At 67.5% G+C, this 54,192-nt stretch carries 60 protein-coding genes, 4 tRNA genes, 1 other RNA gene and 1 pseudogene (2 of these 66 running past the window's edge); 39 read left to right on the top strand and 27 right to left on the bottom strand.

The features are described from left to right. On the bottom strand, window positions 1-46 hold the beginning of the coding sequence (locus AU072_RS24130; RefSeq protein ID WP_064416072.1) for a hypothetical protein. The gene continues 392 nt to the left of window position 1, outside the view; the window shows 46 of its 438 coding nt (coding positions 1-46); it begins with the start codon at window positions 44-46; its stop codon lies off the left edge, out of view. Window positions 47-87: 41 nt separating this feature from the next. Between AU072_RS24130 and AU072_RS24125 the strand changes: the two genes are divergently transcribed. Further along, entirely contained in the window at window positions 88-666 is a 579-nt protein-coding gene (locus tag AU072_RS24125; RefSeq protein ID WP_064416071.1) for a TIGR03086 family metal-binding protein, read from the top strand. A gap of 142 nt (window positions 667-808) precedes the next feature. Here the strand turns inward: AU072_RS24125 and AU072_RS24120 are convergent, their stop codons facing one another. Then, a complete protein-coding gene (locus AU072_RS24120) occupies window positions 809-1,270 on the bottom strand; it encodes a DUF4334 domain-containing protein (RefSeq protein WP_064416070.1) in 462 nt (153 codons plus the stop codon). Then, complete coding sequence (gene hisC / locus AU072_RS24115; RefSeq protein ID WP_064416069.1) at window positions 1,267-2,322, bottom strand: histidinol-phosphate transaminase; 1,056 nt, start codon at window positions 2,320-2,322, stop codon at window positions 1,267-1,269. The genes AU072_RS24120 and hisC overlap by 4 nt, the downstream gene beginning before the upstream one ends. 83 nt (window positions 2,323-2,405) lie before the next feature. Here hisC and AU072_RS24110 point away from each other — a divergent pair. The 5 genes from AU072_RS24110 to AU072_RS24090 all read left to right on the top strand — a co-directional run bounded on the left by AU072_RS24110 (window position 2,406) and on the right by AU072_RS24090 (window position 3,886). Further along, a tRNA-Ser gene (locus AU072_RS24110) sits at window positions 2,406-2,497 on the top strand. A 38-nt stretch (window positions 2,498-2,535) separates the two neighbouring features. Further along, window positions 2,536-2,608: transfer RNA gene (locus tag AU072_RS24105), tRNA-Arg, on the top strand. Between the two features lie 44 nt (window positions 2,609-2,652). After that, window positions 2,653-2,940 carry a hypothetical protein gene (locus tag AU072_RS24100; protein ID WP_120271009.1) on the top strand — a complete coding sequence of 96 codons (288 nt, stop codon included), beginning with the start codon at window positions 2,653-2,655 and terminating at the stop codon, window positions 2,938-2,940. 36 nt (window positions 2,941-2,976) lie between these two features. Continuing rightward, window positions 2,977-3,480, top strand: a complete 504-nt coding sequence (locus AU072_RS24095) for a metallophosphoesterase family protein (RefSeq protein WP_064416067.1) — start codon at window positions 2,977-2,979, stop codon at window positions 3,478-3,480. Then, the gene (locus AU072_RS24090) at window positions 3,473-3,886 is read left to right on the top strand and encodes an MmcQ/YjbR family DNA-binding protein (RefSeq protein WP_064416066.1); all 414 of its coding nucleotides are present in this window, start codon (window positions 3,473-3,475) and stop codon (window positions 3,884-3,886) included. Before AU072_RS24095 ends, AU072_RS24090 begins: the two co-directional genes overlap by 8 nt. Before the next feature lie 12 nt (window positions 3,887-3,898). Here the strand turns inward: AU072_RS24090 and AU072_RS24085 are convergent, their stop codons facing one another. After that, on the bottom strand, window positions 3,899-4,447 hold the full coding sequence (locus tag AU072_RS24085) for a cupin domain-containing protein (protein ID WP_064416148.1): 549 nt from the start codon (window positions 4,445-4,447) through the stop codon (window positions 3,899-3,901). A 51-nt stretch (window positions 4,448-4,498) separates the two neighbouring features. Here AU072_RS24085 and AU072_RS24080 point away from each other — a divergent pair, with 51 nt between their 5' ends. Next, complete coding sequence (locus tag AU072_RS24080; protein WP_064416065.1) at window positions 4,499-6,376, top strand: alkyl/aryl-sulfatase; 1,878 nt, start codon at window positions 4,499-4,501, stop codon at window positions 6,374-6,376. Window positions 6,377-6,436: 60 nt separating this feature from the next. Here the strand turns inward: AU072_RS24080 and AU072_RS24075 are convergent, their stop codons facing one another. After that, window positions 6,437-7,210, bottom strand: coding sequence for an SDR family NAD(P)-dependent oxidoreductase (locus tag AU072_RS24075; RefSeq protein WP_064416147.1), 774 nt, complete (start codon window positions 7,208-7,210; stop codon window positions 6,437-6,439). Between the two features lie 17 nt (window positions 7,211-7,227). On the opposite strand from AU072_RS24075, the gene AU072_RS24070 reads away from it, so the two are divergent. Together AU072_RS24070 and AU072_RS24065 are read left to right on the top strand one after the other, a co-directional pair. Beyond that, complete coding sequence (locus AU072_RS24070) at window positions 7,228-7,830, top strand: histidine phosphatase family protein (protein WP_064403502.1); 603 nt, start codon at window positions 7,228-7,230, stop codon at window positions 7,828-7,830. Window positions 7,831-7,840: 10 nt separating this feature from the next. Then, window positions 7,841-8,879: pseudogene (locus AU072_RS24065) on the top strand (phosphotransferase family protein). A gap of 4 nt (window positions 8,880-8,883) precedes the next feature. Here AU072_RS24065 and AU072_RS24060 read toward each other — a convergent pair. Then, the gene (locus tag AU072_RS24060; RefSeq protein WP_064416064.1) at window positions 8,884-9,273 is read right to left on the bottom strand and encodes a LapA family protein; all 390 of its coding nucleotides are present in this window, start codon (window positions 9,271-9,273) and stop codon (window positions 8,884-8,886) included. A gap of 112 nt (window positions 9,274-9,385) precedes the next feature. Between AU072_RS24060 and AU072_RS24055 the strand changes: the two genes are divergently transcribed. Genes AU072_RS24055 through AU072_RS24035 form a run of 5 tightly spaced genes read left to right on the top strand, consistent with a single transcriptional unit; the run spans window position 9,386 to window position 13,589 of the window. Beyond that, a complete protein-coding gene (locus AU072_RS24055; protein WP_064416063.1) occupies window positions 9,386-10,342 on the top strand; it encodes an ABC transporter substrate-binding protein in 957 nt (318 codons plus the stop codon). Between the two features lie 57 nt (window positions 10,343-10,399). Continuing rightward, entirely contained in the window at window positions 10,400-11,509 is a 1,110-nt protein-coding gene (locus AU072_RS24050; RefSeq protein ID WP_064416062.1) for an ABC transporter ATP-binding protein, read from the top strand. Window positions 11,510-11,512: 3 nt separating this feature from the next. Further along, a complete protein-coding gene (locus tag AU072_RS24045) occupies window positions 11,513-12,187 on the top strand; it encodes an ABC transporter permease (RefSeq protein WP_064416061.1) in 675 nt (224 codons plus the stop codon). Between the two features lie 8 nt (window positions 12,188-12,195). After that, on the top strand, window positions 12,196-12,996 hold the full coding sequence (locus AU072_RS24040; protein WP_064416146.1) for an ABC transporter permease: 801 nt from the start codon (window positions 12,196-12,198) through the stop codon (window positions 12,994-12,996). Between the two features lie 2 nt (window positions 12,997-12,998). Then, window positions 12,999-13,589, top strand: coding sequence for a putative glycolipid-binding domain-containing protein (locus AU072_RS24035; RefSeq protein ID WP_064416060.1), 591 nt, complete (start codon window positions 12,999-13,001; stop codon window positions 13,587-13,589). On the opposite strand, the gene AU072_RS24030 is transcribed toward AU072_RS24035, so the two are convergent. After that, on the bottom strand, window positions 13,552-14,511 hold the full coding sequence (locus AU072_RS24030; RefSeq protein ID WP_268874535.1) for a prephenate dehydrogenase: 960 nt from the start codon (window positions 14,509-14,511) through the stop codon (window positions 13,552-13,554). The two genes, AU072_RS24035 and AU072_RS24030, sit on opposite strands and share 38 nt — an antisense overlap. A gap of 114 nt (window positions 14,512-14,625) precedes the next feature. Here AU072_RS24030 and AU072_RS24025 point away from each other — a divergent pair, with 114 nt between their 5' ends. From AU072_RS24025 to AU072_RS24000, 6 genes are all read left to right on the top strand, one after another. Beyond that, window positions 14,626-15,147, top strand: coding sequence for a tRNA adenosine deaminase-associated protein (locus AU072_RS24025; protein WP_064416059.1), 522 nt, complete (start codon window positions 14,626-14,628; stop codon window positions 15,145-15,147). Window positions 15,148-15,163: 16 nt separating this feature from the next. After that, window positions 15,164-15,619 (top strand): nucleoside deaminase, encoded by a 456-nt coding sequence (locus tag AU072_RS24020; protein ID WP_064416058.1) that lies wholly within the window; start codon window positions 15,164-15,166, stop codon window positions 15,617-15,619. Window positions 15,620-15,756: 137 nt separating this feature from the next. Beyond that, window positions 15,757-15,847 (top strand) — tRNA-Ser (locus AU072_RS24015). An 84-nt stretch (window positions 15,848-15,931) separates the two neighbouring features. Beyond that, window positions 15,932-17,143 carry a PP2C family protein-serine/threonine phosphatase gene (locus tag AU072_RS24010; RefSeq protein WP_120271010.1) on the top strand — a complete coding sequence of 404 codons (1,212 nt, stop codon included), beginning with the start codon at window positions 15,932-15,934 and terminating at the stop codon, window positions 17,141-17,143. After that, a complete protein-coding gene (locus AU072_RS24005) occupies window positions 17,140-18,711 on the top strand; it encodes a sensor histidine kinase (RefSeq protein WP_064416057.1) in 1,572 nt (523 codons plus the stop codon). Before AU072_RS24010 ends, AU072_RS24005 begins: the two co-directional genes overlap by 4 nt. Beyond that, complete coding sequence (locus AU072_RS24000) at window positions 18,708-19,148, top strand: response regulator (RefSeq protein WP_064394836.1); 441 nt, start codon at window positions 18,708-18,710, stop codon at window positions 19,146-19,148. The genes AU072_RS24005 and AU072_RS24000 overlap by 4 nt, the downstream gene beginning before the upstream one ends. Here AU072_RS24000 and AU072_RS23995 read toward each other — a convergent pair. Together AU072_RS23995 and AU072_RS23990 are read right to left on the bottom strand one after the other, a co-directional pair. Further along, window positions 19,121-19,555 (bottom strand): ATP-binding protein, encoded by a 435-nt coding sequence (locus AU072_RS23995; RefSeq protein ID WP_263987699.1) that lies wholly within the window; start codon window positions 19,553-19,555, stop codon window positions 19,121-19,123. The genes AU072_RS24000 and AU072_RS23995 overlap by 28 nt on opposite strands. 170 nt (window positions 19,556-19,725) lie before the next feature. Further along, window positions 19,726-20,097, bottom strand: a complete 372-nt coding sequence (locus AU072_RS23990; protein ID WP_064416055.1) for a hypothetical protein — start codon at window positions 20,095-20,097, stop codon at window positions 19,726-19,728. 57 nt (window positions 20,098-20,154) lie between these two features. Here AU072_RS23990 and AU072_RS23985 point away from each other — a divergent pair, with 57 nt between their 5' ends. Next, complete coding sequence (locus tag AU072_RS23985) at window positions 20,155-20,493, top strand: DUF732 domain-containing protein (protein ID WP_064416054.1); 339 nt, start codon at window positions 20,155-20,157, stop codon at window positions 20,491-20,493. A 54-nt stretch (window positions 20,494-20,547) separates the two neighbouring features. Here the strand turns inward: AU072_RS23985 and AU072_RS23980 are convergent, their stop codons facing one another. Next, a complete protein-coding gene (locus AU072_RS23980; protein ID WP_064416053.1) occupies window positions 20,548-21,012 on the bottom strand; it encodes a lipoprotein LpqH in 465 nt (154 codons plus the stop codon). Window positions 21,013-21,130: 118 nt separating this feature from the next. Next, window positions 21,131-21,580, bottom strand: coding sequence for a lipoprotein LpqH (locus AU072_RS23975; protein ID WP_064416052.1), 450 nt, complete (start codon window positions 21,578-21,580; stop codon window positions 21,131-21,133). Between the two features lie 17 nt (window positions 21,581-21,597). Between AU072_RS23975 and tgt the strand changes: the two genes are divergently transcribed. From tgt to AU072_RS23960, 3 genes are all read left to right on the top strand, one after another. Next, a complete protein-coding gene (gene tgt, locus AU072_RS23970; RefSeq protein WP_235629950.1) occupies window positions 21,598-22,875 on the top strand; it encodes a tRNA guanosine(34) transglycosylase Tgt in 1,278 nt (425 codons plus the stop codon). Window positions 22,876-22,963: 88 nt separating this feature from the next. Next, window positions 22,964-24,169: a saccharopine dehydrogenase family protein gene (locus tag AU072_RS23965; protein ID WP_064416051.1), complete on the top strand. Its 1,206-nt coding sequence runs from the start codon at window positions 22,964-22,966 to the stop codon at window positions 24,167-24,169. 78 nt (window positions 24,170-24,247) lie between these two features. After that, the gene (locus tag AU072_RS23960; protein ID WP_064416050.1) at window positions 24,248-25,564 is read left to right on the top strand and encodes an acetyl-CoA hydrolase/transferase family protein; all 1,317 of its coding nucleotides are present in this window, start codon (window positions 24,248-24,250) and stop codon (window positions 25,562-25,564) included. An 82-nt stretch (window positions 25,565-25,646) separates the two neighbouring features. Here the strand turns inward: AU072_RS23960 and gluQRS are convergent, their stop codons facing one another. Together gluQRS and AU072_RS23950 are read right to left on the bottom strand one after the other, a co-directional pair. Continuing rightward, window positions 25,647-26,516, bottom strand: a complete 870-nt coding sequence (gene gluQRS, locus AU072_RS23955; RefSeq protein ID WP_082680995.1) for a tRNA glutamyl-Q(34) synthetase GluQRS — start codon at window positions 26,514-26,516, stop codon at window positions 25,647-25,649. A gap of 24 nt (window positions 26,517-26,540) precedes the next feature. Further along, complete coding sequence (locus AU072_RS23950; protein WP_064416048.1) at window positions 26,541-26,909, bottom strand: hypothetical protein; 369 nt, start codon at window positions 26,907-26,909, stop codon at window positions 26,541-26,543. A 222-nt stretch (window positions 26,910-27,131) separates the two neighbouring features. Between AU072_RS23950 and AU072_RS23945 the strand changes: the two genes are divergently transcribed. Continuing rightward, window positions 27,132-28,529: an MFS transporter gene (locus AU072_RS23945; RefSeq protein WP_064416047.1), complete on the top strand. Its 1,398-nt coding sequence runs from the start codon at window positions 27,132-27,134 to the stop codon at window positions 28,527-28,529. Window position 28,530: 1 nt separating this feature from the next. Here AU072_RS23945 and AU072_RS23940 read toward each other — a convergent pair whose 3' ends face one another. Continuing rightward, window positions 28,531-29,811 (bottom strand): aspartate aminotransferase family protein, encoded by a 1,281-nt coding sequence (locus AU072_RS23940; RefSeq protein ID WP_064416046.1) that lies wholly within the window; start codon window positions 29,809-29,811, stop codon window positions 28,531-28,533. A 58-nt stretch (window positions 29,812-29,869) separates the two neighbouring features. Here AU072_RS23940 and AU072_RS23935 point away from each other — a divergent pair, with 58 nt between their 5' ends. Next, complete coding sequence (locus AU072_RS23935) at window positions 29,870-31,330, top strand: NAD-dependent succinate-semialdehyde dehydrogenase (RefSeq protein WP_064416045.1); 1,461 nt, start codon at window positions 29,870-29,872, stop codon at window positions 31,328-31,330. A 3-nt stretch (window positions 31,331-31,333) separates the two neighbouring features. Here the strand turns inward: AU072_RS23935 and AU072_RS23930 are convergent, their stop codons facing one another. Genes AU072_RS23930 through AU072_RS23920 form a run of 3 tightly spaced genes read right to left on the bottom strand, consistent with a single transcriptional unit; the run spans window position 31,334 to window position 33,501 of the window. After that, window positions 31,334-31,993 carry a GntR family transcriptional regulator gene (locus AU072_RS23930; protein WP_064416142.1) on the bottom strand — a complete coding sequence of 220 codons (660 nt, stop codon included), beginning with the start codon at window positions 31,991-31,993 and terminating at the stop codon, window positions 31,334-31,336. After that, entirely contained in the window at window positions 31,990-32,709 is a 720-nt protein-coding gene (locus tag AU072_RS23925) for a maleate cis-trans isomerase family protein (protein WP_174523803.1), read from the bottom strand. Before AU072_RS23925 ends, AU072_RS23930 begins: the two co-directional genes overlap by 4 nt. 54 nt (window positions 32,710-32,763) lie before the next feature. Next, window positions 32,764-33,501, bottom strand: a complete 738-nt coding sequence (locus AU072_RS23920) for a maleate cis-trans isomerase family protein (protein WP_064416044.1) — start codon at window positions 33,499-33,501, stop codon at window positions 32,764-32,766. A 98-nt stretch (window positions 33,502-33,599) separates the two neighbouring features. Here AU072_RS23920 and AU072_RS23915 point away from each other — a divergent pair, with 98 nt between their 5' ends. Genes AU072_RS23915 through AU072_RS23905 form a run of 3 tightly spaced genes read left to right on the top strand, consistent with a single transcriptional unit; the run spans window position 33,600 to window position 36,510 of the window. Further along, window positions 33,600-34,607, top strand: a complete 1,008-nt coding sequence (locus AU072_RS23915) for a D-2-hydroxyacid dehydrogenase (protein WP_064416140.1) — start codon at window positions 33,600-33,602, stop codon at window positions 34,605-34,607. Beyond that, a complete protein-coding gene (locus AU072_RS23910; RefSeq protein ID WP_064416043.1) occupies window positions 34,604-36,007 on the top strand; it encodes an amidase in 1,404 nt (467 codons plus the stop codon). The genes AU072_RS23915 and AU072_RS23910 overlap by 4 nt, the downstream gene beginning before the upstream one ends. Further along, the gene (locus AU072_RS23905; protein WP_064416042.1) at window positions 36,004-36,510 is read left to right on the top strand and encodes a DUF3830 family protein; all 507 of its coding nucleotides are present in this window, start codon (window positions 36,004-36,006) and stop codon (window positions 36,508-36,510) included. The genes AU072_RS23910 and AU072_RS23905 overlap by 4 nt, the downstream gene beginning before the upstream one ends. Window positions 36,511-36,521: 11 nt before the next feature. On the opposite strand, the gene AU072_RS23900 is transcribed toward AU072_RS23905, so the two are convergent. Then, window positions 36,522-36,947: a hypothetical protein gene (locus AU072_RS23900; RefSeq protein WP_064416041.1), complete on the bottom strand. Its 426-nt coding sequence runs from the start codon at window positions 36,945-36,947 to the stop codon at window positions 36,522-36,524. Between the two features lie 58 nt (window positions 36,948-37,005). Next, window positions 37,006-38,070, bottom strand: a complete 1,065-nt coding sequence (locus AU072_RS23895; RefSeq protein ID WP_064416040.1) for an ATP-dependent DNA ligase — start codon at window positions 38,068-38,070, stop codon at window positions 37,006-37,008. A gap of 105 nt (window positions 38,071-38,175) precedes the next feature. On the opposite strand from AU072_RS23895, the gene AU072_RS23890 reads away from it, so the two are divergent. The 4 genes from AU072_RS23890 to AU072_RS23875 all read left to right on the top strand — a co-directional run bounded on the left by AU072_RS23890 (window position 38,176) and on the right by AU072_RS23875 (window position 41,598). Next, window positions 38,176-39,228 (top strand): ATP-dependent DNA ligase, encoded by a 1,053-nt coding sequence (locus AU072_RS23890; RefSeq protein WP_064416039.1) that lies wholly within the window; start codon window positions 38,176-38,178, stop codon window positions 39,226-39,228. 1 nt (window position 39,229) lies between these two features. Beyond that, complete coding sequence (ligD, locus tag AU072_RS23885; protein WP_064416038.1) at window positions 39,230-40,279, top strand: non-homologous end-joining DNA ligase; 1,050 nt, start codon at window positions 39,230-39,232, stop codon at window positions 40,277-40,279. A 42-nt stretch (window positions 40,280-40,321) separates the two neighbouring features. Next, window positions 40,322-41,080 carry a superoxide dismutase family protein gene (locus tag AU072_RS23880; protein ID WP_067388704.1) on the top strand — a complete coding sequence of 253 codons (759 nt, stop codon included), beginning with the start codon at window positions 40,322-40,324 and terminating at the stop codon, window positions 41,078-41,080. A 62-nt stretch (window positions 41,081-41,142) separates the two neighbouring features. After that, window positions 41,143-41,598, top strand: a complete 456-nt coding sequence (locus AU072_RS23875; protein ID WP_064416037.1) for a hypothetical protein — start codon at window positions 41,143-41,145, stop codon at window positions 41,596-41,598. A gap of 4 nt (window positions 41,599-41,602) precedes the next feature. Here AU072_RS23875 and AU072_RS23870 read toward each other — a convergent pair whose 3' ends face one another. Further along, entirely contained in the window at window positions 41,603-42,670 is a 1,068-nt protein-coding gene (locus AU072_RS23870) for an NAD(P)H-dependent amine dehydrogenase family protein (protein WP_064416138.1), read from the bottom strand. Between the two features lie 88 nt (window positions 42,671-42,758). Between AU072_RS23870 and AU072_RS23865 the strand changes: the two genes are divergently transcribed. Next, window positions 42,759-43,415, top strand: coding sequence for a TetR/AcrR family transcriptional regulator C-terminal domain-containing protein (locus AU072_RS23865; RefSeq protein ID WP_064416036.1), 657 nt, complete (start codon window positions 42,759-42,761; stop codon window positions 43,413-43,415). Here the strand turns inward: AU072_RS23865 and AU072_RS23860 are convergent. The 3 genes from AU072_RS23860 to AU072_RS23850 all read right to left on the bottom strand — a co-directional run bounded on the left by AU072_RS23860 (window position 43,412) and on the right by AU072_RS23850 (window position 45,463). Next, window positions 43,412-44,428: a S1C family serine protease gene (locus AU072_RS23860; protein ID WP_064416035.1), complete on the bottom strand. Its 1,017-nt coding sequence runs from the start codon at window positions 44,426-44,428 to the stop codon at window positions 43,412-43,414. The two genes, AU072_RS23865 and AU072_RS23860, sit on opposite strands and share 4 nt — an antisense overlap. A gap of 29 nt (window positions 44,429-44,457) precedes the next feature. Beyond that, window positions 44,458-45,291 carry a lipid uptake coordinator LucA gene (locus tag AU072_RS23855; protein ID WP_064416034.1) on the bottom strand — a complete coding sequence of 278 codons (834 nt, stop codon included), beginning with the start codon at window positions 45,289-45,291 and terminating at the stop codon, window positions 44,458-44,460. Between the two features lie 86 nt (window positions 45,292-45,377). Next, window positions 45,378-45,463, bottom strand: a tRNA-Ser gene (locus tag AU072_RS23850). A 68-nt stretch (window positions 45,464-45,531) separates the two neighbouring features. Between AU072_RS23850 and ffs the strand changes: the two genes are divergently transcribed. Together ffs and AU072_RS23845 are read left to right on the top strand one after the other, a co-directional pair. Beyond that, an RNA gene (gene ffs, locus AU072_RS27795) (signal recognition particle sRNA small type) lies at window positions 45,532-45,626 on the top strand. A 30-nt stretch (window positions 45,627-45,656) separates the two neighbouring features. Then, window positions 45,657-46,937, top strand: a complete 1,281-nt coding sequence (locus tag AU072_RS23845; RefSeq protein WP_064416033.1) for an aspartate aminotransferase type Ic — start codon at window positions 45,657-45,659, stop codon at window positions 46,935-46,937. 61 nt (window positions 46,938-46,998) lie between these two features. Here AU072_RS23845 and AU072_RS23840 read toward each other — a convergent pair whose 3' ends face one another. Next, on the bottom strand, window positions 46,999-47,868 hold the full coding sequence (locus AU072_RS23840) for a type IV toxin-antitoxin system AbiEi family antitoxin (protein WP_064416032.1): 870 nt from the start codon (window positions 47,866-47,868) through the stop codon (window positions 46,999-47,001). 179 nt (window positions 47,869-48,047) lie between these two features. Here AU072_RS23840 and AU072_RS23835 point away from each other — a divergent pair, with 179 nt between their 5' ends. Continuing rightward, on the top strand, window positions 48,048-49,931 hold the full coding sequence (locus AU072_RS23835; protein WP_064416137.1) for a DNA polymerase III subunits gamma/tau: 1,884 nt from the start codon (window positions 48,048-48,050) through the stop codon (window positions 49,929-49,931). A gap of 14 nt (window positions 49,932-49,945) precedes the next feature. Here the strand turns inward: AU072_RS23835 and AU072_RS23830 are convergent, their stop codons facing one another. Beyond that, on the bottom strand, window positions 49,946-51,259 hold the full coding sequence (locus AU072_RS23830; RefSeq protein ID WP_064416031.1) for a class I SAM-dependent methyltransferase: 1,314 nt from the start codon (window positions 51,257-51,259) through the stop codon (window positions 49,946-49,948). Continuing rightward, window positions 51,256-52,656 (bottom strand): FAD-binding oxidoreductase, encoded by a 1,401-nt coding sequence (locus AU072_RS23825; RefSeq protein WP_064416030.1) that lies wholly within the window; start codon window positions 52,654-52,656, stop codon window positions 51,256-51,258. Before AU072_RS23825 ends, AU072_RS23830 begins: the two co-directional genes overlap by 4 nt. Window positions 52,657-52,724: 68 nt before the next feature. Here AU072_RS23825 and AU072_RS23820 point away from each other — a divergent pair, with 68 nt between their 5' ends. Continuing rightward, window positions 52,725-53,162 (top strand): SRPBCC family protein, encoded by a 438-nt coding sequence (locus AU072_RS23820; RefSeq protein ID WP_064416029.1) that lies wholly within the window; start codon window positions 52,725-52,727, stop codon window positions 53,160-53,162. Between the two features lie 65 nt (window positions 53,163-53,227). On the opposite strand, the gene AU072_RS23815 is transcribed toward AU072_RS23820, so the two are convergent. Then, the gene (locus AU072_RS23815; protein WP_064416136.1) at window positions 53,228-54,001 is read right to left on the bottom strand and encodes an Rv3717 family N-acetylmuramoyl-L-alanine amidase; all 774 of its coding nucleotides are present in this window, start codon (window positions 53,999-54,001) and stop codon (window positions 53,228-53,230) included. Window positions 54,002-54,112: 111 nt separating this feature from the next. On the opposite strand from AU072_RS23815, the gene AU072_RS23810 reads away from it, so the two are divergent. Beyond that, window positions 54,113-54,192: the beginning of a YbaB/EbfC family nucleoid-associated protein gene (locus AU072_RS23810; protein WP_064347748.1), read on the top strand. Its footprint extends 253 nt past the window's final position; the window shows 80 of its 333 coding nt (coding positions 1-80); it begins with the start codon at window positions 54,113-54,115; its stop codon lies beyond the right edge, outside the window.

The following is a 54,192-nucleotide window of genomic DNA, read 5'->3' as shown; positions in this document are numbered from 1 at the left end:
CGGCGAAGACCAGTACCGCCGCCGCCACTCGCACGTGCGTCCTCATCTCGGCAACGATAACGCCCGTCGGCGACGTAGCGTGGCGTCATGCCCGACGACTTGCGCGCAGGACCCGATTCACCGCCGACCGACGAACTGCGAAGTGCGGAGAAATCCTTCGCTGTCCTGCAGCATGTGCTGCACGGCATCGCGGCCGACGATCTGCACAAGCAGACACCGTGTCGGGAGTTCGACGTGGCGGGGCTGACTGACCACCTGCTCCACTCGATCACGACGCTCGGTGCGATGGCGGGTGCGCAGTTCGGGGAGCGCGACCAGGATGCGCCGATCGAGCAGCAGGTGGTGTTCGCGGCGCGGGCAGCGCTGGACGCCTGGCGGCGCCGCGGGTTGGACGGCACCGTGGAGTTCGGTGGGAACGAGGTGCCTGCCCGGGTGATGGTCGGCATCCTGTCGCTCGAGTTCCTGGTGCACGCGTGGGACTACGCCGCCGCTGTCGGCCGCGAGGTCAACGCTCCCGAATCGCTGTCCGACTACGTGCTGGGACTGGCCCGCAAGATCATCACGCCGGACGGCCGGGTGAACGCCGGCTTCGATGACGCGATCGACGTCGCCGACGACGCGGATGCGCTGACGCGGTTGCTCGCCTACACCGGTCGGCGGGCCTAGGACTTCGCGAGGCTTAGCCACTTCGCGAGGCGTAGCCACTTCGCGAGGCGTAGCCACTTCGCGAGGCGTAGCCACTTCGCGAGGCGTACACCAGGGTCGTGGATCGCCCATCCTGGCGACCCTGGTGTTGATCTCGCGAGCGCTACAGCCGTTCGAGGTAGAAGTAGAGGTGACGGGTGCCGTCCAGCGCGCCCTTGCCGTTCATGATGCCGACGACGGCGTTCTCGTCGACGACCTTGAAGTGGTCGTGTACCGGCGCGCCGTCGTAGACCATCGACGCCGTCACCTCGCCGCGGAACTCCTCCATCCAGAGGCTGGCCTCACCCTTCATCGCCTCGGTGTTGGAGAACTTGTTGCCGTCGGCGTCCAGGCACACCAGGGGCTTCGCGTCGGTCGGCGATACGAACGTCTTTCCGAACCAGTTGAGGCGTTCCATGAACCCGTTGGCCTTGTGGCCGGTGTGGAATTCGCCACCCTTCCACTCACCGATCATGAAGTCGACGGTGGCCGGCTGCAGAGTGGACCAGAAGTCGTCGAGTTCGGCGTCGGAGATGGTGCCGGTGCGCTCCTTGAGTTCGGTGAAGATCTCGCGGGCGTCGCTCATGTCTGTCCTATCCATCGGCGGGCGAACTCGAGAAACGCGTCGTTCTCGTGCGTTGCGGCGACGGTGACGCGTACTCCGTCGTCGCCGTAGGGCCGCACGATGATGCGGTTGTCCGCCGAGGCCTCGGCGAACTGCTGGGCCCGCCCGGGCAAGGGGAGCCAGACGAAGTTGGCCTGCGAGTCGGGCACGGTGTAGCCGGCGGCGCGCAGTTCGGCGGTGACCCGGGTCCGTTCGGCGACGACGGAGTCGGTGTGCGCGAGCAGTTCGTCGGCGGCGTCCAGCGACGCGATCGCGGCGGCCTGCGACACGCTGGTCGCGGTGAACGGCACGTACACCTTCCCGATCGCGGTGATCAGATCCGGATCGCCCACCGCGTAGCCGACCCGCAGACCTGCCAGCCCGTAGGCCTTCGAAAACGTCCGCAGCACAACGAGGTTGGGATGGGCGCGGACCAGCCCCAGGCTGTCGGGAACCATCGGCTCGCGAATGTACTCAACGTAGGCCTCGTCGAGCGCGATCGCGATGTGCGGCGGCACCGCGGCGACGAAGCGGGCGAGCGCGTCGGGTGCGACGACGGTGCCCGTCGGGTTGTTCGGATTGCACACGAAGATCAGCCGGGTGCGGTCGGTGATCGCGGCCAGCATGGCGTCGAGGTCGTGCGTGTGGTCGGTCAGCGGCACCGGCACGGGCGTGGCCCCCGCTGTTCGCACCTGTAGGGGGTAGATCTCGAAGCTGCGCCAACCGAACAGCACCTCGTCGCCGACTGTCGAGGTGATCTGGATCAGCTGCTGGCACAGGCTGACCGACCCGCAACCCACCGAGATGTGCTCGGGGGCGAAGTTGACGTGCTTGGCGAGTCGCTCGCGAAGCTCGACGTAGCCGTTGTCCGGGTAGCGGTTGATGGTGCCGACGGCGTTCTCGATCGCGGCCCGCACGCTCGGTAGCGGGGGATGCACCGTCTCGTTGCTGGCGATTTTGATGGCGCCGGGAACCGTCCTGCCGGGTGTGTAAGCGGGCAGATCAGCCAGTTCGGGGCGCAGCCGGACGGTCACCGCACCAGTTTATGGGTCGGCCGAATGCGCTTTGCCTCGCGCGGTGGCCCATGTGTACGCTGTCGGATCGGCGGTAATCGTCAGGAGGCGTGCCAGAGCGGCCGAATGGGGCTCACTGCTAATGAGTTGTCGCCCTCAAAGGCGACCGGAGGTTCAAATCCTCTCGCCTCCGCCACGGTTGACAGCGTCAGCCGACAACTGAAGATCGACCATGCGCCCGTAGCTCAACGGATAGAGCATCTGACTACGGATCAGAAGGTTGGGAGTTCGAGTCTCTCCGGGCGCGCTCTCTTGCCGATAAGCGTCGGCCAGGCGGGTATCCAATGCGTCATGGCCACCGACGACGAAGCGAATCAAGCCGAGCGCCGCGCCGCGGCAGCCCGTGAGCGCGCGGCGCACGCCGGGCTGTCCGCAGCGGCGAGCTTCGAGCGATCCGCGAAGATGCACGACGAAGTCGCCGAGGTGCAGCAAGAGGGTATCCGCCGCGGCATTCCCGCCCCCGAAGTGAACGAGGAGTCATCGACCCGCCATCGTAAGGCCGCCGAGGAGGACTGCTTCCTGGCGCAGCGCAAGCGCGACGAATCCGAGAGTGACCTGACACCGGAGCCGGGGGCATGATCCACGGCGGCACCCGCTTTGGCTAGATTGGGAACAGTGCGGCTGTTGTTGATCGCCGATACTCACGTTCCCAAACGCGCCAAGGACCTGCCCGCACGGGTTTGGGACGAAGTGACGAAGGCAGACGTGGTGGTGCACGCCGGCGACTGGGTGGAGTCGACGTTGCTCGACGCGCTGGAGGCAGGCGCCAAGCGGCTCGTCGCGTGCTGGGGCAACAACGACGGCGCTGAACTGCGGCGCCGGCTGCCCGAACGAGCCGATGTGACACTCGGCGGGCTGCGCTTCACCGTCGTCCACGAGACCGGTGCGGCGACCGGCCGCGAGGCACGCATGGCCAAGGCCTACCCCGACACCGACGTGCTGGTATTCGGCCACAGCCACATCCCGTGGGACACGACGACGAAAACCGGTCTGCGGCTTCTGAACCCGGGCTCGCCGACCGACCGGCGACGCCAGCCCCACTGCACCTACATGACGGCCACCGTGCGCAACGGCACGCTCTCCAACGTCATCCTGCACGCACTGGACCGCCATGCGTGACCGGCCGGCGCGGGTCGCCGACGTCCACGAGATCGCCGCGTCGATGCCGCACGTCAAACGCATCGAGGGGCCCAAAGGCAACCCGATCTACCAAGTCGGCGGCAAGTCGTTCGTGTTCTTCCGCACTCCTCAGCCCGACGCCGAGGATCCGGCGACCGGCGAGCGCTACGCCGACGTGATCATGATCTGGGTGGAATCGGAGATGGACAAGGCCGCGCTCGTCCAGGATCCCGACTCGCCGTTCTTCACGACCGACCGCTTCGAGGGCCATCCCTCGGTCCTGGTGCGCGCCAGCCGGTTACGGGAGATCGGCAAGGTCGAGCTGACCGAGCTCGTCCAGGACGCGTGGCTCTCGCGCGCATCGAAACGCCGGGCCGATCGGTGGCTGGCCGAACACCAGGGCTGACTGACCGCGCGACTACTTCGGCGGAACGTTGGCGTGCTCGGCGCCGCAGATGAACACGGCCATCCGGGCCGGCGCGTCGCCGGGGTTCTTCCAGCGGTGCCGCGTTCCGTTCTGCACGACGGTGTCACCCGGTTGCAGGGTCACTTCGGCTCCGTCGTCGAGTTCGAGCACGACGGTGCCCTCGAGCACCACCTCGAAGTCGACGGTGTCCGTGGTGTGCATACCCGGGTCCGTGTAGTCCATGTAGCCGAGCATCCCCGGCAGCTTCTCCTCCATCTCGGCCATCGCCTCGTCGATGTCGAGGGCATCCGGGGCCTGGGTGCCGTGTGACGGCGGTAGCGTCAGTATCGCGAAGCGGAAACCCCCGATCGGCGGAAAGTAGTTGTGCCACTGCGGCATCGCACCGTCATCGGGAAAGCGGACCGTCTGGTCGCTGCCCCACAGCAGGTGATTCTCGAAGCCCGGCATCAGCATGGTCTGAATCGGTGCGACGCTCTGGTCGCTGACGAAGACGGACTTGCCGGACGAATCGTGACCGGTCACCACTCGGCGTACTTGCATGGGGTCAGTGAACCAGCCCCGCGCCAACCTCGGGATGAATATCGTGTCGCCATGCAGCAGAAACCCCCCACCGCCGTCATCGAGTCCGCACACCGCGAGCACCTGACCGCGCTGCCGTTCGACGACACCGCGGACTTCCACAACGCCGACCGCGGCTTCATCGCGGCGCTGTCGCCCTGTGTGATCAAGGCGGCCGACGGCAGGGTGGTCTGGGACAACGACACCTACTCGTTCCTGGATGCCGACGCCCCGCCGTCGGTGCATCCCAGCTTGTGGCGACAGAGCCGGCTGTGCGCCAAACAGGGCCTCTACGAAGTGGTCGAGGGCATCTACCAGGTGCGGGGGTTCGACCTGTCCAACATCACCTTCGTCGAGGGTGACACCGGCGTCATCGTCATCGACCCGTTGATCTCCACGGAGACCGCCGCGGCGGCGCTGGCGCTGTACCGCGAACACCGGGGGAACCGCGCGGTGAGCGCCGTCATCTATACCCACAGCCACGTCGACCATTTCGGTGGCGTCCTGGGGGTCACCTCGCAGGACGACGTGGACGCGGGCCGGGTCCTGGTCATCGCGCCCGAACACTTCACCGAACACGCCGTTCAGGAGAACGTGTACGCGGGCACCGCGATGGGCCGCCGGGCGAGCTACATGTACGGCGCGCTGTTGGCGCGCGGACCCCAGGGACAGGTGGGATGCGGGCTGGGACAGGTGACCTCGACGGGTGAAGTGGCGCTGATCGTTCCGACGGTCGACATCCGGTCGACCGGCGAGACACATACGGTCGACGGTGTCGAGATCGAGTTCCAGATGGCTCCGGGCACCGAGGCGCCCGCCGAGATGCACTTCTACTTCCCGAAGTTCCGCGCGCTGTGCATGGCCGAGAACGCCACCCACAACCTGCACAACCTGCTGACGCTGCGGGGCGCGCTGGTGCGTGACCCGCACGGGTGGGCCGGCTACCTGACGGAGGCGATCGACACGTTCGCCGACCGCACCGACGTCGTGTTCGCCTCACATCACTGGCCCACCTGGGGCAGGGACCAGATCGTCGAATACCTGTCGCTGCAACGCGATCTGTACGCGTACCTACACGACCAGACGCTTCGCCAACTGAATCAGGGATTCACCGGTATCGAGATCGCCGAGGATTTCACGCTTCCGCCTGCGTTGCAGAAGGCATGGCACGCGCACGGCTACTACGGCTCGGTCAGCCACAACGTCAAGGCGGTATATCAGCGCTACATGGGGTGGTTCGACGGCAACCCGGGACGGCTGTGGGCGCATCCACCGGAAGCCGCGGGCCCCCGCTACGTCGAGGCGATGGGTGGCCTGGACCGCGTGGTCGAGATAGCGCGCGAAGCCTTCGAACAAGGTGACTACCGTTGGGCGGCAACGCTTCTGGACCATGTGATGTTCACCGACGAACACCACGACGCCGCCCGCGAACTCTACGCCGATACCCTCGAACAGCTGGCCTACGGTGCGGAGAACGCGGTGTGGCGCAACTTCTTTCTCTCCGGAGCGACCGAACTTCGCGACGGCAACTTCGGCACCCCCACCCAGACCGCGTCGACGTCGATGGTGATGCAGCTGGCCCCCGAGCAGATCTTCGACGCGTTTGCGATCAGCGTGAACGGCCCGCGCGCATGGGATCTGGACATCGCCGTCGACGTCACCTTCGGCGACACCGGCACCAATTACCGGTTGACGCTGCGCAACGGCGTTCTGGTGCACCGCAGAGTGGCCGCCGACGAGGCGTCGGCTCAGGCGACCGTCAACGTGGCCAGCAAGATGCGCCTGCTCGCGCTCGCCGCGGGCGACGACCGCTCACCCGGGCTCGACATCTCCGGCGACTCCCGTGCGCTGCAGTCGCTGATCGGTGTGCTGGACCGCCCGGACCCGGCGTTCAACATCGTCACACCGTAGCGATTTCGGTGTCCAAACAGCCCGCTCACCGACGGTTGCAACACCGAACTCGCAAGAAGGTCAGGGCATGCCGCCGTCGACGCGGATGATCGAACCCGACGTGTAGCTTGACGCGTCGGACATCAAATACAGTGCGGCACCGATGATCTCGGGCGGCTCGCCAAGGCGCTGCAACGCGAAGTGCTGCGCGCCCTTCTGCGTCGCCGGGATGTCCCAGGCCTTGCTGATGTCGGTGAGGAACGGGCCCGGCATCAGCGTGTTCACCCGCACCGTCGGGCCGTAGGCCAGCGCCAGCCCCTCGGTCAGCGCGTTGAGCCCCGCCTTGGCCGCCGAGTAGGGGAGCTGCTCGGGGCGGGGCCGACGCGAACCGCTCGAGCTCACGTTGACGATCGAGCCGCCGCCGTCGGCGACCATGCGCTCACCGACCAGCGCGGACAACCGGAACGGGCCCTTGAGGTTCAGGTTGATCACCGAATCGAAGAGCTTCTCGGTGACGGAGGGCAGCGACTCGTACAGCGGCGACATCCCGGCGTTGTTGACCAGCACGTCGACCTTGCCGAACCGCTCGTAGGCGGCATCGACCAGCCCGTCGAGCTCATCCCAGCGCCCCACATGCACCTGGTAGGGCAGTGCGGCGCGGCCGGTCGCGGCGGTGATCTCCTCGGCGGTCGCCACACACGAGTCGTATTTGCGGCTGGCGATCACGACGTCCGCGCCGCACCTTGCGGCGGCCATCGCCATCTCCTTACCCAATCCGCGGCTACCGCCGGTGACCAGCACGACGCGGTCGGAAAGATCGAACAACTCGGCTGCGAAATCCCTGTCGGTACCCATGGCCATATGGTGGCACGGTGCAGTTGCTCATCATTCGACACGCTCTGCCCCTGCGCAGCGAGCCGGGGCAGGGCTCCGATCCCGACCTCTCCGAGGAGGGCATCGAACAGGCCAAACGCCTGCCCGACGCGCTGGCGCGGTTCCCCATCTCGCGGTTGGTCAGCAGCCCGCAGAAGCGCGCGATCCAGACCGCCGAGCCGGTCGCGGAAGCGCTTGGGCTGTCGATCGACATCGACGACCGGCTGGCCGAATACGACCGCGACCTCTCGCACTACACGCCGGTCGAGGAGATCTCCGAAGAGGACATGCGCCGCCTCGCCAACGGTGAGCTGCCCAGCGGCGTCGATCAGTCGGCGTTCATCGCCCGGGTGAAGGCCGGGGTCGACGACATCGTCAGGGCCGCTGAGCGGGAGGACACCGTGGCGTTGTTCAGCCACGGCGGCGTGATCAACGCCGTGGTCCACGACGTCATGGGCACCGAGCGGCTGCTGTGCGTGCAGGTCGACTACGCCGGTATCACCCGGTTGTTGTGGTCGTCGTCGCGCGAGGCGTTCTTCGTGGCGGGCGTCAACTCCACCGAGCACGTATGGGACCTGCTGCCCAGAAATCAGCAGTGGTAGACATTTGCGAATGACCGTTTCACCCGAAGGGCTCGACCTCGACGCCCTTGACCGTCATCTGGGTTCGGAGGGTATCGCCCGCTCCGGTGACCTGCGCGCCGAGTTGATCTCGGGGGGGACGATCCAACCTGACGTTCCTGGTGTGCGACGACCAATCGAAGTGGGTGCTGCGCAGGCCCCCGCTGCACGGTTTGACGCCGTCGGCGCACGACATGGCCCGCGAATACAAGGTGATCTCCGCGCTGCAGAACACCGTCGTGCCAGTCCCGCGCGCGGTGACCATGCGCAACGACGACTCGGTGCTCGGCGCACCGTTCCAGATGGTCGAGTACGTCGAGGGGCGCGTGATCCGCCACGCATCCGAGCTCGAGGCCCTCGGCGACAAGGCCGACATCGACGCCTGTGTCGACGCGTTGATCAAGGTGCTCGCCGACCTGCACGCCCTGGACCCCGAGGAGGTCGGCCTCGGCGACTTCGGCAAGCCCACCGGATACCTCGAGCGCCAGGTGAAGCGCTGGGGCGGCCAGTGGGAGTTGGTGCGCCGAGACCGCAACGGTGACGGGGACGAACGCGATGCCGACGTCAAGCGGCTGCACACCGCATTGGGAGAGGCGATCCCGCCGCAGAGCCGCAGCGCGATCGTGCACGGCGACTACCGCATCGACAACACCATGCTCGACGCGACCGACGGCACCAAGGTGCTCGCGGTGCTGGACTGGGAGATGTCCACCCTGGGCGATCCCATCAGCGACGCCGCGCTGATGTGCGTGTACCGACACCCGATGTTCAACCTGGTGCATGCCGATGCCGCGTGGGCGTCGCCGCTGATACCGCCGGCAGACCAACTCGCGCAACGGTATTCGGTGGCCTCGGGCCAGCCGCTGGACCACTGGGAGTTCTACATGGGGCTGGCGTACTTCAAGCTCGCCATCATCGCGGCGGGCATCGCCTACCGCGGCCGGGTGGGCGGTGCGCCGTCGGACTTCGTCACGATGGTCGACGACGCGGTCGCCCCGTTGATCGACGCCGGACTCTCCTCGCTGGGGTAGCGAACTACCGAAGCGCGGCCTTGTAGTTCTTCTTGGCGGCGCGGCGTAGTTGGACCATGCGCGCTGCGCCCGCCAGCGCCGTGATCAGGCCGCCGCATACCGCTGCGAACAGGATCGCCACACCGCGCGGCATGAACCAGTGCCAACCGAGGAAGGCGAACTCGGTCGACTCGGTGTTCTGCGCGATGAATATCAGCAGCAGGATCAGGATGAGGAAACCCGCGATCACCGCCGACCACAGCGCCGCCGCGCGGGTGAAATGGACCTTCTTCACCGACGGTGATGTGCGGTCGGCCATCTCACCGTCCGTCGGCGGAACCGGCGGCCCCGGGTTGGGCGGGCCGTAGGGTTCCGGCTCGTTCGGCGCTGACGCCCCATACGGATCGGTGCTCATGGTTCCAAGTTTGCCCTTTCCGGTCCCTGACAAACGGCATTTGACGTGGCCCGTCGAATCACCGGCGTGACAAACCGCGCGGAGCTGCGGCGATGTCGATACTGTCGGATCCATGACCTCGATGCCGCGACGCCGGCGCGTGCTGTTCGTCGTGGTGGTGACGGTTCTCGCGGTCCTGATGGGCACGGCTTGCGGAAGCTCGAACCCCCTCGGCGGCGGCGAGATCTCCGGTGACCTCAAGACGATCGCGGTCGGGTCCGCCGACTTCACCGAGTCCAAGATCATCGGCGAGATCTACGCCCAGGCGCTGGAAGCCAACGGCTTCACGGTGCGCCGCCAGTTCGGGATCGGCAGCCGTGAGACCTATATCCCCGCCGTGCAGGACCACTCGATCGACCTCATCCCCGAGTACACGGGCAACCTGCTGCAGTACTTCGACGAGGACACCACCGCCACGACCCCCGACGCGGTCCTGCTCGCGCTGCTCAAGGTGCTGCCCGGGGACCTGTCGATCCTGTATCCGTCTCCGGCGGAGGACAAGGACACCCTCGCGGTGACCGAGGCGACCGCGCGGAAATGGAACCTGAAAACCATCGGCGATCTCGCCAAGCACTCCGCGGAAGTGAAAGTCGGTGCGCCATCAGAGTTTCAGACCCGCGTCACCGGCCTGGTGGGCCTCAAGGAACGGTATGGCCTCGACATCGCGCCGGCGAATTTCGTTGCCATCAGCGACGGCGGCGGCCCGGCGACGGTGCAGGCGCTCAACAGCGGGGCGATCACCGCCGCCAACATCTTCAGCACCTCGCCGGCGATCGAACAGAGCAACCTCGTCGTGCTCGAGGATCCCGAGAACGTGTTCCTGGCCGCCAATGTCGTGCCGCTGGTCGCCTCGCAGAAGATGTCGAACGAACTCAAGACGGTGCTCGACGCGGTCAGCGCGAAGCTCACCACCGAGGCCCTGATCGAGCTCAACACCTCGGTCGAGGGAAACCGCGGTATCGACCCCGACGAAGCGGCGCAGAAGTGGATCACGGACAACGGATTCGACGAACCGGTGCAAACACGATGAGCGCTTGCGCGAAGAGCAGACAAACACGATGAGCGCTCGCGCGAAGAGCGGACGATCATGATCAGTTTCTCGAACGTCACCAAGCGGTATCCCGACGGCACCGTCGCGGTCGACGACCTCACCCTCGAGGTGCCCGAGGGCACGTTGACGGTCTTCGTCGGCCCCTCGGGCTGCGGCAAGACCACCTCGATGCGGATGATCAACCGGATGATCGAGCCCAGTTCGGGCACCCTGACCGTGGACGGACGCGACGTCACCAAGGTGGACCCGGTCAAGCTCAGGCTCGGCATCGGTTATGTGATTCAGAGCGCGGGGCTCATGCCGCACCTGCGGGTGGTCGACAACGTCGCCACCGTCCCGGTGTTGCGGGGTGAGTCCCGGCGCAGCGCACGGCGATCCGCACTCGAGGTGATGGAACGCGTGGGTCTGGACGTCAAGCTCGCCGACCGCTATCCGGCGCAACTGTCCGGTGGCCAACAGCAGCGTGTCGGTGTGGCGCGGGCACTGGCGGGCGACCCGCCGATCATGTTGATGGATGAACCGTTCAGCGCCGTCGACCCCGTCGTACGTGAGGAGCTTCAGGCCGAAATCGCCCGTCTGCAAAGCGAACTGCGCAAGACCATCGTCTTCGTCACCCACGACATCGACGAGGCGGTCAAGCTCGGCGACCGCGTCGCGGTGTTCGGCCGCGGCGGGGTGCTGCAGCAGTACGGTGAACCGGCGTTCGTCCTGTCCAATCCGGCCAACGAGGAGGTGGCGGCGTTCGTCGGCGCCGACCGCGGATACCGCGGTCTGCAGTTCTTCCACGCATCGGGACTGCCGCTGCACGACATCGGTCACGTCGACGAAGGCGATGTCGACGCGCTCGAATTGGGTCCCGGTGACTGGAAGCTGGTCACCAAGGACGACGGGAAACCGTACGCGTGGATCAATGCCGACGGCGTGGCCCTGCGCCGCACCGGAAAGTCGCTCTACGACAGCACGATCGGCGGTGGTTCGCTGTTCCGGCCGGACGGGACGCTGCGCAACGCGCTCGACGCTGCGCTGTCCTCGCCGAGCGGACTGGGGGTCGCCGTGGACCACGACGGGCGACTGATCGGCGGGGTGGCCGCAGACGACGTGCTGGCCGAACTCGACAAGCAACGCCGGGTCCCGGAGTTGGGCTAGCGGATGCGCTATCTGCTCACGCACCTCGACGACCTGTGGGCGCTGACGGTGATCCATCTGCGCCTGTCGCTGATCCCGATTGTGCTCGGGCTGATCATCGCCGTTCCGGTGGGCGCCGCGATCCAGCGCACCACCACGGTGCGACGCCTGACCACGGTCACCGCCAGCATCGTCTTCACCATCCCGTCGCTGGCGCTGTTCGTGGTCCTGCCGCTGATCATCCCCACCCGCATCCTCGACGAGGCGAACGTCATCGTGGCGCTGACGCTCTACACCGTCGCCCTGCTGGTGCGGGCGGTGCCCGAGGCGTTGGACGCGGTCTCGCCCACGGTGCTCGACGCCGCGACGGCGGTGGGATACCGACCGCTGACCCGGATGGTGAAAGTCGAACTGCCCCTGGCCGTTCCGGTCCTGATCGCCAGCTTGCGCGTGGTCGCCGTCACCAACATCTCCATGGTGTCGGTCGGATCGGTGATCGGCATCGGCGGGCTGGGCACCTGGTTCACCGAGGGCTACCAGGCCAACAAGAGCGACCAGATCATCGCGGGCATCATCGCGATCTTCGTGCTCGCGATCGTCATCGACACCCTCATCATGATGGTCGGTAAGGCGCTCACACCGTGGACGCGCGCGACCCGCGGGGTGCCCGTGTGGCGCCGGCTCAAGGCGGCGTCGTGACGGGTCCGATGGGGTTCCTGCAGGAGGCCCTGTCCTACCTGTTCACGGCGGCCAACTGGGGCGGGCCGGCGGGGTTGCTCGCCCGCACGCTCGAACACCTCGAATACACGGTGGTCGCGCTGTTGTTCTCGGCGCTCATCGCCGTTCCGGTCGGGATGCTGATCGGCCACACCGGTCGGGGGACCTTCATCGTCGTCACCGGTGTCAACGCGTTGCGCGCGCTACCCACGCTCGGTGTGCTGCTGCTCGGCGTGCTGCTGTGGGGACTCGGCCTGATTCCGCCGACCGTCGCGCTCATGCTGCTGGGAATTCCGCCGCTGCTGGCGGGCACCTATGCCGGCATCGCCAACGTGGACCGCACGGTCGTCGACGCCGCCCGTTCGATGGGCATGACCGAACGTCGCATCCTGCTGCGGGTGGAGACGCCGATCGCGCTGCCGTTGATCCTGGGCGGACTGCGGACCGCCACGCTGCAGATCGTGGCCACCGCGACGGTCGCCGCGTACGCCAGTCTCGGCGGGCTGGGCCGCTATCTGATCGACGGCATCAAGGTGCGCCAGTTCCACCTGGCCTTGGTCGGCGCGCTGATGGTGACGGCGCTGGCGTTGCTGCTCGACGCCGCGCTCGCGTTCGCGGTGTGGGCCTCGGTGCCGGGAACCGGGCGGCTGCGGGGCCGGCGACGCATGCCCCAGCCGTTCCTCGGCGACGAAGTCGCCCTCGAATCCCGTCCCCCCGCAACAGCACAGCGCGCCCGGAAAAGCAACGGCGGAGCACGTTACGAACGAGGGGACCCTTCGCATACGGTATAGGGGTGAGTGAAGCAGGCGGCTCGGAGAAGACATGGCCGGCGATCCTGACGTGGCGGGCGCACGATGTCCCGCGGATGGAATCGGTCCGGGTGCATGTGTCGGGCAACCGCATCAAGGCGTACGGGCGGATCGTGGCCGCCGCGACGCCGTCTCACCCGGCGTTCTCCGCTTCCTACAACTTGGTGACCGACGAGGCCGGCGGCACCAAACGGTTGTCCATGACCGTCACCCTCGCCGAACGGGAACGGCAGCTGTCGATCGCCCGCGACGAAGAGAACATGTGGCTGGTTCAGCAGCACACCGGCGAGTCACGCCGCTCCGGGTACGACGGTGCACTGGACGTCGATGTCATCTTCAGCCCGTTCTTCAACGCCCTGCCGATTCGGCGTACCGGGCTGTATGAGCGGACCGATTCGATCAGCTGTCCGGTCGTGTACGTGCGCCTGCCGGAGTTGTCCGTGGAGACCGCGGTGATCAGCTACAGCAGCGCCGAGGACGGCATCAAGCTGCACTCGCCCGTCGCCGACACCACGATCAGCGTCGACTCGGACGGGTTCATCCTCGACTACCCGGGGTTGGCAGAGCGGATCTGATCACCCCGCCGGCGCGGCCCGCCGCGGAGAGTTCCTCGCGCCACTGCTCTTCGCCGACGACGACCGTGACGATCTCGGGCCTGCCGAAGTTCTCATAGCGAATCCGGGCGGCGTGTCCGGAGTCGACGAGTTCGGTCAGCGGTTGGTGCGCGGCGAGCGCGTCGCGGGCAGTGCCGAGCAGTTCGAGCGTGCGGTCCAACACCGGAAGCAGTTCGTCGGCGTTGGCTTCGCACATCGCCCGCACCAGGTCCGGCGCGGTGGCGGCAACGCGGGTGCCGTCACGAAATGACCCGGCCGCCAGCGCGAACGCCAGCGGCACCTCCCCGGCGGTGGCGGCGAGCGCCTCGGCCAGCAGGTGGGGCAGATGAGAGATCGTCGCGGCGGCCGCATCGTGTTCGTCCGAGCGGGCCGGAACGACGAACGCGCCGCAGTCCAGCGCCAGGTTCATGACCAGCGTCCAGCACTGCGGTTCGACATGTTCGTCGACGGAGATCACCCACGGCGCGTCCACGAACAACCGGGCGTCGCCCGCTGCCCAACCCGAGTGTGCGGTGCCCGCCATCGGGTGACCGCCGACAAATCGCTTCAGCAGCCCGTATGCCTGGACCTCCTGCAGCACAGCGGTTTTCACGCTTGTCACGTCTGTCAAAGGACAGTCCGGGGCGGTTTGGCGGATGTGGCTGAGCATCTGGCCCAGCGCGGGCACCGGCACCGCCAGCACGATCAGCGCATCCTCGGCGGCAGCCCGCTTCAGCGCGGCGTCGAGGTCTTCGGTGGCGTCGAACCCGTCGGCGGTCGCGGCCGCCACACCCTCCAGCGACCGGTTGTAGCCGTACACCTCGCGTCCGGCGGCCGCCGCGGCGCGCATGACCGAGCCGCCGATCAGCCCGAGGCCGAGCACGCAAATCGGGGTGTTGGTCACCTCTCAAGGTTGGCATATCGAGCGCTATCGACCGACGTCAGGAGTGGACAGAAGGGGTGAGGGCATGCAGAAGGGCATGGAAAAGGGCATGGTCGGCGACTACCGTAGGCCGACATGGGAGCACAGCGTGCACAAGCGCGGGAGCAGTCCACGGACACTCCCGACGGCTTCGGCGTCGCTGTCGTCCGCGAGGACGGCAAGTGGCGATGCGCGCCGATGCGCAAGGCTGCCCTGACCAGCCTCACCGACGCCGAGCGGGAGCTGCGCGAAATCCGTAGTGCCGGAGCGGTGTTCGGGCTGCTCGACATCGACGACGAGTTCTTCGTCATCGTGCGGCCGGCCCCCTCGGGCGCACGGCTGTTCCTGTCGGATGCCACCGCCGCGTTGGACTACGACATCGCCGCGGAGGCGTTGGAGATGCTCGACGCCGACATCGAGCCCGAGGAACTCGAGGAGGCCGAACCGTTCGAGGAGGGCGATTTGGGTCTGCTCTCGGACATCGGACTGCCCGAGGCCGTGCTCGGCGTGATTCTCGACGAATCCGACCTTTACGCCGACGAACAGCTCGGCCGCATCGCCCGCGAGATGGGTTTTGCCGACGAGTTGTCGGCAGTACTCGACCGTTTGGGTCGGTGATTGCGCACGATCCCCGATGACCCCCGATGATGAGGCGCTGATCCGCGCCGCCCTCGCGGCCGCCGGCACCGCCGGTCCGCGTGACGTGCCGATCGGCGCGGTCGTCGTCGCGGCCGACGGCACCGAACTCGCCCGCGCCGCCAATGCGCGCGAAGCCCTCGGCGACCCCACCGCGCACGCCGAGATTCTTGCGATCCGGGCCGCCGCGGCGGTGCTCGGCGACGGCTGGCGGTTGGAGGGGACCACGCTGGCGGTCACCGTCGAACCCTGCACGATGTGTGCGGGCGCGTTGGTGATGGCACGCGTGGCGCGGGTGGTGTTCGGCGCCTGGGAACCCAAGACGGGGGCCGTCGGGTCGCTGTGGGATGTGGTGCGCGACAGGCGTCTGACACATCGCCCACAGGTGCGCGGCGGCGTGCTGACCGACGAATGCGCGGCGCCGCTGGAGGCCTTCTTCTCCCGCCGGCGCTGACGTTTGTTCCTTCGCGAGACGTACAACCGGGTCGCGGTCGACCCAAGTTCACGACCCTGGTGTAACTCTCGCGAACAGAAGACGCTCGCCCGCCAGCGATTGGAGTAGACCGGTGTGCGCCCGGTAAGCTGCCACACGGTGGCGTGTCCGAGCGGCCTAAGGAGCACGCCTCGAAAGCGTGTGACGGGTAACCCCCGTCCGAGGGTTCAAATCCCTCCGCCACCGCCACATCGATTCGGGCACTATTGTCAGGATCTGTCACTGAAGCAGAGGTCGAGGCGACCGCGGTGACCAAACCGAGAGAATTGGTATATGCGCGCGCTTCATGACCAGGACCCCAGGGCCTCGGCCGGGGGTGGCGCTGCGCTGCGCCCGTTTTCGGTGCTGCTCATCGAGGACGACCGCGGCGACGCCATCCTGGTCGAGGAGTTGATCGCCGACGCAGACGCCGAGATCAACGTCATCTGGGCGGCGTCCATGGAGGACGCCGAACAGCACCTGGAGGTCTCTCGCCCCGACTGCGTACTGCTCGATTTGAACCTTCCCGACGCCGACGGCATCAAGGCGCTCGACCGCGTGGCCAGGCGTGACATCACCATGCCGATCGTCGTGTTGACCGGCCTCAACGACGAGCACTTCGGTATCTCCGCCGTCGCGGCCGGCGCCCAGGACTACCTCGTGAAGGGCCGCGTCGAGCCGGAGACGCTGCGTCGCGCGCTGCTCTACGCCGTGGAACGCAAACGCGCCGAGCTGACGTCGGTGGAACTGCACGCCAGCGAGCTGCGCGCCATGGAGAACGCTCGCCTCGAGCGTGGCCTGCTGCCGTCGCCGCTGCTGCTGGAACAACCGGGGGTCGACATCGTCGCCGAGTACCGGCCCAGCCGGCAGCACGCCCTGCTCGGCGGCGACTTCTACGACTTCGTGCAGACACCTGACCGCACCGTGCACGTCATGGTCGGTGACGTGGCCGGGCACGGACCCGATGAGGCAGCGCTCGGCGTGGCGTTGCGGATCGGCTGGCGGGCGCTGACGTTCGCCGGTTTGCGGGGCAACGAGCGCATGCGCCAGCTGGAACGGATTCTGAGCACCGAACGGCCGGGATCGAGCATCTTCGCGACGGTGATCAGCGTGGCGATGTCCACGGACACCCTCAGCTTCAACGTCGTATCCGCCGGTCATCCCGGCATGCTGCTGCACGGAAAGAACACCGTGGAGTGGCTGGAACCCAGGGTCGGCCCCGCGCTCGGCCTGTATGGCCGCGAGTGGCCGCTGAACCTCTTCGAATTGCCGCCGGGGTACGGCCTGGTGCTGCTGACCGACGGATTGTTCGAGGGTCGCTCCGGTCGCGGAACCGAACGCCTCGGCGAGGCGGGGCTGCTCGAAGTGGCCAGGGGCTATGCGCACCTGCCGGCCCGCGAGTTCGTCAGCGCCCTGATCGACGACGTCGAGCGCCGCGCGCAGTCGGTGGGAGGTATCAGCGACGACATCGCGGTGGTGCGGGTGGAGCGGACGATCACCGGATGAGGGGTCGCCTCACCGTCCAAGGGTGGCAGAACCTCGTGCTGTCCTTGATGGGCGTGGTGGTCATCGGCGGCGCGATCGTCGGCGCGCTGCTGTTGAACCGGACCGACGAAGTGTCGCGCGAGCTGAACCTCGGCATCCAGCCCGCGCGCGTGGCGGCCTATCAGCTGCAGGCGGCCCTGCGGGACCAGGAGACAGCCGTCCGCGGCTATGCGATCGCCGCCGATCTCCAATTCCTCGACCCCTACTTCGAGGGCCAGCAGGTCGAAAACGAGGCGGCGCGCCAGATCCGCGACGGGATCGGCCACCGGGAGAAGCTCCTCGGCGACCTGGAGGCGATCGAGAACGCCGCGGCGGACTGGCGCTCGACGTACGCCGACCCGCTGATCGCCTCGGTGACACCCGGGGTGCCGAAGGTTTTGGACGCCGCCACCGCCGAGCGGGGAAAAGAGGGGTTCGACGCGCTGCGCGTGCTGTTCGACACTCAGAACCGCGATCTGGCACAGGCCCGCCAGGATGCGGTCGACGAACTCGCCTCGGTGCAGACCTGGCGAGACACGCTGCTGATCACGATCATCGTGGCGTTTTTCGTCGCGGGCATCGTGCTGGCGGTGCTGGTGCGCAAGGCGGTCACGCGGCCACTGGAGCGGCTGGCTGCGTCGTGCCGCAGGACCACCGAGGGCAACTTCGACGAGAAGATCTCGGTGAGCGGCCCGCGCGACATTCAGGCGATCGCCTCGGATGTGGAGGACATGCGGCAGCGCATCGTCGACGAACTGGCCGCGTCGCGGTCGGCCAGGGAGCAACTGGGCGAGCAGGCCCTGGAACTGCAACGGTCGAACGCCGAACTCGAACAGTTCGCCTATGTCGCCTCACACGACCTGCAGGAGCCGCTGCGCAAGGTTGCTTCGTTCTGCCAGCTGATCGAGAAGCGTTACGGCGACAAGCTCGACGAGCGCGGCGTCGAGTACATCCGCTTCGCCGTCGACGGCGCCAAGCGCATGCAGGTGCTGATCAACGACCTGCTCACGTTCTCCCGCGTCGGCAGGCTCAGCGCGACCGAAACCGACGTCGACCTCGATGCCGTGCTGACCGACGCGATCGACAACCTGGCCGCCTCGATCGAGGAATCCGGCGCCGAGGTGGTCCGCACCGGAGAGCCGCTGCCCACCGTCAAGGGCGACCCGACCCTGCTGACGATGCTGTGGCAGAACCTGATCGGCAACGCGGTGAAGTTCCGCAGACCCGACGCCGCACCGCGAATCGTCATCGACTGCGCGGTCGGTGAGGGCACACGCGAGGGCGCGTGGCTTTTCACGGTCACCGACAACGGCATCGGCATACCCGAGGAGTTCGCCGAGAAGGTGTTCGTGATCTTTCAGCGGCTGCACGGCCGCGAGGTCTACACCGGGACGGGGATCGGCCTCGCACTGTGCAAGAAGATCGTCGAACACCACGGCGGTAACATCTGGATCGACACCGGCCACGCCGAGGGCACCAGGTTCCGCTTCACCATTCCCTGCGTCGTCGACGACCCCGTCGAGGCCGAAATGGAAGGATCAACTGCATGACACTGGACGGCCGGGCGATCGACGTGCTGCTCGTCGAGGACGACCCGGGTGACGAACTGATCACCCGAGAAGCGTTCGAGCACAACAAGATCAAGAACACCCTGCACGTCGCGCACGACGGCGAGGAGGGTCTCGACTTCCTCTACCGCCGGGGCAAATACGCCGACGCGCCGCGCCCCGACCTGATCCTGCTCGATTTGAACCTGCCGAAATACGACGGCAGGCAGTTGCTCGAGCAGATCAAGTCCGACGCAGAACTCAGCCACATCCCCGTGGTGGTGCTCACCACTTCGTCGGCAGAGGAAGACATCCTGCGCAGCTACAAACTGCACGCCAACGCGTATGTCACCAAGCCCGTCGATCTGGATCAGTTCATGAACGCCGTCCGCCAGATCGACGAGTTCTTCGTTCAGGTGGTTCGGCTACCCAATTCCTGACCGCGGTCCCCGGCATTCACGTCGAAGTCGATGCGCACCGTGGTGCCCGACGTCGATCGCCTGACCTCCACACCGTCACCCACCGCGCGGATGATCGGCAGCCCGCGCCCGCGGGTCGTCGGCTCCGTGCTCGGGGTTCGCCACTGGCCCTGATCGGAGATACAGACCACGATCCGCCCGTCCTTGACGGTTGCTTCGACCACCATCACCCCGTCGGGGCAGTTCTGATAGGCATGCTCGACGCAGTTGGTAGCGGCCTCGTTGACCGCGAGCACGATATCGGCACCCACGTCGTCGGGCACACCGATCGGTTCCATCCACCCGACCAAACTGCGACGAATCTGTGCCAGTCGATCCGCAGTGGCCGGGACCTCGATCCTCAGAGGGTCTGCCGGCCGCAGACGCACATCGATCACCACGCCCGTGGTTGTACCCCGCTTGCCCCCATTCCTCACGCATCCACACACACGCGTTGGGTCTCAAAACAATAGCGAGGCGCAGATCACACCCCGAGCACGGCAGGCTGCCCCAAACCGGTGACGCCGCCGAGACTTTCGCCGAAAGCGCGTGCCGAGCGTCAGCCGTAGAAGATCACCTGGTAATCGGGCGTCCACGCGCCGCCTTTGCAGCTCAGCGGAATGCCGTCGGGGGTCTGGGCCATCCCGGTCGCGTCACCGCATGGAAGACGGTTGGTGCGGACGCCGATCAGCGGGGGCGACGAGACCCAGGTGCTGCGCGAGTTGCACGCCAGAGTGTTGCCCGAGGCGTCGATCCCGAAGTTGTACCGGGTGTTCTGCACGCAGTGCGTGCCCTCCACCGCGCTGCGATCCACGTACGGAACACAGTCGGCGCCGTCGCAGTAGCCGGGGGACGCCGGCGCGTTCGCGGCGGTCATCAGCGGTGCGGCGACGAATCCGCACGCGAGCGCAGCTGCAGCCATGAGCCTCATAGGTGGCTAGCCTAAGTGCCCCGCATCGACGGTGGGCACGGAATAAGCTCTTCAGCCATGAAGCAGGTGATGGTTACGCTGGTCGCCGCCGCGGGTGCGGCTGCGATGATCTCCGCTCCGACGGCCCACGCCGACGCGGTCGCATACCTGGTCAACGTGCACGTGCGACCGGGATACAACTTCCCCAACGCCGACGCCGCCATCGGCTACGGCAGGACGATCTGCGACCGGGTGGCGGGCAAGATGAGCTACGGCCAGCTGGTGGACCAGGTGACCGCCGACTTCCACACGGCCGACAAGTATCAGGGCGCCTACCTGATCAACCAGGCGGTCAACGAACTGTGCCCGGCGCAGATCTGGCAGTTGCGGCAGTCGGCCGCCGGTTACACCGGATGAAAAACGGCGGCGCCCCTGTCGGGACGCCGCCTTCACTCGCGCTCGATGAGATGCCTACGGGCAGGTGACCTCGATCTCGAAAGGCTTGTTGACCGGCTGCAACGGGTTGGCCATGTCGACGCCCGTCGCGGTGCCGCTGATCTTGTACGTCTTGCCGTCCTTTTCGGCCTTGGCCTCGCCCTGGCCCGCGCCGCTCTGGTAGCCGAGCGTCACGCCGTTGACATTGCCCAGGCCGACCGACTGCACCGTCGGTTCGTCGCCGGAGCTGACGACGGCGCCGATGCCCGTGGTGGCGTCGCCGATCGCGATGTTGGTGTTTCCGCCCATGTCGCTGCACACCACGGTGCCCTGGACGGCCTGATCCTGACCGTCGATCGTGACGGTGGTCTTACCCTCCGCCGACGCGGCCGTCGATGTCTCACCCGAAGTTTCGGACTTCTTCTCACCCGAGGAGCAGCCGGATAGTCCGGCGATCACGATCGCCGCGCCGCCGATGGCGACCAGGAAACCACGCTTCACCCTGTTCTCCTTTGTGTGTGTGACCCGTCAAGATCGGATCATCAGAAAGCAGTATGGTTCGCGGCAAACCCGCCAACAGCGTTTCGGGCAAAAATTGATCATCGGCCGCAAGGCCTGCTCAGCAGGACACCCGAATGCTGAAGGTGCCCGAAGCGCGGAAACTGGGGTTGTCGGTGTTGAAGCCGTCGGCTGTCCCAGAGATGTCGTAGGTCCGGCCCGTCATGGAAATGTCCGCCGCCTCGGCCGTGTCGCCCACCCCGGCCGTGTAGCTGCCGGTGAAGCCGCCGACGTTGTTGATCCCGACCGATTCGACGGCCAAATCGTCCTTGTTCGAGACCATCGCGGTGACCCCGGACGTCTGGTCACCGGTGGTGATCGTGGTGAGGTAGCCCGTGGTGTCGCACTGCACCGTGTCGGTGGTGCCCGCGTCGTTGCCGTTGACCGTGATCTGCGCCGTGCCCGCGACCAGTTCGCCCTTCGGCGGCGCGTAATCCGGGGGACTCGAACATGCGGCCGGCGCCAGCACGATCGCGGCGGCACAGCACGTCAGCACCCACCGATTTCTCACAGTGCAGAATCTACGGCGTGGCCGTGCCGAAATCTTCTGCTCCGAAAGAGTCGTCGGCCCCTTTTTTCAGCGTCACCGCCGAACTGCGCGGCCGGGCCGGCCGCACCGGCGTCATCCGCACGCCGCACGGCGAGATCCGCACCCCGGCGTTCATTCCCGTCGGCACCCAGGCCACCGTCAAGGCGGTGCTGCCGGAGACGATGAAAGAGCTTGGCGCCCAAGCTCTCCTGGCGAACGCCTATCACCTGTACCTGCAGCCCGGCCCGGACATCGTCGACGAGGCCGGGGGATTGTCGGTGTTCATGAACTGGCCGGGTCCGACGTTCACCGACAGCGGCGGCTTCCAGGTGTTGTCGCTGGGCGCGGGTTTTCGCAAAGTGCTCGCGATGGACGCCGAGCGCGTCCAGGCCGACGACATCATCGCCGAAGGCAAGGAGCGACTGGCCAACGTCGACGACGACGGTGTGACGTTCCGATCGCACCTCGACGGGTCCACCCACCGGTTCACTCCCGAGGTGTCGATCGGCATCCAGCATCAGCTCGGCGCCGACATCATCTTCGCTTTTGACGAGCTGACCACGCTGGTCAACACCCGCGGATACCAGGAGCGCTCGGTGCAGCGGACGCACGAGTGGGCGGTGCGCTGTCTGGTCGAACACCGGCGGCAGCAAGCGGCGCGGCCGGACAAGCCCGAGCAGGCGCTGTTCGGGGTCGTGCAGGGCGCCCAGTACGAGGACCTGCGCAGGCAGGCCGCCCGCGGCCTGGTCACGATCGGCGCACAAGCCGGGCCCGCCGAGGGCCTCGAATTCGACGGGTACGGTATCGGCGGCGCGCTGGAGAAGCAGAACCTGGCCACCATCGTCGGGTGGGTGGTCGACGAACTACCCGTCGACAAACCCCGTCACCTCCTGGGCATCAGCGAGCCCGACGATCTGTTCGACGCGATCGCCGCGGGTGCCGACACGTTCGACTGCGTCTCCCCGTCGCGGGTCGCCCGCAACGCCGCGGTGTACTCGACGACCGGCCGCTTCAACATCACCAATGCTCGGTTCCGTCGGGATTTCACCCCGATCGACGCCGAGTGCGACTGCTACACCTGCGCCCACTACACCCGGGCCTACATTCATCACCTGTTCAAGGCCAAGGAGATCCTGTCGGCGACGCTGTGCACCATCCACAACGAGCGGTTCGTGGTTCGGCTGGTCGACCGCATCCGCGCGGCCATCGAAACGGGTGAGTTCGACGAGTTGCGCGCCGACGTGCTGGGCCGGTACTACGCGACACGAACGCCCTGACACTCATGGCGCGAACGTGGGTTACCCGCACGCTGTCGGGTGTCGGAGCGTGCATCAAGGCCACTCTCGGCGGGATAGCGTCTAGCGCATGCGGATTCTGCTGATCGGCGCCGGCGGAGTGGGCGCGGCCTTCTGCTCGATCGCGACGCGACGCGACTTCTTCGGCACGCTCGTCGTCGCCGACTACGACGAGGGCCGGGCCCGGCAGGCCGCCGACGCGGTGGGCGATGCGCGGTTCGTCTCCGCGCGGGTCGACGCCACCTCCGCCGACGCCGTCGCCGACCTGGTTCGCACCCACCGGATCACCCATGTGATGAACGCGGTCGATCCGCGATTCGTGATGCCGATCTTCGACGGCGCGCTGGCCGGCGGCGCCGATTACCTCGACTTGGCGATGAGCCTGTCGCGGCGCCACCCGGAGCAGCCGTACGCGCTCACCGGGGTCAAGCTGGGCGACGAGCAGTTCGCCGCAGAGGAGCGCTGGCGCGACGCCGGCCGGCTGGCGTTGGTGGGCATCGGTGTCGAGCCTGGGCTGTCGGACGTGTTCGCGCGCTACGCCGCCGACCACCTGTTCGCCGAGATCGATGAGCTCGGTACCCGCGACGGGTCGAACCTGACCGTCGACGGTTACGACTTCGCGCCGTCGTTCTCGATCTGGACCACCATCGAGGAGTGTCTCAACCCTCCGGTGATCTGGGAGGCCGACCGGGGTTGGTTCACCACCGAACCCTTCAGCGAGCCAGAGGTTTTCGACTTTCCCGACGGTATCGGCCCGGTCGAGTGCGTGAACGTCGAGCACGAAGAGGTGCTGCTGATGCCGCGCTGGGTCAAATGCAAACGCGCGACATTCAAGTACGGGCTCGGAAACGAATTCATCGACGTGCTCAAGACCCTGCACAAGCTCGGGCTCGACCGCACCGAGAAGGTGACGGTCGGGGGAGTCGAGGTGAGCCCCCGCGACGTGGTGGCGGCATGCCTGCCCAATCCCGCCACGCTCGGGCCGAAGATGCGTGGAAAGACCTGCGCTGGGCTGTGGGTGACGGGAACCGGCAAGGACGGCAACCCCCGCTCGACCTACCTGTACCACGTCGTCGACAACGAATGGTCGATGGCCGAATACGGGCATCAGTGCGTGGTCTGGCAGACGGCGATCAATCCGGTTGTCGCACTTGAGCTTCTGGCCAACGGCACCTGGAGCGGCAGCGGTGTGCTGGGCCCGGAGGCCTTCGATGCGGTGCCGTTCCTGGACCTGTTGAGGGCCTACGGCTCGCCGTGGGCCCATAAAGAGTTGTAGCGCGAACGTGGGTTACCCGCACGCGTCGAGGCCGGTGAGTGTGTGTCGATCCCACACTCGGCGCGGTAGGTTCTCGCCATGCCGATCGAGCTCACCGCCGTGCAGGCCGCCGCGCGACTCGCGACCGACGACACATTGGGCATACCGCTGGGTCCGGGCCAACCGCCGGCGTTCCTGCGCGCGCTGGGCGAACGCGACGACTGGACGAACCTTCGCGTCTACGGGGCGCTGCTGGCGGTCGGCACCGAGCTGTTCGCCCGCCCCGGCGTGCGCTATCTGTCGGGTTTCTACGGTCCGCTCGAACGGGCCCTGCGGGACTCAGACGCCGATGTCGAGTTCGCGCCGGCGGACTTTCGCCGCTTCGGCCCGCTGCTCGAACGCCAGTCTCCGCGGGTGATGACGACCGTCGCCACACCGCCGGACGCCGACGGCTGGTGCTCGCTGGCCCTGCACGCCGGTGGCACGGTCAACGAATTGCACCGCGCCGGAGCCGATCCCGATCGCTGGCTGATCGTCGAGACATCCTCGGCCTACCCGCGCACGTTCGGGCTCGGCGACGAGCACCGGCACGCGTTGCACGTCGACGAGATCGACATCCTCGTGCACTCGGCCGACGCGCCGCTCTCACTTCCGGGCGCGGCCCCCACCCAGGCCGATGTCGCGATCGCGCGGCACGCCGTCGCCTTCATCCGGCCCGGCGCGACGTTGCAGACGGGAATCGGTTCGATCCCCAGCCAGATCGCGGCGTTGCTGGCCGAGGGCGACGGCGGCGAATACGGTTTGCACAGCGAGATGTTCACCGACGGCTGTATGCAACTGCATCGTGCGGGCAAGGTCACCAACACCGGCAAGGGCATCTACGACGGCGTGAGCGTGACGACGTTCGCGTTCGGCTCGGCGGATCTGTACACCTGGCTCGACGGCAACCACGACGTCGCGTTCCTGCCGGTGGAGATCGTCAACGCACCCGAGGTGATCGCCGCCAACCACGAGATGGTGTCCATCAACGGCGCGCTCGCGATCGACATCGGCGGTCAGGTCGTCGCCGACACCATCGACGGCAACCAGTTCAGCGGTGTCGGCGGTGCAGAGGATTTCGTCGCCGGCACCGGTCTCGAATTGTCGGACCGCTCGCTGATCTGTCTGCCGTCGACGTATGAGAAGAACGGACAACTGCATTCGCGGATCGTGCCGTGGTTCGGGCCTGGCGCGGTGATCACCACGCCGCGACACCATGTCGACGTGATCGTCACCGAGTACGGCGCCGCGGAGCTAGAGGGCGCGACCGTCCGCGAACGCGGTGAGGCGCTCGCCGCGATCGCGCATCCGCAGTTCCGCGACGACCTTCTCGCGGCGGCCGAACGTGTGTCCAAGGGACGCTCGCCCGTCGCCTGATGTCCTTCCTTCCCGCGAGCGACCGCGTCTGCCCGCGACACGCCGCGCAGCGCCGTACATAAGCGGTCCCCTCGCACAGGATCTAGTCGGGCCGATAGATCCACGGTGTCCGCGGAAGCGCGGCCGGATCGAACTCGGCGAGCATGCCCTCGACGTCCCGAGCCCGCCAGCCCAACGATTCGCCGATCTGGGCGAGCGCCCGCGGCACGCCGATCTCGGCCAGCGTCACCGCCCCGTCGCGTTTGGCCAACCGGGCGCCGTCCGCGTTGAGCACCAGCGCAACGTGGGCGTACACCGGCTCGGCGTATCCGAGCATCCGCGCCAGATACGCCTGCCGCGGCGACGAGGGCAGCAGGTCGTCTCCCCGCACCACCTGGTCGACGCCCTGTGCCGCGTCGTCGACAACGACCGCGAGGTTGTAAGCAGGCACCCCGTCTCCGCGGCGCACTACGAAGTCGTCGACGATGCCGGTGTAGTCGCCGTGCAGCACATCGTGGACGGTGTGCACGATCGCGTCGGTGCGCAACCGCAGCGCGGGCGGGCGCCCTGTTTCGGCCCGCCGCGTGGCGCGCTCGTCGTCGGTGAGGTCGCGGCACGTGCCCGGGTAGGCCCCCTGCGGTGCATGCGGTGCGCGCGGAGCCTGCGCGATATCCCTTCGGCTGCAATAACATTCGTAGAGCAGGTCACGGCCTTTCAATCCTGCGATCGCGGCGTCGTAACGCGAGCGGTGTTCGGACTGCCACTCCACGACGTCCCACGTCACCCCGATCGTCGCCAAATCGGAAAGTTGGCGCCGCCCGACATCGGCGAACGTGCGGTCGTCGAGGTCGTCGACGCGCATGACAAACCGACGGCCGGTGGAGCGGGCGAACAACCAGGCGAGGATTGCGGTGCGCAGGTTTCCGATGTGCAGGTCCGCCGAGGGGCTCGGGGCGAACCTGCCGGCGGTCACCCGTGCAATGTAGCTACTGGGTAGCTACTGGCGCTCCCACGGCGGGTCGTCGCCCATCTTCCTGTAGTACTTGGCGAGGTGGCTTTTCACCCGGTCGATGTCGTCCTTCGGCAGATCGATACCGCCACGGGCGCCGTCCATGATCGCGCCCGCCGCCATCACCCCGCGGGGCACGACCTTCAGACTGTCGCCGATCACGTCGGCGATCAGCAGTTTGTAGGCGGTGAAGTTGTCCTTCTTGTCGCTGTCGTACCAGACGTGCGCATTGCGGTACTTCTCGTTCGGTTCGTCCTGCGCGTCGGCCCACTTGCGGACCCGTTTCTCGGCGGCGTCGCCGTCCCAGTCTCGGTCCCGCTCAGCCAGCGGTAGATCCTGAAATGCGGTTACGGACATGGCAGAGAAGTGCCCACCCGTCGGTCTCGTGAAACTGTTGCACAGATGCCAGCGTTACGGTTCGGTGACTTCCGACGCGAAGTGAGCGAACATCGGGTATCAACGGAAGGGTTCAGCATTGGACCATCAACAAGACAACGGCTAGGCCCTGCGGTGTCGATACACACTGAGCTTGCCGCATGAAACTGCACCGGGAGCCGCGTCGACGGACACGAGGGAACCATGGACGCCGAAGATCCCGCTCACTCCGCTGATCAGCATCATTCTTCCGTCGAGCAGGACCAACCGCCGGGCGTGGTGAAGAAGGCCATCGCGGCGTCGGCCATCGGCAATGCCACCGAATGGTTCGACTATGGTCTGTACGCCTACGGCGTCTCCTACATCTCGGCGGCGATCTTCCCCGGTGACGGCGCCACGGCGACGCTACTGGCGCTGATGACGTTCGCGGTGTCGTTCCTGGTCCGGCCCCTGGGCGGCTTCGTGTGGGGGCCGCTGGGCGACCGGCTGGGCCGGCGGCAGGTGCTGGCGGTCACGATCCTGCTGATGGCCGGCGCCACCTTCTGCGTCGGGCTGGTGCCCTCCTACGACACCATCGGAGTGTGGGCGCCGGTGCTGATGGTGGTGCTGCGCATGATCCAGGGCTTCTCCACCGGCGGCGAGTACGGCGGTGCGGCCACGTTCATGGCGGAGTACGCGCCGGCGCGCCGACGCGGACTGCTGGGCAGTTTTCTCGAGTTCGGCACGCTGGCAGGATTCTCTGCCGGTGCGCTGATGATGCTGGGGTTCTCGTTGGTGCTGGGCGACGACCAGATGAACACCTGGGGCTGGCGGTTGCCGTTCCTCATCGCCGCGCCCCTCGGGCTGATCGGCCTCTACCTGCGCACCCGGCTCGACGAGACACCGGTCTTCAAGGACCTCGAGCAGGAGGGCGAGCGGGAGAAGACCGTCTGGGCGGAGTTCAAGGACCTGATCGTCCGGTACTGGGGACCGATCCTGCGGCTGGGCGGTCTGGTCGTCGCGCTCAACGTCGTGAACTACACGCTGCTGAGTTACATGCCGACATATCTGGAGACCGCGATCGGGCTGTCCACCGACACGGCGCTGATCGTCCCGATCATCGGCATGCTCTCGATGATGGTGTTCCTGCCGTTCGCCGGCCTGGCCTCCGACAGGTTCGGGCGTAAGCCGTTGTGGTGGATCTCGCTGATTGGGTTGTTCGTCGGCGTCGTGCCGATGTTCATGTTGATGTCGACGAGCGTGCTCGGCGCCGTCATCGGTTACGCCGTGCTGGGCCTGCTCTACGTCCCGCAGCTGGCCACCATCTCGGCGACCTTCCCCGCGATGTTCCCCACTCAGGTGCGGTACGCGGGGTTCGCGATCGCCTACAACGTCTCGACGGCGCTCTTCGGGGGCACCGCCCCGGCGCTCAACGACTGGATGGTGGTCGAGACCGGCAACAACCTGATGCCCGCCTTCTACATGATGGCCGCGTGTGTCATCGGTGTGATTGCGTTGCTCAAAGTGCCAGAGACTGCGCGGTTCCCGATCAACGGGACGAAGATCCCCGGCACCCCGGAGGCGCCGCCGCAGTTGGACTACGAGCTCGAGCCCAGTCGCTGAGTCACAGGACGGCGTTAACCGCGTCCGACCAGACGTCCGCCGCCTCGTCGATCTGCCCGGCGGTCACGACGAGCGCGGGGATGAACCTGACGACCTGTCCCCAGGCGCCGCAGGTCAACAGCAGCAGACCGCGCCGGGCGGCCTCCTGCTGGACTGCCAGGGCAGTCGCCCCATCGGGTCTGCCTGCGGCGTCGCGGAATTCGGCGCCGAGCATCAGGCCGAGACCGCGCACGTCGGTGATCGCGTCGAACTTGTCGGCCACGGTTTGCAACGCCTCGCGCAGCTGCGCCCCGCGTTCGGCGGCGTTGTCGACCAGTCGCTCGTCGGCGATCACGTCGAGGGTGGCCACGGCGGCCGCGCACGCCACCGCGTTGGCGCCGTATGTCCCGCCCTGCGAACCCGGCCACGCCCGCTCCATCAGCGCCGCCGGCGCCGCGATGCCCGACAGCGGGAAGCCCGACGCGAGGCCCTTGGCGGTGATCAGGATGTCGGCGCGCACGCCCGAATCGCCGAAGAAGTGCTGACTGCCCCAGAACCGGCCGGTGCGCCCGAAGCCGGTCTGCACTTCATCGACGACCAGCAGAATGCCATGGGCGTCGGCGCGTTCGCGCAGCCCGGCGAAGAACCGCTCGTTGGCGGGCACGTAGCCGCCCTCGCCGAGCACGGGTTCGACGAAGAACGCGGCGGTGTCGGCGGGTGCGCTGATCGTCTGCAGGAGGTAATCCAGTTGGGCCAGTGCGAAATCGGTGGCCTGCTCGACCGGCCAGCCGAAGTGGCCGGGGTCCGGGAACGGTGCCACGTGCACCCCCGCCATCAACGGGGCGAAGCCCGAGCGGAATTTGGTGCCCGAGGTGGTCATCGAGGCCGCGGCGACGGTGCGGCCGTGGAAGCCCCCGTGGAAGACGATGACGTTGGGGCGGGCGGTCGCCTGCCGGGAAAGCCGCAGCGCCGCTTCCACCGCTTCGCTTCCGGAGTTGGCGAAGAACAACCGGTCGAGCCCGGCCGGCAACACCTCTCCCAGCCGTTCCACGAGGGTGAGCAGCGGCCGGTGCATGACGGTCGTGTACTGGCCGTGGATCAGCGTGGCGACCTGGCGCTGCGCGGCCTCCACCACCCGTGGATGACAGTGTCCGGTGCTGGTCACCCCGATGCCCGCGGTGAAGTCGAGGTATGGCCGGTCTTGCTCGTCGTAGAGCATCACCCCATCGCCACGGGCGGCGACGACGCCGGTCGCCTGTTTGAGAATCGCGGAGAGCTGAGGGGCTTCGGAGGCCGGGTTCATGCCATGATCGTCAGCGGTGCGCTGTAGATTGTCAACAATCTGACCAGAGGAGGCGTGGGTGGATCGCGAGCGGCACGTGATCGACACGGTGGACAAGCGACTGTTCGTCGACGGCAAGTGGATCGACGCCAGCGAACGGCGCACTTTCGACGTCATCGACCCGGCGACGGGGCGGACGCTGTGCGCGGTCGCCGACGCCACCCCCGCTGACGCGCGCACCGCACTCGATGCGGCGGTCGCGGCCCAGCGCGAGTTCGCGGCGACACCGCCGCGCACCCGCGCCGACATGTTGATGGCCGCATTCGAATTGCTGCACGCGCGCGTCGACGACCTTGCGCTGTTGATGACACTGGAGATGGGCAAACCTCTCGCCGAGGCGCGCGGCGAAATCGCTTATGCCGCAGAGTTCTTCCGCCATTTCGCCGAGGAGGCCACCCGGATCGACGGCGGCTATCAGACCGCACCCGCCGGTGGCGCCCGCTTCCTCATCACCCGCCAGCCGGTCGGGCCCTGTCTGCTGATCACCCCGTGGAACTTTCCGATGGCGATGGGCACCCGCAAGTTGGGACCCGCGATCGCCGCCGGGTGCACCAGCGTGGTCAAACCGGCGCACCAGACGCCGCTGACGATGTTGGCGCTGATGGGAATCCTCGAGGAGGCGGGTGTGCCCGCCGGCGCCGTCAACTGCATCACCGCGATGGACGCCAACGCGGTCATGGAACCGCTGATCCGCTCGGGACTCGCGCGCAAGCTGTCGTTCACCGGGTCGACCCGGGTGGGCCGGATCCTGCTCGAGCAGTGCGCGGACAAGGTGTTGCGGACCTCGATGGAACTCGGCGGCAACGCACCGTTCATCGTGTTCGCCGACGCCGATCTCGACGAGGCGGTCGACGGGGCGATGGCCGCCAAGATGCGCAACATGGGAGAGGCGTGCACGGCGGCGAACCGTATCTTCGTGCACACCTCGGTGATCGACGAGTTCGGGCGCCGGTTGGCCGAGCGAATGGCGGCCTTGACTGTGGGTCGCGGCACCGAGGACGGCGTCAACGTCGGTCCGCTGGTCGACTCTGCGGCACTGCACAAGGTGCAGGCTCTGGTCGACGACGCGGTCGGTCGCGGCGCGCGCGTGTTGACGGGTGGTGCGGCGGTCTCGGGCGACGGTTACTTCTACTCGCCGACCGTGCTGACCGGTGTGCCACGCGACGCGCGGATGTCGGGCGAGGAGATCTTCGGGCCGGTCGCGCCGCTGACCCCGTTCGAGACCGAGGACGACGTCGTCGCCGCGGCCAACGACACCGAATACGGTCTGGTGGCTTACGTTTTCACCAATGATCTGCGCCGGGCCCTGCGGGTCGCCGAAGCGCTGGAGACCGGCATGGTGGGGTTGAACCAGGGCATCGTGTCCAACCCCGCGGCACCGTTCGGCGGCGTCAAACAATCCGGGCTCGGCCGCGAAGGCGGTTCGGTGGGCATCGACGAGTTCCTGGAAACCAAGTACGTCGGCATCGCCCTGGCGTGAGGTTCAGGCGCCGCGCGACACCCGCTCGACCAGCCGGTCGACCGCGTCCTCCATATGAGCGATCAGCAGCTTGTCCGACAGCTGCACATCACCGGCCCTGATGGCGCTGGCCAACGCATGGTGTTCGACGACCCGATCGTTGGGGTTGTCGTAGGTGTCGGCCAGCGCGTGCACACACATCCGCGTCTCCACGAGATACGTCTGGTGCATCCGCGACAGCCGCTCGCTGCCCGCGAGTTCGACAAGGAGTTCGTGGAACCGGATGTCGGCCTCGCTGCCTTCCTCGACGTCGGTGGCCGCGGCCATCTCCTCGACGATCGCCAGCAGCTCGTCGCCCGCGGTCACGTAGTCGCCCTGCAGGATCCGTCGGGTAGCGGCGCGTTCGATGGCCTCGCGCGCGAGGTACATGTCGGAGGCCACCTCGGGCGTCATGTCGATCACGAACACCCCGCGGTTGCGGATCGCGATCAGCAGACCCTCCTGGGTCAGCCGCTGCATCCCCTCGCGCAGTGGTCCGCGGCTGACACCCAGTTTGCGGGCCAGGTCGGCCTCGATCAGCTGGGTGCCCGGGGCCAGCTCACCGTGCGCGATCGCCTGCCGGAGCTTGTCGGCGACGATGCTCGGCGTGGACTCCTGCTCCACCGGCGCGAGGAACCCGGTCACCGGCACTCCTCGAACAGCCGGCCCAGGCCCGCGAGCGCGGGCACGGTTCCGGCGAGTTGCAGGCCCTTCCACACCGTCACCTGGTTGGCGGTCAGCACCGGTTTGCCGACCGCGGCTTCGAGGCGGTCGATGATCGCCAGGGTGTGCATCGCGGTGTCGGGAACCAGGACCGCTTCCGCGTCCGGGTGATCGGCGGCGGTGACCATCTGCTCCACCCGCTGCGGCTCCAGCGTCCCGACTTCTGCGGCGGTGATGATGCCGTGGCTGCCCATCGCCACCACCTCGATGTCGTCGGCGGCCAGGAACCGCACGAAGTGCTCGGCGACGTCGTGCGGGTACGACGCGGCCACGGCGACGCGCCGGATGCCGAGGTGGCGCAGCGCGTCGACGAACGCAATCGAGGTCGATGACGCCGGAACCCCCGCAGCCGCAGCGACTTTCGCGGCCTGTTGGCGCGCACCCTCGGGACCGAACACGAAGCTTCCCGACGTGCACGCCCACATCACCGCCTGCGGGCGCGCCTCGGCGAGCCGGCGCACACCGTCGGCCAGTCGTTCGTGGCCACCGAGATCCAGCAGCGCGTCGACCCGGTGCGCGTCCTCCCCGACCGATGTGATGACCACGGGCAGACGCAGCTCACCGTCGATCCTGCCCTCGAGCGCGGGGAAGTCGTCCTCGGCGCTGTGCCCCGGATAGAGCAGTCCTACGGTCGCCATGGCGCCCCTTCGATCGCAGATTGTCGACAATGCTAACAACCGGCCCGTCGGCGACTACGCCTCGAACAGGCGTTGTCCCGGTCCCACCGCTTTGCGCCCGGCCACCCGCAGCGCCGCCCACATGGTCACCTGGTTGGCCGAGACCACCGGCTTTTGCAGCTCGGCCTCGAGTTCGGCGATCAGGTCGTAGGTGGGCAGGTTCGTACAACTGATGACGATGGCCTCGGCATCCTCGACGTCGGTGGCGCGGACCAGCTCGGCGGTCCGCGAGTACGGCACCGACCAGATCTGCGACGTCAGCCCCAGTCCCGAGGTGGCCGCGACTTCGATGCCGGCCTCCATGAGGTAGCTCGTCAGGCCGATCGTCAGGTCCGAGGTGTAGGGGGTGACGGTTGCCACGCGTCCGACGCCGAGGTGTCGCAGCGCCTCGAGCATCGAGCCGCTGGTGGTCACGGCAGCCGGGGCCCCGGCCGCCCGCATCGCCGCGACCAGCGCGGCCTCCCCGGCCATGCCCTTGACGAAGCTGCCCGCCGTGCACGCGTACGCGGTGACGATCGGAGAGACGGCCAGCACGTTCGCCGCGCCGGCGATCACGTGTTCGGGGTCGGATATGTGCACCGCCATGTCGACGGTCACCGGCAAGGGGGCATATCTGAGCCGGGTCACGTACAGGCTGACGTCGTCGGGCACCCAACGCCACAGTTCCCGGTCGAGCGCGAAGTCATATGGTGTGACGACGCCTATGCCTACCTGCTGCAATGGTGGGGGCGGCGCCAATTCCCCGATCCTCATTTGCACAGTGTGAGGCCAGATGACCAAACCGGCAACAGATTGTTGACAATCCTACGGCGTGTCCCTAGCCTCGGGACGTGCCAGGCCCCCGCGAGAGCGTGCAGATTGATACGTCGTCGCAGGTCAGAGGCGATTCCGCGCGGCCGGTCGTCGCCGTCCTGTGCAAGCAGCCCGCCGACCGCCCATCGGGTCTCGACGGGCTCGACGTCGACTTCCGCTACTGCACCGCCGAGGACCTCGCGTCGGCCGTCCGCGGTGCCCGCGCGCTGTTGCTGTGGGACTTCTTCTCGACCGCGGTGCGCGACGTATGGAGCGAAGCCACGGGACTCGAATGGATCCACGTCACCGCGGCCGGCGTCGACACCCTGCTCTTCGACGAACTCCGCGACTCCGACGTGGTGGTGACCAATGCCCGCGGCGTGTTCGACCGCCCGATCGCCGAGTACGTGCTGGGCGCGGTGCTCGCCCACGCCAAGGACGGCCGCACCAGCTTCGCCCTGCAACGCGAGCATCGGTGGCAACACCGCGAGACTCGAGCCATCGCCGGTGCCCGTGCGCTCGTCGTCGGCACCGGCAGCATCGGCCTGGAGATCGCGCGACTGCTGCGGGTGGTGGGCATGCAGGTGCGCGGGGCGGGTCGGGTGGCCAGAGCGGACGACCCCGACTTCGGCGACGTGGTCGCCAGCGCCGACCTGGCCGATGAGGTCGGCTGGTGCGACCACCTGGTGCTCGCTGCGCCGCTGACGAACTCGACGCGCGGCCTGGTGGACGCCTCGGTGCTGTCGGCGATGAAGCCCGACGCACATCTGGTCAACATCGGGCGCGGACCGCTTGTCGACGAGTCAGCGTTGCTTGCGGCGTTGCGCGACAACCGGATTGGCGGTGCGACGCTGGACGTCTTCGACACCGAACCGCTGCCGCCGGACCATCCGCTGTGGGACGCTCCCAACGTGACGATCACCGCGCACATGGCCGGCGACGTCGTGGGGTGGCGCGAGACGCTGACCGAGCAGTTCGCCGACAACGCGCGGCGCTGGCTGGCGGGGGAGCCGTTGGTGAACGTGGTGGACAAAGAGCTCGGCTACATTCCGGGGGCCTCGCGATGATCCCGACCGCCGCCGAACTGGTCCGGGGCTACCGCGACAAGACCATCTCCCCGGTCGAGGCCACCCAGGAGGCGCTGGCCGCGATCGACGCCTACAACGGTGCGGTCAACGCCTACGTGCTCGTCGACCCCCAGGGGGCGCTGGCCGCGGCGCGGGCTTCGGAGGCACGCTGGCACGCCGGGCAGCCGCTCGGGCCCGGAGACGGGGTGCCGACATCGATCAAGGACGCGCTGTGGACGAAGGGATGGCCGACGCTGCGGGGCAGTTGGCTGATCGACGAGCCCGGGCCGTGGGACGAGGATGCGCCCTGTACGGCGCGGCTTCGCGAGACCGGAGCCGTACTGCTCGGCAAGACCACGACACCGGAGTACTCGTGGAAAGGCGTCACCGATTCACCGCGCTTCGGTGTGACTGGAAATCCCTGGGACCCCACCAAGACCGCGGGCGGCTCGAGCGGCGGCAGCGCCGCGGCGGTCGGCCTGGGCATGGGCGTGTGGTCGGTGGGCACCGACGCGGGGGGATCGGTGCGGATCCCGGCGGGGTTCACCGGAACGGTCGCGCTCAAGCCCACCTACGGGCTGATACCGCACTATCCACCGAGCCCGTTCGGCACCCTGGCTCACCCCGGCCCGATGACGAGAACCGTCGTCGACACCGCCGCGCTGATGGACGTGATCACCGGTTTCGATGCCCGGGACTGGTCGGCGATGCCCACACCCCGTGCGTCGTTTCTGACCGGACTTGACGACGGCATCGCCGGCCTGCGGGTGGCGTTCTCCCCGAGGCTGGGCTACGTGCGCAACGATCCGGAGGTCGATGCGGCCGTGCGCGCCGCGGTGACGGTGCTGTCCGATGCGGGTGCCAGGGTCGAGGAGGTCGACCCCGGGTTCGCCGATCCGATCGAGGCCTTCCACGTCCTGTGGTTCGCGGGTGCGGCAAAGGTGTTGGAGGCCTACGGCGAAGCGGTCGACGACCGGGTCGACGCGGGGTTGCGCCGGATCGCTGCGGTGGGGGCGTCGTTCTCCGCGTCGGACTACCTCGACGCGACGGCCGTGCGCATGCACCTGGGGCAGGCGATGGGCCGGTTCCATGAAACCTACGACGTTTTGGTCACCCCGACGCTTCCGCTACCGGCGTTCAGCGTCGGTCGCGACGTACCCGATGGCTGGCGGTCGCATTACTGGGCGAGTTGGACGCCATACACGTACCCGTTCAACATGACTCAGCAGCCCGCGTTGAGCGTGCCGTGCGGATTCACCGCGGCGGGCCTGCCGATCGGGCTGCAGATCGTCGGCCCCCGGCACGCCGATGCGTTGGTGTTGCGGGTGGGCCGTGCCCACGAAATGGCCACCGACTGGCACCGGCGCACACCGGCGTTGACAACACAAGGAGTTCGATGAGCAGGCTGATCACCGTGTCCCTCGACAAGCGCGGCGTCAGCTGCGTTGCCCGCATGCTCGACGATGCGGCGCCTCGCACCTGCGCGGCGGTGTGGGACGCGCTGCCACTTTCCTCACAGGTGTTCCACGGCAAGTACGCCCGCAACGAGATCTACACGCTGCTACCGGAATTCGCGGCGAAAGACCCCGGCAGGGAGAACACCACGGTGACGCCGATCCCGGGTGATCTGTGCTGGTTCTCCTTCGACTCCGATCAACTGGGCAACCCCGCCTACGGCTACGAGAACACCACCGGCACCGGGACCACCGGAGCCATCGTCGACCTGGCGTTGTTCTACGGGCGTAACAACCTGCTGATCAACGGTGACCAGGGCTGGGTTCCGGGCAACGTGTTCGGCGCGGTCATCGAAGGGCTCGAGGAGATGGCCGAGGCCTGCCAGGACCTGTGGATGGGTGGCGTGCGCGGTGAAACCCTGAGTTTTCAACGCGCGACGCAGGATTGACGCACCAGCGGCTACAGCGGCTGCAGGCTTATCGGTTGTTCGGTCTGACCGGGATTGGGATCGTTGCATGTCCCTGGTTTCCAGGTGTAGCGAAGGATACCCGCCAAGGTCGCCGGATCGAACTCGTACGTCACGTCGGCCGGCCCGGTGCTGCCGTCGGCACACGGACGTCCGTTGAAGATATCGTGACGCTCGACGAGCCAAGGGCCGTCGGCCTGCCTGCTGATCTGCGCGATCAACCCGGTCGAACTGGAAATCGTTCCGCCACAGTAACCTTCGGCGTTGCACTGCGTGGTGATCGACCACGTGTTCGTGGTTGCGCCGTTGATCAGATGGTACTCGCCATCGAGCCGACCGTCCGCCCACGCGGGGCCCGCCGATCCGATGGCGGCACCGATGAGCAGCACCGCCGTCGCCGTCGCCCGTGTGATCGCCATGGGGGCAGCATCACACGTGAAGCGCCCGGGCGTCGCCGAGTTGGCGAAAGTTCTCCGGTCACCCGAGCCCAGGAACGATGTCACCCAGCTTGAACGTGACCGGCTGCTCGAGTTGGTCGAACGTGCACGACCGGGGGTCGCGGTCGGGGCGCCAGCGGTTGAACTGCGCGGTGTGGCGGAACCGCGAACCTTCCATGTGGTCGTAGCGCACCTCGACCACCCGCTCGGGCCGCAACGGTACGAACGAGAGGTCCTTGCCGGCGTTCCAGCGCGATCCGCCGCCGTAGCGGCGCACCACATCGGGATCGGCGTTCGCGGCCCAGTTCCACGGATGGTTGTCGAACGTGGTTACCAGCGGCTGCAATTCGACGAAGAGTTCGCGGCGGCGGGCCATCGGGAAGGCGCCGATCACGCCGACGGAAGCCAACGTGCCGTCGTCCTGGTACAGCCCGAGAAGCAACGACCCGATGGCGTCTTCACCGGACTTGTGGAGGCGGTAGCCGGCGACGACGCAGTCCGCGGTGCGTTGATGTTTGATCTTGAACATCACGCGCTTGTCGGGCTGGTAGGTCAGATCGAGGGGTTTGGCGATGACGCCGTCGAGGCCGGCGCCTTCGAACTCGTCGAACCAGCGCTGCGCTGTCGCCAGGTCCGTCGTCACGGGTGTGACGTGAAATTTGGGACCCGCGGCGGACAGCGCGTCGACGAGTGCGGCGCGGCGTTCGTCGAAAGGCTCTTGCGTGTAATCGATGTCGTCGAGCGCGAGCAGGTCGAACGCGATGAAGGACGCGGGCGTCTTCTCGGCCAGCATCCGGACCCGGGTGTCGGCGGGGTGGATGCGTTGCTGGAGCGCTTCGAAGTCGAGTCCGCGATCGGAGGCGACGATGATCTCGCCGTCGATGACGCAGCGTGCGGGAAGTTCGGCCTTCGCGGCTTCCACCAGTTCCGGGAAGTAGCGGGTCATCGGTCGCTCGTTGCGGCTGCCGAGTTCGACCTCGTCGCCGTCGCGGAAGCAGATCGACCGGAAGCCGTCCCACTTCGGTTCGTAGGACGCGTCCGGCGGAATCGACACCACCGATTTCGCCAGCATCGGCGACACCGGCGGCATCACTGGCAGCTGCATTGGGCCATTGTCGCAGGCCATGACCCGGCGATGACATTGCCGAGTGTGGGCGGTCTACATGGGCATGAAGGCAATCCAGCGGTCTGCAGTGCCGTGGAGGCAATAATGGGCCAGGTGGACCTGCCTGTGCTGCCGCCGCTCGAACCGATGCTGGCCAAGGCCCAGGCGAAGGTCCCGCCCGAGGCCGGGGTGTGGTCGTACGAGCCGAAATGGGACGGTTTCCGCGCCCTGGTCTTTCGCGACGGCGACAAGGTGGTTCTGCTCTCCCGCAGCGGTAAGGACCTCGGCCGGTATTTCCCCGACGTCGTCGAGGCCGTCCGCGACGAGCTGGCACCCCGGTGCGTTCTGGACGGCGAGATCGTCGTCCCCCGCGAGTTCGGCGGCCGCACCCGCCTGGACTGGGAGTCGCTGAGCCAGCGCATCCACCCTGCCGCCAGCCGCATCAAGATGCTGTCCGAGCAGACACCCGCCCACTTCATCGGCTTCGACGCGCTGGCAGCCGGCGACGACTCGTTGCTCAAGCAACCCTTCCGGGTCCGTCGCCAAGCACTCCTGGATGCGGTGAACGAAAAGCAGTGGTGTCACGTCACCCGCACCACCGAAGACCCCGAGCTCGGCGTGCGGTGGCTCGAGGAGTTCGAAGGCGCCGGCCTCGACGGCGTGATCGCCAAGCGCCTCGACGGCCCGTACCTGCCGGGAAAGCGGGAGATGGTCAAGGTCAAACACGCCCGTGACGCCGATTGTGTGGCGATGGGTTATCGCATCCACAAGAGCGGCGAGGGTATCGGCTCCATCCTGCTGGGCCTCTACCGCGACGACGGGGAGCTGCAGATGGTCGGTGGCGCAGCGTCTTTCACGGCCAAGGACCGGATCAAGCTGCTGGCCGAGCTGGAGCCGCTTCGTGAAGGCGACGAGATGCGCGACGGCGATCCCAGCCGCTGGAACTCGGCCGCCGACAAGCGGTGGGTCCCCATCCGGCCGGAGAAAGTCTGCGAAGTCGCCTACGACCAGATGGAGGGCAACGGCGGTGCCGCCCAACGCTTCCGGCATGCGGTGAAGTTCCGGCGCTGGCGGCCCGACCGCGACCCGCGCAGCTGTACCTTCGACCAGCTCGACGTTCCGCTCAACTACGACCTCTACGACGTACTGGAGTCCTGAGATGGGAAAAGCCGCAGAGGAAGTCGACGTCGACGGCACGAAGGTGCGGCTGACCAACCGCGACAAGGTGTACTTCCCGAAGCTCGGCCGCAACGGCACCAAGGGCAAGCTCTTCGACTACTACCTGTCCGTCGCCGAACCGATGGTGGCGCTGCTGCGTGACCGGCCGGTGCACCTCCAACGATTCCCCGACGGCATCGAGGGCGAGGAGATCTACCAGAAGCGGGTACCGCAGAAGCATCCCGACTACCTCGAAACGTGCACCGTCACCTTTCCATCGGGTCGCACCGCCGACGCACTGAAGGTCACCCACCCGTCGGCGATCGCATGGGCGGCCCAGATGGGCACGATCACCCTGCACCCGTGGCAGGTCAGATGTCCCGACACCGAGCATCCCGACGAACTGCGCATCGACCTGGACCCGCAACCGGGAACGGGTTTCGCCGATGCCAGCTCGGTGGCGGTCGACGTGCTCAAACCGCTGCTCGACGAATTGGGCCTGATCGGTTATCCGAAGACATCGGGCGGGCGCGGTGTGCACGTCTTCCTCCGGATCAAGACCGACTGGGACTTCATCGACGTGCGTCGCGCGGGCATCGCGCTGGCCCGCGAGGTCGAACGCCGGGCGCCCGACGCGGTCACCACGTCATGGTGGAAGGAGGAGAGGGGTGAGCGCATCTTCATCGACTACAACCAGAATGCGAGGGACCGGACCTTCGCTTCCGCGTACTCGGCGCGCAAGACCCCCATCGCCACCGTCTCCACGCCGTTGACCTGGGACGAGCTTCGCACCGCCGACCCCGACGACTACACGATCACGTCCGTGCCCGATTTCCTTGCGGGACGGCCCGATCCGTGGGCCGACATCGACCGCACGCCGCAGTCGATCAACAAGCTGCTGGACATGGTCAAGGCCGACGAGGAGCGCGGGCTCGGCGATCTGCCGTATCCGCCGAGCTATCCGAAGATGCCCGGGGAACCACCGCGCGTGCAACCGAGCAAGAAGGTGGCCGCGAACTGGGACGAGGACGGCAACCCGGTCAACAACTGAGTGAGCGGTTTGTGTGGCGCGTCACACGGGTACGGGGAGTTCATGATCAAACAAGCCAGTGTTGCCTTGGGTGTGCTCGCGGTCGCGGTCGGCTGTGCCAATCAAGCGTCCGACGACTCGGCCACCACCACCACGACGACCACCACGCCCGCCGCACAGGGCCTGACCACCCAGATCAACACGGTCGACGGCAGACACGTCGCCGATGCCACCATCGACTTCTCCGGCGGCTACGCCACGGTGACCGTCGAAACCGTCGAGGACGGCATCCTGTCGCCCGGTTTCCACAGCATGCACATCCATCAGATCGGCCTCTGCGAGGCCGGCGACGGCTTCGCATCCGCCGGCGAGCACTTCCAGGCGCCCGGCCACACGGGCATGCCCGCCAGCGGCGATCTGCCGCCCCTGCTCGTGCGGTCCAACGGCGCGGGCAAGCTGGTCGCGACCAGCGACGCCTTCACCGAGGAGCAGCTCACGACGCCGCAAGGGTCCTCGATCGTGCTGCACGAGAGCGCGATCATGGAGGACCCGGCCGCGGCCGATCGGCGGATCGCGTGCGGTGTCCTCAGCCCGGGAACCGCGGGCACCACCTCCGTCGAGACGCAGACGACCGTCGTCACCACGACCGCGGTGGCGCCTCCCCCGCCGACCACCACGGTCACGGAAACACCGGCCACCACCACGCCGCCGGCCGAGTCGCCGGCCACCACGACCCCGCCGACCGAGACGGACACCGTCACCGTCACCGAGACGTCCCCGCCGACACCCACCACCACGGTGGCTCCGCCGCCGGGCGGCTGACACGACTCGCTCAGCACGCCGAAATGTCGCCGATCGGGCGGTGAACCGGGTCTGCTGTTGGCATGCGCCTTTCGACGACCGTTCGTAGATGGCTGGCCGGCCTGGCACTGTTCGCGCTCGTGGGCAGCGGTGTCGGAGTGGCAGCCGTGATGGTCCTCGGGTCGGTCAAGCAGGCCAAGCAGACCGAGGCCGCCTCAGCGCAGCGTGCGACGCAGGCGCCGCCGCCGAAGGTCCCGACGCCGTTCGAGTTCACGATCAACGTCGCCGTCACCGACCAGCACTGCGCACCCGAAGCGCCCGGATGCTTCTACAAGTATTCGATCGAGCCGAAATACATTGGCATGCATCCGCTCCCGAAGACGCCGTTCACCGTGGTCTACGAAGTGGTCGGCGGTAACGCGCCGCAGAAGGGCGAGTTCACCGTGGAGAACGGCCAGGCGCAGATTCTGCAGGACGTCGTCCTGGAAGGACCGCCGTCCGCCCAACTCAAGGCGAACGTCCTGCAGGTGACCGGCTGAGCCGTTACCGCCGGGGCCCGACGCCGCGCGCCTGCGGCAGCGGCAGGTCGTTGTAGGTGGCGATGCCGGGTGGTGCTGCCACCACCGCGGGGATCGCATGGATCGGGGGCATGGCGGTCATGATGTGGCCGAGCACGAAGAAGTCTTCGATCGACTTGGCGTTCTCGATCATGTCCGGCGGGGGCAGGAAACCAACCTGCATGTTCACCGTCGGCCGGCCGTCGATCGTGATCTTCCAGCCCTCGGCGTCCATCTGCCAGTCCGGGTCGAGCGTGGTGCCCTTCTTCCACCGGACGTTGATGTCGACCACCGTCTTGCCGTCGACGATCCCCTGCCAACTGGCGTACACGCCCGCGACGTGGCCGGCCGGGATCGTCCACGACGCCATCACGAGATCCTCTGTGGTCTGGGCATATTCGGACACACACTTGATCTCGTCGAGCTCGACGCCAATCGAGTCGGCGACCAGCCGCACCGCCTCGGCGAACACCGCGGTGCCTTTCGAGGCCATCGGCGCCAGGTTCGGATCATCGATCGCGGTGCCGAAGCCGACGGGCCGCTCGGTGTCGGGGGAGTCGTAGAGCGTGGTGTCGGCGGATTCGGCGATGGTGATCTTGTCGACCCGGTCGCAGCCCGTGGCGGCCACGATGGCGAGCAGTTCGGCGAAGCCCGGGCTGATCCCGGACCCGAACAGCGTCGACCCGCCGCGCTTGCACGCCTCTTCGAGCTTGACCCGGTCATCGCCAAGGTTGTGTCCGGTGATGAACGAGGCCGACGACACCACGTTGACGCCGGCTTCGAGGATGCGGACCAGTTCGTCGACGTCGATCCACATCGGGTTGTAGACCACGACGTCGGGCTTCAAGGCGAGCAGGGCGTCGACGTCGTTGGTGGCCTTCACGCCGAGAGGTGCGATGCCGGCGAGTTCTCCGGCGTCCCGGCCCGCCTTGTCCTGCGACCACGCATAGAGGCCGACGAGTTCGTAGTTCGGATTCGTGGCGATCGCCTGGACTGAACTCTTGCCGACATTGCCGGTGGTCCACTGCACGACGCGATAGGGAGTGTTTGGCACCCGCACAGCATAGGAAAGGCCGGCGCTCCGCGTGGCCGTTTTTGCCGCGCGGCGAAAAATAATCCCGCGAGGCCCTAGTCTGACCGTGATGAGCGGCCGAACCAGGGGTCGCCCACCCCGGATCAGCCGCGAGCAGATTGTCGCGGCGGCCAGGGACGTGGCGAGCGCGGACCTGACGATGCAGGCGGTCGCCGATGCGCTCGGGGTCAGTCGCAAGGCCCTGCACTACTACGTCGGCGACCGGGAGGGCCTGCTGACGCTGGTGGTGACCGACCTGTTCGAACGCGAACTCACCAGCGTCGAATTGCCCGACGGCGACGACTGGCGGGCGGTCCTGCGCGCCTACACCGTCGCGTTCCGCAATGGGTTGACCCAGGTCGGCGCCGCCACCGATTTCACCCGACTACGAGGCCTGGGCGCGGCCGCCGCGTTGGCGCTTGCCGACCGAGTGCTCGACGCACTGCTCACGGCCGGCTTTGCACCGGACACCGCCCGGTACGGGTTGACCGCGGCATCCAACATCGCGCAGTCGGCCGCCCACAGCAGCGCCGCGCAGACGCCGTCGGGGATGCACCGGCACCGAGCCGAGACGTCGGCGGCCCTGGAGTGGGAACCCGAGGACACCTATCCGGCGCTGCGGGCCGTGCTCGCCTCGGCCGAATCTCAGCGCCACGACGCCGAGCACCAGTTCGACTTCGAACTCGATGTGCTCATCGCCGGCCTGGAACGACTTCTCGGTCGTTAGAGCGGCGTCAGGGTGGCCTTGGCGGTCCGTTCCAGCCCGCCGCGATCGACCCACGTCAGGTCGACCACGTCGCCGGGATAGTGGCGGTCCAGCACGTAGGTCAGCGTCGTCGCAGAATCCAGAGGCGTGCCGTCGAGCACGACGAGCACGTCGCCGGGAGCCAGTCCCGCCCGGTCGGCCGGCCCGCCGCGCAGCACATCGGCGATCTGGACACCGGGGCCGCGTTGCGCCGAGCGCACCCCGACACCGAGCAGTACCGGAGGACCGATGTGCACATCGGCCGACGCCATGCGGGACCGGATCTGGTTGGCGATCGGCAACGCGTCGTTGATCGGGATCGCGAAGCCCTCACCGCCCGGACCGAAGCGGAAGTTCACCGAAGCCGCGGTGGTGATGCCGACGACCTGACCGGCGCCGTTGACCACCGGGCCGCCGGAGTCACCCGCGACGACCGGCGCGGCGAACTCGATGAGCCCGGCGAGTTCGTCCTTGCTGCCGGTCAGCGAGTCCTCGGCGTTCACCGTCCGGCCGAACGCGGTGATGGTGCCGACCTCGCGCGTCAACGGTCCGTTCGTCCCGTTGGCGTTGCCGAGCGCGACGACGGGTTCACCGGGCGCCAGGAGCGCGGAGTCACCGAGCGGTGCGACCGGCAGGTTGGTCCCGCCGATCAGCTGCAGCACCGCGATGTCGCGCTTGCGGTTGTAGCCGACCAGCTCAGCCGGATACGACCGGCCTCCGACGCTCGCGGTGATCCGATCCGCACCGGATACCACGTGGAAATTGGTCAGAACCAGGCCGTTGGGATCGATCACGAATCCGGCGCCGTTTCCGTATGCGCCTTGATAGTCGATCTCGGTGTCGATCCGGACGACGGCGGGTTCGACCTGAGCGGCGGCCGCGACAGGGTCGCCGGGGGCCGCCGCGGCCGGAAACACCGGCGCCACCACGGCGAACGCCATGGCCAGTGCGATCAGCAGCGTCGTGATTGGACGCCGGAAGGGGAATTTGCCCATAGGCCCATATTGCCCGATGCCGGGGACGACTAATCGTCTAGCGCGACGCCGCCACGCAAGCGCCGACGGCGGCGACGTGCCGGTTCGGGTCTGCGATTACGCAGTTTGCCCTCGCCGCTCTCGGCTTCTTCGGTGGCCTCGGCCGCAGATTCCTCGGTATCGGTCCCGGATTCGTCGGCGTCCGCCTTGACCTCGGCCTCTTCGGTGGCGCCGGCATCCTTGTCCGTCTCGGCGTCGGCCTCGTCGCCGGACTCGTCGGCCACCTCGGCCTCGTCGCCGGACTCGTCGGTCTCGTCGGCCGCTGCGGCATCCTCGGTCTCGTCGACAACCTCGTCGGTGTCTTCGGCCTGGTCCTCGGTCTCGTCCTCGGCTTTCGCGCCCCCGCGGCGACCGCGGCGCTGCTTGGGCTCCTTGACCTTCAGCGGCTTGGGAGGCGGTGGTGGCATCTCGGCCACCGAAGCGAGGTAGAACGCGAAAACGCCGAGCAGTGCGATCGCTGCTGCGGCGCCGTAGACACCGAACAGCCACCTGCCCGCGGTATCGAGCGACAACCAGATCTCGCTGACGGCCGCGCCGACGATCAACACGCCGGCCAGCACGTGCAGCGCAATCGACACGGCCCGCAGCCGCAGCGCCATCTGGGGCGTTCCGAATTCCGGGCGTCGAGTCCGCAGGAGGGTGAACACCACCGGCAGCGCGGCCAGCCCGATCAACGCGCCGCACACGATGCGCATCACCGTGCCGAAGGTGTGCGGAATGTCGCCGGAGAGCTCATAGGAGCGGGGCAGGACGAAGAAGAAGTACAGAACACCGGCCACGACGCTGAACGACGCGTGCCAGGTCACCGCGACAGTGCGGCTCATTCTCCTCCTAGACGATTGTTTGGCCCCGGGGTGCGACCGAGCCTGGCCGTCGGAACGTGCCGACAAGCCGCACCCCGGGCCGAGTGCGGAGGATGCGGGATTTGAACCCGCGAGGGCTATTAACCCAACCCGCGTTCCAGGCGAGCGCCATAGGCCACTAGGCGAATCCTCCGCGGGCCATGGTAGCCGACCTCAGACCAGAGCCGATCCGGATGCAACCGGCTCGGGTATTAGACTCGCCGTGGACCCCGCGCGGCGTCCATCCTGTGAACTCCCCCAGGGCCGGAAGGCAGCAAGGGTCAATGGGCTCTGGCGGGTGCGCGGGGTCCCCTTCATTTCCCGCATCTTCAGTCGAAAGGCGTTCGGTGTCATTTCTGTCGCTCGGCCGGGACGAACTCGCCGCAGAACATGAGCAGCAGAAGCGCAACTACGCCGAACTGCAGGCCAAGGGGCTCAAGCTCGACCTGACCCGCGGTAAGCCGTCCGCGGCGCAGCTGGACCTGTCCAACAAGCTGCTCCAATTGCCCGGTCCCGACGACTTCCGTGACGGCGACGGCACCGACGTCCGCAACTACGGCGGCGTGCACGGGCTGCCCGAACTGCGCGCGATCTTCGGGGAACTGCTCGGCATCCCGGTGCAGAACCTGATCGCGGGCAACAACGCCAGCCTCGAGTTGATGCACGACGTCGTCGTGTTCTCGATGCTGCACGGCGGCCCCGACTCGGCGCGGCCGTGGGCTCACGAGCCCGCACTGAAGTTCCTGTGTCCGGCCCCCGGCTACGACCGGCATTTCGCGATCACCGAGAGCCTGGGCATCGAGATGATCACCGTGCCGATGCTCGAGGACGGTCCCGACGTCGACCTCATCGAGGAACTCGTGGCCACCGATCCCGCCATCAAGGGGATGTGGTGCGTGCCGGTGTACTCCAACCCGACCGGCGTCACGTTCTCCTGGGAGACGGTGCGCCGGCTGGTTCAGATGCGAACGGCGGCAAACGATTTCCGGTTGATGTGGGACAACGCCTACGCGGTGCACACCTTGACCCACGACTTCGTCCGCAACGTCGACGTGCTCGGGTTGGCCGAGGCCGCGGGCAACGGCAACCGCCCCCTGGTTTTCGCGTCCACGTCGAAGATCACCTTCGCCGGCGCCGGGGTCAGCTTCCTGGGCGCCTCGCTGGGCAACATCACCTGGTACCTGCAGCACGCGGGCAAGAAGTCGATTGGCCCGGACAAGGTCAACCAGCTGCGCCATCTGCGCTTCTTCCGCGACGCCGACGGCGTGCGTCTGCAGATGCAGCGTCACCAGCAGCTGCTCGCACCTAAGTTCGCCGCGGTGTTGGAGATTCTTTCCGAGCGGCTCGGCGATTCGAAGATCGCGTCGTGGACCGAACCCAAGGGCGGATACTTCATCAGCCTTGACGTCCTGCCCGGCACGGCCAAGCGCACCGTGGCGCTCGCCAAGGATGCGGGCATCGCGGTGACGGAAGCGGGCGCGACGTTTCCGTATCGAAAAGACCCGGAAGACAAGAACATCCGCATCGCCCCGACGATGCCCCCCGAGCCCGAGCTGCGGGCCGCGATCGACGGTCTGGCCACCTGCGCACTGCTCTCGGCGACCGAGTCGCTGCTGAAGGGCTCTTAGTCGGCTTCCGGCTCCCGTTTGTGCATCTGACGACGATTTTCGCGGAAAAGCGTCGTCAGATTCACAATCGAAGCCCGCGAGCGCGCAACGCGCTTTCGACCCTCGCCACATAGGTGGCGCGCCGGTAGCGCAGCAGGTCTCTGCTAACCCGGATGATCACCCAGTCGAGTTCGGTCAAGGCGAACTGCTTGTCGATGTCGCGCTGCCTCACGCTTGGATCGGTCCAGTGTTGTGGGCCGTCGTATTCGATACCGACCTTGAAGTCCTCATACGCCATATCGAGCCGGGCGAGGAACTGCCTGTACTCGTCGAATACGCGAACCTGCGTCTGCGGCGCCGGAAGCCCCGCGTCGATCAACGCCAGCCGGGCCACCGTCTCCTGCGGGGATTCCGCACCGGCGTCCATCAGCGGAAGCACGCGCCTGAGCCGAGGAATGCCGCGGGCGCCCGCATGCGCGGCGATCACCGCCTCCACGTCGACGTGTTTGAGCCCGGTGGCGTTGGCCAGAGCGTCGAGACGCTGCACCGCGACGGTCCGGTCTTCGAGATGGCGACCGAGGTCGAACGCCGTGCGTGCCGGAGTCGTCACACGCATCGCGGTCATGGTCAGGAGTTCGCTCGGTAGTACGCGTTCTGTCCGGACGACGAGTTTGGTTGGCGCCCTGCGGTTGTCGTGGATGAGTTCAGCGGGCTCCGACCCGTCGATGTACTTGGCGCCCAGTACCGCCGCTGCCGACAGGCCCGCGACGATTCCGCGCCGCTTCGACCACAGCCAGGCTCCCTGCGCGCGATCGCGCGCCGATACCGTGGCGTCGCGTGGGACGTAGACGCCCGGATAGATCGGGGCGTACAGGCGGCGCATCGCGCGCTCAGAGATCGCGCCGGTCGACAACGCTTCGCTCCCGACGAACGGCCACGGCAGTTCGGTCATGCTCGTACGGTGCACGCGTGGACCGACGGATCACGGCCGGGGTCGCGAGTCATCCACAGGGTCGCCACCGTTTGTGAACCTGACGACGCTCAGAGTGGCCAAACCGTCGTCGGATGCACAACCCGGCGACACAGTGGTGGCCCGCCGAGCCGTCACACCGCGCCGGTAGCCTGCTGACCGTGGCGCTCTACCGCAAGTACCGGCCCGCGACCTTCGCCGAAGTCGTCGGCCAGGAACATGTCACCGAGCCCCTGTCGACGGCGCTGACGTCGGGCCGGATCAACCACGCGTACCTGTTCTCCGGTCCGCGCGGGTGTGGCAAGACCTCGTCGGCACGCATCCTGGCGCGGTCGCTGAACTGTGCGCAGGGCCCGACGGCCACGCCGTGCGGAGTGTGCGATTCCTGCGTGGCGCTTGCGCCGAACGGGCCCGGCAGCGTCGACGTCGTCGAACTCGACGCCGCCAGCCACGGCGGTGTGGACGACACCCGCGAGTTGCGTGACCGCGCGTTCTACGCCCCTGCGCAGTCGCGGTACCGGATCTTCATCGTCGACGAAGCGCACATGGTCACCACGGCAGGGTTCAACGCGCTGCTGAAGATCGTCGAGGAACCGCCCGAACACCTGATCTTCGTGTTCGCGACCACCGAACCGGAGAAGGTGCTGCCGACCATCCGCTCGCGCACCCACCACTACCCGTTCCGGCTGCTGGCGCCGCGCACCATGCGCACGCTGCTGGAGGGCATCTGCGAGCAGGAGAACGTCACCGTCGACGACGCGGTGTACCCGCTGGTGATCCGCGCCGGCGGCGGGTCGCCCCGCGACACCCTGTCGGTGCTCGACCAGTTGCTCGCCGGCGCCGAGGGCAACCACGTCAACTACACGCGGGCGCTGGCACTGCTGGGTGCGACGGATGTGGCGCTCATCGACGACGCGATCGACGCGCTGGCCGCCGGCGACGGCGCCGCGCTCTTCGGGGTGGTCGAGGCGGTGATCGACGCCGGTCACGACCCGCGCCGGTTCGCCACCGACCTGTTGGAGCGGTTCCGCGACCTCATCATCCTGCAGTCGGTGCCCGATGCCGCGGCGCGCGGCGTCGTCGACGGGCCCGAGGACGTGCTCGATCGGATGCGCGAGCAGGCCACGCGCATCGGCACCGCGACGCTGACCCGCTACGCCGAGGTGGTGCACGCCGGACTCGGCGAGATGCGTGGCGCCACGGCGCCCCGGCTGCTGCTGGAAGTGGTGTGCGCGCGGCTGCTGCTGCCATCGGCCAGCGACACGGAAGCGGCTCTGCTGCAACGGATCGAGCGCATCGAGACGCGCCTGGACATGTCGATTCCGGCCGGTGAGGGCGCAGCACCTCAGGTGAGCGGGCCGCCGAAGCAGTACGCCCGCAGGAGTAAGACCGAAACGCCGGCGGCCGAGCCGGCGCCCGCGCCGCCGCGCAGCGAGCCGCGGTCCCAACCCCAGCCCGATCCGAAGCCAGAGCCCCAGCCCGATCCGAAGCCAGAGCCCCAGCCCACGCCAACAGCAACCGAGAGCAAACCGCCGTCGCCGCCCCCGGTGCGACCGCCGTCCGATCCGGTGGTCGAGGCGCCGCCCCCTGCCGCGGTGACGGGTGAGCCGAACGCCGCGGCCGTGCGCAGCATGTGGTCGACGGTGCGGGACAAGGTGCGCGAGCGCAGCCGCACCACCGAGGTGATGTTGTCGGGTGCGATCGTGCGCGCGGTCGAGGGCGACACACTGGTGCTCAGCCACGACTCGGCGCCGCTGGCCAAGCGGTTGACCGAACAGCGCAACGCCGACGTCATCCGCGAAGCGTTGAAGGACGCCCTCGGGGTGAACTGGAAGATCCGCTGCGAGGCGGGTCCGGCCGCGGCACCGCCGCCGCCGAAGGAGCCGGTTCCGGCCGGACCGCCCCCGCCCCCGCACGACGACGACGAGGAGGCGATGCTGGCCGAAGCCGGCAGCGACACCTCGGACACGCCGCGCCGCGATCCGGAGGAAGCCGCGCTCGAGCTACTGCAGAACGAGTTGGGTGCCCGGCGTATCGACGGCTGAGGCTGCGACGCCCGCTAGGGCGTCCACCACGGCCGCAGCGGCAGGCCGCCGTCGTAGCCGTCACGATCCAGCTTGACCGCCAGAACCTGGTGCAGCTGAACGACATTCGTCTCAAAGCCCAGCCGCGAGCCGGCCATGTACAGGCCCCACACCTTGGCCGTCGCCAGCCCGACCTCGGCGACGGCCTCGTCCCAGTGCTGCACCAGGTTGCGACACCAGTCGCGCAGCGTCAGCGCGTAGTGGTGGCGCAGGTTCTCCTCGTGAACCACCTCCAGGCCGACGTCCTGCGCCTCGGTGATGATGCGACCGGAACCGGTGAGCTCCCCGTCGGGAAAGACGTAGCGGTCGATGAAGCCCCCGGCGGTGGAACCGGTCCGGTTGTCCGGTCGGGTGATGCAGTGGTTGAGCAGCAGTGCGCCGTGACGCATCTTCGACTGGAGGAAATCGAAGTAGGCGGGGTAGTTGTGCACGCCGATGTGCTCGGTCAGCCCGATCGACGACACCGCGTCGAAATCGGACTCGCGCACATCGCGGTAGTCGCCGTGGCGCACCTCGGCGAGATCTCCGAGCCCGTCGCGGGCGATCGCCTCTCGCGCCCAGGACGCCTGCTCCTTCGACAGCGTGACCCCGAGCGCCTTGACGCCGTGCCGCGCGGCGTAGCGCACCATGCCGCCCCACCCGCAACCCACGTCGAGCAGGCGGTCGCCCGGCTTGAGGCGCAGTTTCTCGAACACCAGCCGGTACTTGTTCTCCTGCGCCTCCTCCAGCGTCGACCCGCTGTGCGGATAGCACGCGCACGTGTAGGTCATCGACGGGCCCAGCACCCACTCGTAGAACGTGTTGGAGACGTCGTAGTGATGGTGAATCGCCTCGGCATCACGAGTCTTGCTGTGGCGCAGTCCTTCCGCGATCCGACGCCACCGCGGCAGCGCCTCCTGCGGGGGCGGCGCGATCGGCTTGAGGTGCTCGATGCCGATGGAGCGCACGATCTGGGCGAGCACCCGCGCGGGCGGACGTTTGAAGTCCATCTTGTCGGCGAGCGCCTTGAGCAACTCGTAGGGATCGCCCGGATGCACGCCGTGCGTCGCCAGATCGCCCGATACGTAAGCACGCGCCAGCCCCAGATCCCCAGGCGCAGTGGCCAGATACGTCGTGCCGCGCGGCGTCAGCAGCTCCATGCCGAGCGGGGCGTCTTCGGGTCCGGCTGTACTTCCGTCGTAGGCGCTGAAGCGCAGCGGCAGGTTTCCGCCCGCAAAGATCTCCAAAATCTCGGCCAGCGTGAGCTTTCCCGCCGGCGCCTGCGCCGCGTGTTCCTTGAAAGTCGTCATCGTCTCTGCACCGCCTTCGCATAGAGATCGAGCAGCCGTGAATCTGGATCGTATGCCTTTTTCACTATCTTGTAGGTTTCGCCGCCGTACAGATCGTCGAACTCTTCGCGGCTGTAGTACGAATCCGAGTACAACGACTTGTGACCGTCGAGTTCGCTGACCTTCTGTTCGATCAACGTGTTGGTATGCCCTTCGCTGGGGCCGACCGGTACCGACGACCAGAAGCCGACGTTGACGTAGGTGTGTTTCGGCCGAAGCGGATACAGGGGCCACCCGCCGTCTGCGCCGGCGTCGTCGCGAAGTCGTAACGGGCACAACCAGATCGGCTCGATCGGCACGTTGTCGAGGAACCAGTGCAGGAACTCCGCCAACCGCCCGATCGGCACCTCGACGTCCTGCACGACGCGTTCGCGCCGTGGTCGCCCGTTACGCTGCTCGATCCGATCGGCGATGTCGAACCGCTGGTCGAGCGCGACCAGCTTCCAGTAGAAGCTGGAGCGCCGGTACCGACGGGGCCACCACCGGCGGATCGAAGGATTCTGGACGCCGAACGCCCGTGAGCACCAGAACCAGTCGGTGTCCCACCGCCACAGGTAGTCATGGATTGTCAGCCGGTCGTGCTTCTGGGCGCCGTTGTCCCCGGCGTGCTGAATCGAGCGGTAGTAGATGTGTTGGCCGGTGTAATCGCTGACGGGTCCGGGTGTGGTGGTTTTGAATCCGAGTGTCAGATAGGCCTCCTCGGCGGAGAACACCACACCGTCGAGATAGTCGACGGGAGCGCCCTCGTAGCCGCGGGTCTCGACGATGCCGTCCATGGCGGCGACGAGGTCCTCGATGCTGTTGAACCGCAGGTGGCGCAGCGCGACGAACGGCTGCACGGTTTCCAGCTCGATCTTCAGCCGAACCGAATAGCCCAACGTGCCATACGAATTCGGGAACGCCCGGAACAGGTCGGTGTTCTGGTCCCGCGATGCGGTGACGACGTCGCCGGTGCCGGTGAGGATGTCCATGTCCAACACCGACTCGTGGGGTAGGCCGTTGCGGAACGACGTGGACTCGATTCCGAGCCCGGTGACCGCTCCGCCGAGCGTGATCGTCTTGAGCTGCGGTACCACCAACGGCGCCAAGCCGTATGGCAGCGTCGCGGCGACAAGATCTTCGTAGGTGCACATGCCGGCCACGTCGGCGGTACGCGCCTCGGGGTCCACGGCGATGACACCGGTCAACCCCGAGACGTCCAGGCCCTTCGCGGTGGTTTTGGCCCGCGCACGGAACAGGTTCGACGTGGGCTTGGCCAGGCGAACGGTGGCATCGGGCGGAATCGCACGATAGCTGCTCAGTAGCCGCTGCACGCCCGCGGCATGAAGAGCACGTGCGTCGGTTCGGGCAACAGACACGGATATACGCTAGTCCGCGGTCGCAGGCGATGCGACCGCATGGAACTTCTACCGAGGAGCGTGCACCGATGGGACAGGTCAGCGCATCGAGCACCGTCTTGATCGACGCTGCGCCGGAGACGGTGTTGTCGGCCATCGCGGACTACGCGAACGTGCGACCGAAGATCCTGTCGCCGCACTACAGCGACTACCGGGTGCTCGAGGGCGGACAGGGCGCGGGCACGGTGGCGACCTGGAAGCTGCAGGCGACCAAGTCGCGGGTCCGCGACGTCAAAGCCGAGATCGACGTGGCCGGTCACACGGTCATCGAAAAGGACGCCAACTCCTCGATGATCACCAACTGGACGGTCGCACCCGCGGGTCCCGGATCGTCGGTGACGGTCAAGACGTCCTGGCAGGGTGCGGGCGGGATCGGCGGCTTCTTCGAGAAGACGTTCGCGCCGCTGGGGCTGCGCAAGATCCAGTCCGAGGTGCTGGAGAACCTCAAGAAGCATCTCGAGGGATGACCTCGCTAAGCGGTTGATCGCAAGCACCTGGTGCATGCGATCAACCCGTTAGAGGCAGGTCGGGGCTACGTCGACCCCAGGAACCCCGCGATGCCGCGCACCACGGCGTCGGCGTACTTCTGCCGCCCCTCCGGCGTCTTCATCAACGCCGAATCGACCGGATTCTTCATGTTGCCCAGCTCCACCAGGATCGACGGGTACTGGGCGAGGTTCAGGCCCGCGATGTCCGACCGCGGGTTGAGGCCGTTCGAACCGATGTAGGTCGACGGCACGAAACCGGAGGCCTGCAACTGGTCGCGCATGATCCCCGCGAATCGGGGAGACGGCCCCGCCTGCGCGTCGTTGAGCGGCGGGGACGAGTACAGGACGTGGAAACCGCGCCCGGTCGGCGGGCCGCCGTCGGCGTGGATGCTCACGATCGCGTTGGGTTTGATCGAATTGGCCAGCGCGGCGCGCTCGTCGACGCACGGGCCCAGACCGGTGTCGTCGCCGCGCGACATGGCGGTGCGCACGCCCAGCGCGTGCAGGGCCTGGCGGACCCGCAGCGTGGTCTCCCAGGCGAACGTGTGCTCGGCGTAACCATCGTCGGTGGAAGTGCCGCTGGCCTGGCAGTCCTTGGTGCCGCCGCGGCCGGTGGGCACCTGCTTGCTGATCGAGGCGTCGTTGGCGCCGTTGTGTCCCGGGTCGAGGAACACGATCTTGCCCGCGATGTTGGCCGGCGCGGCCTCGGCCTCGAAGGCGGGGTTGACGAGCGTCGATGCGGCGACGAGTAGTCCGGTCGCCACCGCGGCACAGCCGCGCAATGTTCTCGTGGCGCCGACACGCAGGCGGGCAGGCACGGCCGTCACCGTAACCGCAACGACGACTACGCTGAAAGCTCAAACGGCCGCGAGCCGAGGACAGAAACCAAGTCGAGACCGGACCGCAACCAAGACGCAAGGGGACCACTCATGCAACCGCAAGGCCAACCCGATATGTCCGCGCTGCTCGCGCAGGCCCAGCAGGTCCAGCAGCAGCTGATGGAGGCGCA

Origin of the sequence: Mycolicibacterium novocastrense (assembly GCF_001499835.1) — a bacterium.
Classification (GTDB): Bacteria; Actinomycetota; Actinomycetes; order Mycobacteriales; family Mycobacteriaceae; genus Mycobacterium; species Mycobacterium novocastrense.
This window is presented reverse-complemented; position numbering and strand designations above follow the sequence as displayed.

Excerpts from the sequence above, each read along its gene's own strand:
- AU072_RS23990 (WP_064416055.1), bottom strand. The coding sequence starts at position 20,097 with ATGAGGCTCATGGCTGCAGCTGCGCTCGCGTGCGGATTCGTCGCCGCA.
- AU072_RS24025 (WP_064416059.1), top strand. The coding sequence starts at position 14,626 with ATGGGAGCACAGCGTGCACAAGCGCGGGAGCAGTCCACGGACACTCCC.
- AU072_RS23855 (WP_064416034.1), bottom strand. The coding sequence starts at position 45,291 with ATGAGCCGCACTGTCGCGGTGACCTGGCACGCGTCGTTCAGCGTCGTG.
- AU072_RS23875 (WP_064416037.1), top strand. The coding sequence starts at position 41,143 with ATGCGCCTTTCGACGACCGTTCGTAGATGGCTGGCCGGCCTGGCACTG.
- AU072_RS24100 (WP_120271009.1), top strand. The coding sequence starts at position 2,653 with ATGGCCACCGACGACGAAGCGAATCAAGCCGAGCGCCGCGCCGCGGCA.
- AU072_RS24005 (WP_064416057.1), top strand. The coding sequence starts at position 17,140 with ATGAGGGGTCGCCTCACCGTCCAAGGGTGGCAGAACCTCGTGCTGTCC.
- AU072_RS23940 (WP_064416046.1), bottom strand. The coding sequence starts at position 29,811 with ATGAACCCGGCCTCCGAAGCCCCTCAGCTCTCCGCGATTCTCAAACAG.
- AU072_RS23890 (WP_064416039.1), top strand. The coding sequence starts at position 38,176 with ATGGGCCAGGTGGACCTGCCTGTGCTGCCGCCGCTCGAACCGATGCTG.
- AU072_RS24075 (WP_064416147.1), bottom strand. The coding sequence starts at position 7,210 with ATGGGTACCGACAGGGATTTCGCAGCCGAGTTGTTCGATCTTTCCGAC.
- AU072_RS23840 (WP_064416032.1), bottom strand. The coding sequence starts at position 47,868 with ATGACCGAACTGCCGTGGCCGTTCGTCGGGAGCGAAGCGTTGTCGACC.
- AU072_RS24055 (WP_064416063.1), top strand. The coding sequence starts at position 9,386 with ATGACCTCGATGCCGCGACGCCGGCGCGTGCTGTTCGTCGTGGTGGTG.
- AU072_RS23895 (WP_064416040.1), bottom strand. The coding sequence starts at position 38,070 with ATGCAGCTGCCAGTGATGCCGCCGGTGTCGCCGATGCTGGCGAAATCG.
- AU072_RS24125 (WP_064416071.1), top strand. The coding sequence starts at position 88 with ATGCCCGACGACTTGCGCGCAGGACCCGATTCACCGCCGACCGACGAA.
- AU072_RS23820 (WP_064416029.1), top strand. The coding sequence starts at position 52,725 with ATGGGACAGGTCAGCGCATCGAGCACCGTCTTGATCGACGCTGCGCCG.
- AU072_RS24040 (WP_064416146.1), top strand. The coding sequence starts at position 12,196 with ATGGGGTTCCTGCAGGAGGCCCTGTCCTACCTGTTCACGGCGGCCAAC.
- AU072_RS24000 (WP_064394836.1), top strand. The coding sequence starts at position 18,708 with ATGACACTGGACGGCCGGGCGATCGACGTGCTGCTCGTCGAGGACGAC.
- AU072_RS23960 (WP_064416050.1), top strand. The coding sequence starts at position 24,248 with ATGCCGATCGAGCTCACCGCCGTGCAGGCCGCCGCGCGACTCGCGACC.
- AU072_RS24020 (WP_064416058.1), top strand. The coding sequence starts at position 15,164 with ATGACCCCCGATGATGAGGCGCTGATCCGCGCCGCCCTCGCGGCCGCC.
- AU072_RS23920 (WP_064416044.1), bottom strand. The coding sequence starts at position 33,501 with ATGAGGATCGGGGAATTGGCGCCGCCCCCACCATTGCAGCAGGTAGGC.
- AU072_RS23950 (WP_064416048.1), bottom strand. The coding sequence starts at position 26,909 with ATGTCCGTAACCGCATTTCAGGATCTACCGCTGGCTGAGCGGGACCGA.
- AU072_RS24060 (WP_064416064.1), bottom strand. The coding sequence starts at position 9,273 with ATGAGCACCGATCCGTATGGGGCGTCAGCGCCGAACGAGCCGGAACCC.
- AU072_RS23865 (WP_064416036.1), top strand. The coding sequence starts at position 42,759 with ATGAGCGGCCGAACCAGGGGTCGCCCACCCCGGATCAGCCGCGAGCAG.
- AU072_RS24045 (WP_064416061.1), top strand. The coding sequence starts at position 11,513 with ATGCGCTATCTGCTCACGCACCTCGACGACCTGTGGGCGCTGACGGTG.
- AU072_RS23905 (WP_064416042.1), top strand. The coding sequence starts at position 36,004 with ATGAGCAGGCTGATCACCGTGTCCCTCGACAAGCGCGGCGTCAGCTGC.
- ligD (WP_064416038.1), top strand. The coding sequence starts at position 39,230 with ATGGGAAAAGCCGCAGAGGAAGTCGACGTCGACGGCACGAAGGTGCGG.
- AU072_RS23880 (WP_067388704.1), top strand. The coding sequence starts at position 40,322 with ATGATCAAACAAGCCAGTGTTGCCTTGGGTGTGCTCGCGGTCGCGGTC.
- AU072_RS23830 (WP_064416031.1), bottom strand. The coding sequence starts at position 51,259 with ATGACGACTTTCAAGGAACACGCGGCGCAGGCGCCGGCGGGAAAGCTC.
- AU072_RS24085 (WP_064416148.1), bottom strand. The coding sequence starts at position 4,447 with ATGCAAGTACGCCGAGTGGTGACCGGTCACGATTCGTCCGGCAAGTCC.
- AU072_RS23945 (WP_064416047.1), top strand. The coding sequence starts at position 27,132 with ATGGACGCCGAAGATCCCGCTCACTCCGCTGATCAGCATCATTCTTCC.
- AU072_RS23860 (WP_064416035.1), bottom strand. The coding sequence starts at position 44,428 with ATGGGCAAATTCCCCTTCCGGCGTCCAATCACGACGCTGCTGATCGCA.
- AU072_RS23910 (WP_064416043.1), top strand. The coding sequence starts at position 34,604 with ATGATCCCGACCGCCGCCGAACTGGTCCGGGGCTACCGCGACAAGACC.
- AU072_RS24120 (WP_064416070.1), bottom strand. The coding sequence starts at position 1,270 with ATGAGCGACGCCCGCGAGATCTTCACCGAACTCAAGGAGCGCACCGGC.
- AU072_RS24050 (WP_064416062.1), top strand. The coding sequence starts at position 10,400 with ATGATCAGTTTCTCGAACGTCACCAAGCGGTATCCCGACGGCACCGTC.
- AU072_RS23985 (WP_064416054.1), top strand. The coding sequence starts at position 20,155 with ATGAAGCAGGTGATGGTTACGCTGGTCGCCGCCGCGGGTGCGGCTGCG.
- AU072_RS23900 (WP_064416041.1), bottom strand. The coding sequence starts at position 36,947 with ATGGCGATCACACGGGCGACGGCGACGGCGGTGCTGCTCATCGGTGCC.
- AU072_RS24080 (WP_064416065.1), top strand. The coding sequence starts at position 4,499 with ATGCAGCAGAAACCCCCCACCGCCGTCATCGAGTCCGCACACCGCGAG.
- AU072_RS23925 (WP_174523803.1), bottom strand. The coding sequence starts at position 32,709 with ATGGCGACCGTAGGACTGCTCTATCCGGGGCACAGCGCCGAGGACGAC.
- AU072_RS24010 (WP_120271010.1), top strand. The coding sequence starts at position 15,932 with ATGCGCGCGCTTCATGACCAGGACCCCAGGGCCTCGGCCGGGGGTGGC.
- AU072_RS23965 (WP_064416051.1), top strand. The coding sequence starts at position 22,964 with ATGCGGATTCTGCTGATCGGCGCCGGCGGAGTGGGCGCGGCCTTCTGC.
- AU072_RS24090 (WP_064416066.1), top strand. The coding sequence starts at position 3,473 with ATGCGTGACCGGCCGGCGCGGGTCGCCGACGTCCACGAGATCGCCGCG.